The sequence below is a fragment of the Algoriphagus ratkowskyi genome (assembly GCF_002150505.1).
Classification (GTDB): Bacteria; Bacteroidota; Bacteroidia; order Cytophagales; family Cyclobacteriaceae; genus Algoriphagus; species Algoriphagus ratkowskyi.
Genome location: NZ_MSSV01000018.1, coordinates 1 through 57671, shown reverse-complemented (window position 1 = coordinate 57671; position 57671 = coordinate 1). Strand labels below are relative to the sequence as shown.

Sequence of the window (57671 nt, the reverse complement as noted above, 5' to 3'; positions counted from 1 at the left end):
TTCAGCTTTTGTCCCACCAAAAAAGATATCAAACCATATAAACCAATGGATGAAATCACAATTGAAATCACTGCGAATATTCTATAGATCAAGGCCAATTGATTTTCTCTGCGGTAGAAATTAGCAATGCTCTCATCCCAGAAAGTTCCAGAATAAATTGCGTCGGGATAGAAGTTTTTGAACTCTTCTTCAATATTAGACAGTGTTTCCTGACCGGCATTCCCATCTAATTTCAACCCAAGCACCTCATAGTTTGATTTCTGAGTAGCGATTACAAATGGCTTGATTTCTTCACGTAAGGAGTTCTGCGCAAAATCCTTTACTACTCCGGTAATAGTCAGCCAAGGTTCACTACCTCCAATAGTGATAGTCTTCCCTATCGCATCTTCAGGTTTTGTCAGGTTTAGTTTCTTAGCCATCGTCTCGTTTATCACAGCTTCCTTGAGCGTGTCACTTTCTGAATAGCCTCCACCAGCGACAAATTCTAGCCCATAATTTTCAAAGTAATCTGCATCACCATATTTCAAAAAAGTGATAAATTGAACATCCTCTCTTTTTCCATCAAACCAGAAATTCGATGCCCAGTTATTCCCAGAGGAAGGTACGTCGCTGGACACACTTACACTTTTGATCTGAGAGTTAGACTCCAATCGCTGCTTCAGCACATCCATTCTTCCATCCTTGACTTCATCAGTAGGAATCCTAAAATAGTAAACAGCTTCTTTGGAAAAGCCCAGATCCGCTGACTGGATCTCCGTCATCTGCTTCACTGCGATCACCGTAGCGATCATCAACACTTGAGCGATCACAAACTGCATCACCACAAGACTTCTGCGAAGCGAAACACCTCCAATTTGTGCGACTTGAATCTTATTTTTCAAAGCCTGAATCGGCTGGAATCCTGACAAAATAAGCGCAGGATAAAATCCTGAGAGCAGTGTCACTCCCAAAATTATAGCAGTTGAAAACAGTAAGAAGGAAGGTGTAATTAGCTGGACAGTTTCTGGAACTTCTGCCACTTTACTCAAATACGGCAACATAATCGTAGCGACTAAGCTGGAGATGATCGCTGAGACAAGTACCACTATAAAAGTCTCTCCGAAGGATTGGCCAATGACCTGTAGTCGGCTTCCGCCCATCACTTTACGAATTCCTATTTCCTTACTTTTTCCTATAGCCTGTGCAGTGGAAAGATTTACGAAATTGATTGAAGCCATGATTAGAATGAAAACACCAATCAAAGCCAAGGTGTAAATCGTAGCTTTTCGGATCATCTCACCGCTTATTGGTTCAAAGCGATTATCGAAGTGGATGTCACTCATGGCTTGAAGGAAAAATGATTTTTTGGAAGTCCCCCGGTCCTTATAGTTTTTCTCTGCAAAAGTTAGCAATTGCTGGTCTAGTTGAGTTGCGTCACTTTCCTCAGCAAGCAGAAGGTATACTTGAAAATTACTTCCGAAGCTCCCCCATTCTTCAAAATTGTAATTAAAGACTTCCGCATTGCTTTTCAAAGTCTGGTAAGAAGCGAGCATGTTGAACTTGAAATTACTGTTGTCCGGAATATCAACTACGATTGCTCCTACGATAGCCTCCACCCGTTTTGACAAAAGAATTGACTTGCCAAAAGCATTTTCCCAAGTTCCAAAAAGTTTTTTGGCTTCAGACTCGGTGAGCACCACCTGCCCTGGATTGTCCAGCACATCCATATTCCCAGCTAATACCTCTACATCAAACAGTGACGCATAGTCAGGTGTGGTGAAAAACACATCTTCAACGATAAATTTATTCTCACCAGTATTCGTGACAGCATTCTCGATGGAGACAAAAACAGATGAACTCACCACGGGAACGATTGCTTCTATTCCAGAAAGATCCTCCTTCAACGCATCTGGCATAGGCGGAGAAACACCGGGATTGTAACTCAGCCCATCAGCATACTCATCCTGCGTCACCACACGATAGATTTTATCAGAGTTGGATTGGAAATCATCGTAGCTCAGCTCGTAGCTCACCACTGTGAATAATAAAAACGCAGCGGTGATCCCAAGCGTCAGCCCAAAAATATTAATCAGCGCCACACGCTTTCCTTTCTTAAGATTTCGCCAAGCGATTTTAGCGTAAGTTTTCCACATGGTTTTAAATATTATTACTGCGCCCTTGTGAGCGTCTTCGTTCACATTTCCTAATTAGTCTATACAAATAGAGTAAACACTAACTAAGCCTATCTGAGTGTCTTCACTCAGATATTCACTATCAGTTAATTCTATTGGGACTAATAAGCAGGTAGCTTTTATCTAAGATCAAACCAAAAAAAATCGGCCATTATAGGCTTAAGGGAGATTTAATAGGGAATTCGATGATTAAGCCCGAACAATTTTGTTCGCTTTCGGGCGAAGACTATTTGGCCGCCTGTTAGAAAAAATACTTGACCTTTCAAATATGTCGATTTAAAAAGACATTTACATATATTTATTGTCTTTTTAAATCGACATATTTAAATTAGATTTGCATAATGGATTCTACAAATTATGGATATTCTATTTTCAAATTCCCAAAACCTACTCAATCAAACTAACGATAAGTTCTTCAGATACCTTTTCGATAAAATTGATTGGAACCAACGTATGATTGCCATCAAAGGACCGAGAGGCTCAGGTAAGACCACGCTTATGCTTCAGCAAATCAAGTATGGAATAAAACCTCAATCCAACCAAGCACTATATTTTTCAGCTGATCACTATTGGTTTTACACACACAATCTGGTGGAGACAACGGATAGCTTTTATCAAAATGGTGGTAGATTTCTGTTTATAGATGAAGTTCACAAATATCCAAATTGGTCGCGGGAGCTCAAGAATATTTATGATTTATACCCTGATTTGAAAGTGGTATTCTCCTCCTCTTCCGCACTGGATATTTATAGAGGCGAATCAGATTTGAGCCGTCGAGTGATCAGCTATGAATTACCGGGAATGTCTTTTCGGGAATACTTGAACTTAACTCAAGAGCAGAATTTTCAACCAGTCTCTTTGGCAGAAATCCAAACTTCACATTCACAGATTACACCTGAGATCACCTCAAAACTCCAACCTCTACCCGCATTCAAAGAGTACTTGAGAAGAGGTTATCTCCCTATCATCACCGAGTCAAACCCGGAAACCATCCCGGTTTTCCTGCAGCAAATCATCAATACCGTTGTGGAATCAGACTTGGCCTTTATAGCTGATTACAATGCTGGAACAGCTTATAAAGTCAAGAAACTTCTAGGCGTTTTGGCAGAGTCAGTTCCTTTAAAACCTAATGTATCTTCAATTGCGAGAAAAGTAGAAACCAGTCGGGACTCAGTTTATGAATGGCTTACCCAATTGGAAAAAGCCAGATTGCTCAATTTCCTGATCGCAGAAGGTAAAGGCATTACACTTTTACAAAAGCCTGATAAAGTGTACTTAGAAAACACCAATCTATCCTACGCATTAAAGGCTACTCCAGAAATCGGTTCGGTGCGGGAAACCTTTCTACTAAATCAACTCAAAAACATCAAAAAAGAAGTTAGACTACCAAAGTCTGGTGACTTTTTAGTCGATGAATTAGTGATAGAGGTCGGCGGTAAAAACAAGGATGCCAGCCAAGTCAACCACCTCGAAAACTATCTCATCGCTGCCGATGAGATCGAGCATGGGTTCGGTAAAAAGGTGCCGCTTTGGGTTTTTGGGATGGGGTATTGAAAAAGCGTCAAGATTTTCATCTCAGGGTTTCAATTAACTACTACCGCCCATGTGAGTGTCACCACTCACAATCTCAAAACCCTCCGCGCCTTCTTTGCGCTACCGCTCAGCGAACTCTGCGGTTAAATAAAATCATCCTCCAAACTTCCCTTTCAGCATCTTCAGTTTATCTGCCATAGAGCCTTCAGATTCTTTTGCTTCAACTTTAGCCGCAGGCTTTTTCTCCATCTTTTTACCTCGCTCCGCAAAAGGATCGGCTTTCATACTCAAGCCAACTCGCTTACGGGGAATATCTATTTCCATCACAGTTACCTGCACTTTTTGATTCACAGATACCACTTCATTCGGGTCTTTGATAAATCGATCTGCCAAATGACTCAAATGCACCAAACCATCCTGATGAACTCCCACATCTACAAAAGCGCCAAAGGCCGTGATATTCGTCACCACTCCTGGTAACTTCATCCCTACTTTCAGATCGGTCATGCTATTCACACTTTCTTCGAAAGCAAAGACCTCAAAACTCTCTCGAGGATCTCTTCCCGGCTTGGCGAGCTCCTCCAAAATATCCTGAAGCGTAGGCAAACCCACCGTTTCAGACACATAATTCTTTAGAGAAATTCTATTTCTTAAGTCTTCCGAACTCATCAAATCAGAAACTGATGAATTTACATCTTTAGCCATTTTCTCCACCAATGCATATCGCTCCGGGTGAACAGCTGATGAATCTAGCGGGTGTTTTGCCTTGCTGATTCTTAAGAAACCAGCTGCTTGTTCGAATGCTTTATCTCCAAGCCTAGGCACCTTTTTCAGTTGAGCCCGGCTTTTAAATGGACCGTTCTCATTTCTGAAATCAATAATATTTTGAGCCAGAGTTGGCCCCAGACCAGATACGTAGGTAAGCAATTGCTTGGAAGCCAGATTCACTTCCACACCTACTCCATTCACCGCGGACATCACTGTGTCATCTAGTGCATTTTTCAGCGCATTCTGATCAACGTCATGTTGATACTGACCAACACCAATGGATTTGGGATCGATTTTCACCAATTCCGCCAAAGGATCCATCAATCTACGACCAATAGAAATGGCTCCTCTTATAGTCAAATCCAAGTCTGGAAATTCCTCCCGAGCGACATCTGATGCAGAGTAAATTGAGGCTCCAGATTCATTCACCATCGTTACGATCACTGACTTAGCTAAGCCTAGTCCTTTTACAAATGCTTCCGTCTCACGCCCAGCAGTCCCGTTTCCGATCGCAATCGCTTCGATTTTAAACTTCTCCACCAATCCTTTCACATTCATCGCTGCCTCTTGGCCTCTACGATTAGCTTCATGAGGGAAAATAGTTTCATAATGTAAAAATTGACCCTGATGTCCAAGGCAAACCAACTTACACCCTGTCCGGAATCCAGGATCAATTGCCATTACCGATTTCTCTCCCAAAGGTGCTCCAAGAAGCAACTGGCGTAAATTTTCTGTGAAAACTTTGATCGCTTCCTCATCCGCTTTTTTCTTTGTAAATAAGCGAACTTCAGTTTCCATGCTCGGTTTGAGCAACCTTTTATAGGAATCTTTGATAGCCAATTTCACCTGATCAACAGAAGAGTTTGCTCCATCGACAAGAATCATTTTTTCCATCTGATAGATCGCAGAAGCTTCTTCCGGCAGCGAATCTAACATTAGAAAAAGTTCTTTCTCTCCTCTTCTCATCGCCAAAACACGATGTGAGGGAGCAGTTTTTATAGGTTCAGACCATTCGAAATAGTCCTTGTATTTAATCGCTTCTTCCTCTTTTCCCGGAAGAACTTTCGAAGAGAAAACACCTTCATTCAAGAATAGCTTTCGCATCTTTTCTCTCAGCTCCGCTTTCTCATTAATCCATTCTGATATGATATCCCGAGCACCTTGAAGAGCCTCTTCGGAAGAACTCACTTCCTTAGCAGCATCCACATACTTCTCCGCTTCTGCTTCCAGATTGATAGATTTTTGCTCAAAAATCTGTTCAGCAAGTGGCTCCAAGCCTTTTTCTCTGGCAATAGTAGCCTTTGTTCTGCGCTTAGGTTTGTATGGCAAATAAATATCTTCCAGCTTAGACATGGTCTCAGCGGCGTTAACCTTACCTTTTAATTCGGGCGTCAGTTTCCCTTGCTCATCGATAGACTTGAGTACAGCTTCTTTTCGCTTGGCTAACTCACGCAGCTGCAGCACACGATCACGAATCGCAGCTACCTGCACTTCGTCCAACTCTCCTGTGGCTTCTTTTCTATATCTAGAAATAAATGGAACCGTCCCGCCCTCGTCGAGCAATTGCAATGTGGCATTCACCTGTGCGGGTCTTACTTGGAGTTCAGCGGCTATTTGTACTTCGTAATTCATAGGGAAATGGGATAATCTACTCTTTAATTGTACTGCAAGTTAAGCCTCCTTTTGGAGACAAAAAGGATGAAATGTGAGAGATGTCACTAAGCGTCTGATTTTAAGATTGTAAAATTGCGAGAAATATAAACTGTATTATTGACTGGAGGAAAAATGGAAAATCAAGACAGAAAAAAACATTGGGAGCACATCTACCAAACAAAAAACTTCAATGAGGTAAGTTGGTATCAGCAAAAACCCGAAACTTCCTTAGAATTTCTACAGAAGTTCAACGTCCCCTTGGATGCAAAGATCATTGATTGCGGAGGTGGGGACAGCTGTTTTGTAGACAACCTTCTCTCTCTTGGCTATCAAGACATTACAGTTCTAGACATATCTGAGAAAGCATTGGATAGAGCCATACAAAGACTTGGAGATCAAGCCTCCAAAGTGAAGTGGATTGTTTCTGACGCAACTTCATTTCAGCCTTCCGAAAAATACGATTTCTGGCATGATAGAGCCGTTTTTCATTTTCTTCCAGATAATGAAGTTGCCCAGTATCTTGATACTATTAAGGCAAATTTAAACCCAAACGGTCACCTTGTCGTTGGCACTTTTTCAGTAAATGGTCCAACCAAGTGCAGTGGGATAGCAATCACGCAGTATTCAGAAGAATCCTTGAGTGAAAAAATTGAAAAGTATTTAAAGAAGATCTATTGCTTTACGGTTGATCATCTTACTCCGTCCAAATCTGTTCAAAACTTTGTGTTTTGCAGCTTTCAAAATCAGTAAGGCTATTCACCTTACTAATCTTCATTAATAACCTATAAAACCTGCAAGATCAGAAAACTTCAAAGGTCCCTTTGAATCTCGTAAATCGTAAATCAACTATCTGAAATGAGTATAGATTGGAAAAAAGAAATCAAAAGCTGGGGAATCATGCTCAGCGTAGTGGCATTTTTATACTTCACTGGACTTCTGCCTGTCATCGTAGGAGGAATGCAATCCGTATTGCTTTCTACTGGTTTAATAAAACCTAAAATTGAGATTCCAGACCTTACCGATCAGCAGTTCGACTACCGAGGTAAATTTCTGACATTTGACGGAAAGCAAATCGACCTAGAGAGTTACAGAGGAAAAACCGTATTTATCAATTTGTGGGCTTCTTGGTGCGGGCCATGCAGAGCGGAGATGCCGCATATTTCTGAACTGTACAAATCTGTCCAAAATGAGCCAGACTTGGAATTTTTAATGATTGGAATTGATAATGACATCAAGAAAAGTCAAGGATTTATAGAAGGTAAAAATTGGGCCTTCCCAGCGGTACATGCAAGTTATGGTTTGAATCAAAGTCTGCAGAGCGAATCAATCCCTACGACTTTGGTGGTAAATCCCGCCGGTAAAATCGTCTTTTATCAAGAGGGAATGAGCAATTTTAACACCGATGAATTTCGTGATTTTTTAGTAAACCAATCAAAATAGAAAGTATAGGCATCAATCTATCTGCTTCATAATTACTGATCGCTTATGTACTTTAAGAAGAAAAACTGATGACAATCCATCATTTTTTTATATTTTATACTTTTCCATCAAAACATATTAAAATCTAACCTAGAAGCTAGCGCCTCATTTATGGCAAGACCTTGAACAAAAATTAATGAGCTTGTCTAAACTCTTTTTTATGTTTCTTTGATTAATATCTTCATTCCAAATGAACCAAAACGCCCCTTCCAATCCAGAGCCAATCGAAGTTGAAAGAATCTTTCTAGATTCATTTATAAGTGAATTTCAAAAGTTTATTGAAGGTATTGCGGAACAATCTTCAACTGAGGAACTTTATACCTATCTTTTCGAAAACGGCACTTCCCTGCTTGAAGTATATTGTAACGTTGGTGAAACCTACTTTTTAGCTTCAGATAATACATCCGTAATCACAGAAGTTGATCATTATTTAGTCCATTTCTCCTACCCAGACCGATTCAAATCCATCGTTTTGCTTTTGCGAGATGTGCTGTTGCAGCTGAGCATAGCGAAACTTCGTGCAGCAGATGGTTTGGTATCTGACGATACATTAGAAAGTCACTTCGAGAAATCTCAAACGCTCCTCAACACCGAATTAGAAAAATCACTAAGCTATTTTGCGCAGGAGAGAAAAGTATTGCTCGAAAAGCCTGAAATTCTCAATAGAAAAATAGAATCAGTTAAGCACTTCTCAAATCCTTGGAAAACCTACCAAGTGCAATTTGAAACCCTTTCCGACCAATTCATTGAAATAGACCAAACCCATAATAGTCTCAAAGAAGCTATCACACATTATGGGCTGATTCGAGACATGATTCTCCAATTGAGAACTGATGTAATAAAATCAAATGGTCTTTTTGAAAGTAAAGCGGATGAATGCCTTAAGGAGCTTGGAAAAACAACCGATCTCGAACAACTTAATATCACCATTAAAGCTTTTGAAGAATTAACCTCCTTAGGGATTGGACTGGTGATTCGATCTGAAAGTACTCTCCGCCACCTTGATTATTCAGTCGACCAACTTCCTACGCTTGATGTACCAATAAATACTGCCGGTGGATTTTTAGTAGTGCGGAAAGTTGACCTGCGTAAGCTTTCTGAAAAATGGCTGGATTATGAGATTTTACCATACCTCACAGATTTATGGGATCTTCAGGAGGCTACTTATTCTCATCTCTTAAATGTGGCCGCACAAATTAAAAGTGGATTGAAAGTAGCTAGAAAAGCACAACAAATACCCAGCCTTGATGCAGAGATAGCCTCCCTCACCTTAGTTACTGAACAACAAAAAAAAGCTATTCAACAAAGTCATGATTTCATCACTTATATAGAGAATGAGCTAATCGACAACTTTAAAGTAACTCAAATATACCTTGAAGAGGAGTACCTCAAAGTCCCTTTTCAAACCAATTTCTCCAGATTAAAGTCCAGCAAACAAGGTCCTTTAAATACTTATTGGCCCAAAATCTCCAATCTTTTCAAAAATCTAGGAAAGCAAGTGAAGGAGGTACAAGAGAAAACACCACATCAGCGCCTGGAAGTTGCCTTAGAAATATTAGAAACAAGAAATGAGAAAGAAACTCCAGACCACTACCATTCTTTGTTTCTGAATAAAAATTTTATCGGCGACTTATTTTTGGTAAAGCGAAAGAACCATGAAGAAGAGCTTCTTAAAATCCTAAGCAATTGGAAAAAAGGCCAAAGTAGATCGGTTGCTATACTCGGAGATCCACTAAGTGGCAAGTCTACTTTGCTGGAGTTCGCTTCACATCAATTCAAGTCTAATGAAGTACATTACCTTAGTCCTGGCGCGGAAATAAGCATCGAAGGCAGAAAACAAAAAATGGGCTTTGATCTGAATGAGGTCTTAAACTTTTTGAAAAGATCGGTAAGAAATTCTAAACCTATACTTGTCCTTGATGACTTTCATCAATGGAGAAGTTCCGAATGTTCGCTACTTGCAAATGCTACAGCACTAATTGATTTTATAAGCTCAAGTTCTACCAAAGTGTTTATACTTGTTGGCATGACCAACTCACTTCACCTTCACTTAAATTCGAGAATGCAGTTCGCCCTGGGTTTCACCAACCTTTTAGATACGAACTGTACTGGTTCTGAAGAAATCTACAGAGCAGTAATGCTAAGGCATGGAGCCTCCCATCGCGCTATCTATGAGAAGGAAGGTGTCAAAATGAATGAAGTACAACTCCAAAAGAAAATCACTTGGCTAATAAAAAAATTCGATTACAACATAGGTGCAGTTTTACAAGCTTGGATATTTTGTACTGATGTGCAGGAAGATGGATCCATTAGATTTACCGAAAAAGAGACACACCTTAACGATTTTCTATCCATCACAGAATTGCTCATATTAAAAAACTGCTTGCTTTTCGGCTATTGCAGTGACCTAGAACTTAAAAATCTGTTTACCGATAGATACGAAACTGAATACAAACCTGCTGTCCGAAAGCTGCTAAATATCGGAGTTTTGGATCGCGATACTAATGGGTTCCTTATCGTCAAAAACACCGTGAGACAGGATCTTTATTCAATTTTGAAATACAAAGAATTGCTCGCCTAATCTACCAATAGTCCTATGAATCATTGGAATGATCTCCTTGTCTTAATTCTCATCGTATCAGCAATATATATGCTCATATATTTTGGGTATTTGGGTTTTACGAGATATGTGAAAAACAAGAGAATCAATAAAAAGTATATTGCATTAATTTACAAAATCAGGCTCTTTTATAAGCCTATAGCTTGGATTGTAGTCATTGGCGGTTTTGTTGCTCTTGACCCCTTAACTCATGGGTTCATCATTTTGCTAGTGGCCGGATTTGTCTTCAAACAACTCGGCAACTATGTGAGTGGACTTTTTATACGCTCTAGTCCTCTATTAGCTGTGGACACTGTGGTGAAAGCCGGAAAGATGCGCGGCAGAATTAACCGGATAGGCAGTTTGGGACTGGTATTGATAACAGACCAAGGTGAGCGGTGGGTTTGGTACAACTCCTTTGATCATACAGGTTTTACCTTGATTTCAAACCATACTAATGTTCAGCAACGAGCGCTTTATTTGAAATCAGAACTTTCGAAAGAGAAGTTGCAGAATTTGATTTTTGATCACCCTATTTTAGTCTTAGGCAAACCGATTATACTGAAAGCCTTACAAAATGAAAACACTTACTTGCTTCATTACACCTTAGTGAAGGGAGCGCAACATGAAGATTTTATCAACTTCTTGCAAGATCACGAAGTGCTAATTAACTCTACTGAAAAATTTGACTCCTAATGGAAATCGTATCCTCCTATAATCTGATCATTGAATTCTCATTGATTATTATATTATCCTTTCTTTTTAACGGCATCTCCAAAAAGTCCAACATTCCGGCAGTTTTGATGCTTATATCTTTGGGCATAATTCTCCAATATCTTCTTCAATACTTCACTTCCGCACAAATAGACTTCTTTCCAATTCTTGAAGTCTTGGGAATCGTGGGTCTGATCATGATCGTACTGGAAGCAGCTCTTGAACTTGAGCTCAAGCGGGAGAAGCTAGTCCCTATCCTCAAATCGCTAGCAATTGCACTACTAGGCCTGATGCTATCCACTTGGGCAGCAGCAAGTATCTTATATTATTATATACCAGAGATGACAATGCAATCGGCATGGCTTTATGCTACGCCACTTTCAATACTCTCTAGTTCCATTATCATACCTAGTGTATCAGGTTTGATCAACAAGAAACGTGAGTTTCACATCTACGAGAGCACTTTTTCTGATATTCTAGGGATTACACTTTTCTACTTCCTTACCGGAAAACTAAACCCTGCCGAAGACAATGGTATTGTTGGATTTGGGGGAAATTTACTACTCACCGTGGCCATCTCCCTGATAGCTAGTTATGCAATTATTTTGATTTTCCAGAAAATCAAAAGCAATGTCAAGCTTTTCCTACTAATCGCTGTATTACTTCTTCTGTATGCTTTAGGCAAGAAAATGCATCTCTCATCACTGATCATAATCTTGATCTTTGGATTAGTGATCGCCAATATGAAGTTGTTTTTCAAAGGCAGGCTTTCTCGCCTGTTGGATTATGCCAAAGCACATCAGATCTATCATGAATTGCATACGATTACAGCAGAAACAGCATTTGTTGTTAGAACTCTCTTCTTCGTTATTTTTGGTTTAACGATAGCTATCACTTCACTTTTTGACTTGCAAGTAGCATTGATTAGTAGTCTTCTCATTGCTTCGATCTATGGTATCCGTTTTGTCTTATTACTGATTTTTGAAGGAAAAGATATAATCCCTCAGTTATTTATAGCACCAAGAGGTTTAATTACAGTTTTGCTTTTTTACGGCATTCCTGCAGAAGGCCAAGTGGAATCATTTGAGCCGGGAATACTTTTATTTGTGATTATTGGCACCAGCTTGATCATGACTTTTGGTATGATCTATGAAAAGAAAAGGTCATCCAAAGCCATTGACCTCGCTAATAGTAAGGCAGTAGGAAGTGTAAAATGGAAGGTCCCTAGTGTTATGGAAAACTCAAATGACGCCATCGGAAAATAGAAATTCCTATCCCCTATTCTCTTAATTTAAAGTTAAAAGGAGGTTAAAAATTTTTGAGAAATGAAGTTCTAGGCAGTGATGATTCTTTTGCCACGAATTTTCATTCTGAGTTTAAAGATCCTAAATAATCTCTTTTTCGATGATTTGAGATCAATTCACCTTTGTACGGATGAATAATAAATTAGCCTTTTGAAGTCGCTTGGCTGGTAAGAAAAATGAAATTTCAATCGTTTTAAGATTTTTATTTTAATAATTACATTATCTATACGTGATTATTTAAATGAATCAGAATAGATTAAAATTTATAAATAGCCACTTAGTATAAATAAATATTGTAATTGATATTAAACAATATAATAGGACAAGAAGTCTTTTACATAACACAAAATACACTATATGTTATTTGACTTGTCAACACTTTCGACCCAACCATTCATCACCTAATTTGACCAAAAAAATTACTCTTTATCTGATGCTGTAATTTTTTTATGCCAAGATTTTTCTGCTGTTTTACAAACTTTTACACCCTTTTTATCAGTTCCTCTCTCAATTATTTTTTTGGACGTTTTTTAATTTGAAAATCAGAAATAACGTATTTAGAATTTGCTAATTACTTTTTTTAAACTAGTCAATTTTAATAAAAACATAAATAGACTTATTTGTTAAAAATATTAACTGTGAAGAGGTTTATTCTTACAGACACTTTTATAAACTTTGGGAAATGGCAGATTAAATTTTGCCTAGTTGCTTTCCTATTTCTATTTTTCTGTACGAATATCTTTGGCCAAGCTACCTACACATGGAAGGGGCCTACTTTACCAAATGGATCGGTAGGAGGCTCTTGGGCTACATCTACCAACTGGAACCCAACAAGAACAACGGCGGCATCTACTGATATTCTTCAATTTAACTCAGGAGCTACGCTCAATATCACATCGGTCACTAGCGGCCAAGTGATAGGGAGACTTATTGTTTCTAATAATACACAAGTGGCCTTTAATGTTACTGCCAGTACTGCTATTACTGTAGGAAATGGCGCAGGAACAGATTTAGTAATTGATTCGGGGTCGAAGCTGACTTTGGCAAGTTCTGTAACCCGTATGAGAATAAGTCTAGCAGCAAATGCTACAGGTCAGATTGATGGTGAGTTAATTTTGGGGAATCTAGGTAATCTTCGCATCAATAACACTGGATGCAATATCCTCGTCAATGGTAAAATCACCAATACTGGAGGCAGTTTTTCTGCGGTTACTGCAACAGAATTAACTTTTGCAGCCAGTTCTGAAATGCATCATAATCGAAACGGTGCAGCATTACCATTAAGCACATGGGATCCAAATTCGACTCTTAGAATAACTGGGACTACCACTACAACTTCTGGAGGAACAGCTCAGACATTTGGCAACGTTGTTTTAAATAGTTCTGGGATGGGAGTAAATATGACTTGGTCTCCTATCAGAATTGCTGGGGACCTTATTATTCAAAATGGAACCGGTGGATCATTAAGGCAAGGAAGCAATTACCAAGTAGATGGTAACGTATCATTAATAAGCGGAAATTATTATATCTCTCCCACGGCCGCAAGAACTTTAACTATAGCAGGAAATTATAACCAAACTGGTGGCACCTTGGATATGGGTTTAAGCACTTTCGGGAGTTCTTTAGCTGTAGCAGGTCATTTTACACATTCGGCAGGCACCATCACTGAATCAAGTAGCGGTGTTGGAACTATAAACTTAAATGGAGCTGGTCCAATTCAGACTTTCCTATCAGGGGGGATTGTAAGTAACCAAATCAATTGGAATATAAGTGCAAATTCAAGCATTCAAACAGCAAGCGATGCTACAACCTTTAATGGTGGAGGAAATTTCACTATAAATTCTGGAGCTACTCTCGGCATTCGAGCAGTAGATGGAATTGCAACCACTGGCGGAACTGGACATGTACGGTCAACAGGTACCCGTAACTACAATGCAGATGCTAATTACATCTTCAACGGAACCACGAATCAAACCTCTAACTCAAACTTCCCATCCTCCGTCAATACCATAAGAATAGAAAACACCGGTCTTTCTGGATTTAATACCGTGAGTTGGGAGAAAGATGTAGTCGTAGGAGCTGACTTGTTGGTCAACCAAGGCAATCTTGATCTTGATACATTTACGTTGAATAAAAGCGCTGCTGGTGGAACATTTAGCCTTGGTGCAGGATTGAAATTGAATGTAGGGGGAACTGACAATTTCCCTAAAAACTACAGCACTTACACGATTCCTTGTACTAGTATAGTCGAATACGATGGAAATTTAGGTCAACTCATAGGAGGTGTAAATTATGGGGTTCTAATTATAAGTGGATCTGATACCAAAACATTTTCCTCTGCTACATCTGCTATATGCGGAAATCTAACCTTCACAGGCACTACTACATCAATTGGTTCTGCTGGTTTTTCTGTAGGAGGAAATGTTTCAATTGATGCAGGTTCCAACTGGACTCCCGGTCTCTATATTTACCAAGTAGCCGGTAATTGGACTAGAAATGGAACATTTACTGCCAGTGGATCCACATTTGATTTTAATGGTACAGGGGCAGCTGCAATAAGCACCTCTAACTTCGAAAATGTGATCTTTTCAGGTTCAGGTGTAAAATCTGCTTCTGGCCCCTTAGCAATATCAGGTAATGTATCGATAGCCGGAAATTTCACAGCTGGAGCCCTAACGCACACAGTGGGAGGAAATTGGACTAAAGCAGGCACATTCACAGCTACTGGATCTACCATCAATTTCACTGGAACAATTCACAGCTATATCGGCGCCAGTAATTTCAATAATTTGACCTTCAGTGGATCTGGTGCAAAAAATGCAATAGGAATTCTAACTGCCACTGGAAATATTTCTATTACAAATAATTTTAATGCAGGAGCCTATTTCCATACTCTTGCAGGCAACTGGACTAGCAGCACCGGATCATATACTCCATCAACGAGTACAATTACTTTCAATGGATCGGCAGCCCAAACTATCACTGCATCTTCCAATACCTTTTATAATCTTACCCTAAATAATACTGCTGGTCTGACGGCTGCTAATGGATTCAGTATTTCCAATCAACTGATCCTTGATTCTGGTACCTTGGCAGCAGGCAGCAATTTGACCATGGGTGCAGCATCTACTATCCGAAGAAGAGGGACTGGCACCTCCACAGGGATGACAGGAAGCATACAAGGCAGCAATGCTTACGATGTGGTCTATGAAGTTGGGACAAAATCAACAGGATCTGAGATCACAGGCACTGGCCTGCGGGATGTTACTCTTGCAATGAATGCAAGTACTACCTTGACTGCTTCCGCAATTGTAAGTTTATCTCAACTATTGACTATTCCTACTGGAAACACGCTGAATATGAGCACATTTCAGCTTACAAGGCCAGGCTTAACAACTTCTGGTGCTGGTACGTTGATCACAAGCAATACGACAATCAATCCATTACCAGCTGGTGTAAACTGGAGTTTTTTGGTTCGATATGCCAATCTTACCGGTTCACAAAAAGTGGTGTTTGGGACGTATTCAGGATTGGATCTATCAGGATCTTCTGGAGTTATCACGTTGGCTCAATTAAGTGAAGGAAATATTACAATCGGATCAGGTCAATTCACTTTGACAGGTTCTCAAACCTATACTGTCACAGGATCAAACGTAGTATTTAATGCTTCTGCAGCACAATCTATCCCTGCAATTACATTTAACAATGTGACATTGAATGGCAGCGGAGACAAAACACTTTCTACACTTACTAACATTTCAGGAAGTTTGTCGATTGGTGGGACAGCTGTCGCAAAATTAGGTAATACAAATCGAACTGTGGGATCACTCTTACTTAACAATGTGATTCAATCCACAGGATCGTATGGTAGTAGTGCCTCCAGCGCTACGAATAAAATCAGTCAATATTTTGGGACTACTGGAACAGGCCTGATCAATGTCACATCAGTTTGTATTTATGGAGAATGGCTAGGAACCACTTCTACTAACTGGTTTGATCCTACCAACTGGTGTGGAGGATTACCTACAGCAACTACCGACGTGGTTATCTCATCTTCAGCTCCAAATCAACCAAGCATTGGAGCCAATGGAGCAATAGCAAGAAGCTTGCTAATACAAAATGGTGCGACGTTAACTGTTTCAGGAGCATTTACAATTAATGTAGAAGGAAACTGGACGAATGCTGGAACTTTCATCTCTGGTGCTTCCACAGTTAACTTTTCTGGCAGTAACGATGCATTGATAGGGGCAAGTAATTTTCAACATATTACTTTTTCTGGGTCTGGAATCAAATCCCTTAATGGAGCAATCACAGTTTCTGGAGATCTGGCAATTCTTGCTGCTGGGAATATGGACGCAGGGACATTTTCACATATAATTTCCGGAAACTTCTCTAACTCCGGTTCCTTTGATGCTGAGAACAGTACTTTTCTCTTCAATGCAGGACCATCATCGATAAGTGGCAGTGGGGCTAAAAACTTTTATAATCTCCAAGTAAATGGTGGGGTAATACTAACGCTTTCGAACGCTACCGGCGTTTCCAATATTCTGACACTTACTTCCGGCACACTCGCAGCAGGCACCAACTTGACTATGGGTGCTAATTCAAGTATCCAAAGAGCTGGAACAGCCTCTTTACCGACCTCATTTACAGGCACTCTCCAAGGATCTAATGTCTATGATGTGATTTATAGCGGAGAAAATAAAACCAGTGGTGCTGAATTAAGCGGAGTTGCTGGATTGAGAAACCTGACCCTAGGGCTAACTTCAGGAAATATACTTACTGCCGGAACTAACATTGCCCATACAGGTACACTGGCCATCCCTTCTGGCAATACATTGGCCATGGGCACTTTTTCTCTGTCCAATACTTCTCTAATCACCACTGGTCTTGGGCTACTAACAACTCAAAACACAGGGTCAACACCACTTCCAGCTGGAAAAACATGGTCATTCCCAGTCAACTACACCGCGTCAACTGGCGGCCAAAAATTAGTATTTGGGACGTACAATGGACTTACTGCTTCTAATAGTTCAGGCACAAACACACTTGCTCCTATTGGCGATGGAGGAGAAATTGTACTTTCCACAGGCAATTTTACAGCTTTGGGAGCATATACGTCTACGGGCTCCACAGTTCGTTTTGCTGCAAATGGCCCTCAATCTGTGCCTGGAATAGCTTTCAACAACCTAATTTTAGATGGTAGTGGAGATAAATCCTTCTCAGGAGCGTCCAATATTGTTGGTTCTTTGACTATTATTCCAGGGGTCATTGCCAAGTTGGGCAGCATAAACCACTCAGCGTCTTTCCTCACAATAGGAAGTACAGGTCAGCCCAATGGCACTTTTGGAAGTTCAGCTTCCGGAGCAACCTTCAAAATCAATACTTCTTTTGGAGCAACCGGCTCTGGAATATTGACTGTGGCAAGCAGTAATTGTACTGCTGGATTGTGGCTTGGATATGTCAGCTCAGACTGGAATGACGCAGCAAACTGGTGTGGATCGATTCCTTCCTCCACTACAGATGTAACAATATCCGCCTCTGCCCCAAACCAACCCATTATAGGATCTGCAGGAGCAATTGTACGTAACATCACTATTCAGACAGATGCAACGCTTGCTTTTTCGGGCGCCTTTAATTTGGATATTTATGGCAACTGGACCAATAATGGGTCTTATACGCCAAATCAAGGTAGAATCATTTTCAAAGCTGTAGGAAATCAAACCTTTGGAGGTACTTCTAGCACCTCTATTTATCGAGTAATTCTGGAGAAAGCCTCTGCTGATCAAGTAATCCTAAATTCCAACCTAACCTTGACCAATTCCTTGGTTTTGACAGCTGGTACTTTGACTGCTGGTTCTAGATTAACTGTCGTAGCAAATACTCAAATAACCAGAGGGGGAATCACGGGAGCAACTTCTACTTTTTCAGGGACGATTCAAGGTGTAGCGGCATACGATGTGATCTACCAAGGAAATAGCAAAAATACAGGTGCTGAATTATCAGGAACAGGCTTACGAAATATTACTTTGAGCGTAGTTGCTGATAACGAGATCACTGCCACAACTAACATCGCACAGACAGGGCAATTAGCTATTCCTGCCACTATGAGTTTGAACATGTCCACATTTACACTAAGTGGCATGAATGTAAGTTCGGGGACTGGGCTATTGAACACCGCAAATGCAACTGTCCCTCCTCTGCCAAGAAGAAAGACTTGGACATTTGGGATAAACTATACCGCATCTGCTGGAAATCAACGTATCGTCTATGGTATTTATAACGCGCTAAGCGTATTAAACACTTCTGGGACTACTACCCTTGACCCACTATCAGCAGGTGGCGAAATAGAAATTGCGTCAGGTAATTTCACTAAGTCTACAGGATTGGTGACAGGTATTGGTTCAAGAGTAAATTATAGCGCGACGGCCAATCAATCTATCCCAGTTATCAGCTATGGAGACTTGATTCTCCAAGGCAGTGGGGACAAAACGTTTGGAACTGCCACTACAATAGCTGGAACAATAACAGTCAATGGCTTAGCCATAGCTAGACTGGGTAGTTCTGTAACTCATACTGCTGCAAATCTGACCTTGGGATCCGCCGGCCAGTCGAATGGTTCTTATGGATCGACAGTAGCTACAACTGCAAGTTTCAAAGTTGCGCAATATTTTGGGACGACCGGTACTGGTATTTTGAATGTTACTAACAGCACTTGTACTCCAGGTGTTTGGCTAGGATATTTCAGCTCCAACTGGAATTCTGCCTCTAATTGGTGTGGTGGTGTACCAAATGCTACTACCGAAGTAGTAATTCCAGCAGGAACGCCTTTCTCTCCTATTATCAGCTCAGGCACAAATTACAATGTGTATAATATTACTATTGAGACAGGTGCAATACTGGAGATTCAAGGTACTAGGTCTATCACTGTAGATGATAACTGGACAAATGATGGGACTTTTATTCCTGGTTCTACCAGTACGGTCCTATTCAATAATGCAGATGAAGATCAAGTTATTTCTGGGTCTGGCACAAACTCCTTCTACAATTTGACGATTAACAAAGCGAACAGTACTCTTTCTACTGACGATCCTATCGCTATATCTGGTAAGCTGTTCCTTCTGGATGGAGATTTAGTTTCAAATAACAAATTAACCTGTATTACAAACTCTTCAATTGATCGCACTGATGGCACATTTGCCGGAACTATTCAAGGTAGTAATGTCTATGATTTAACCTATCTCGGTGGAAATAAAACTACAGGTGATGAAGTCTCAGGAATTGGATTAAGGAATATGACTTTGAACCTCAGTGGAGGAAACACAATCACTGCGGGTCAATCTATCTCTTTAAGCGGAGCACTCACTATTCCTGCCTCGCAAACCTTATCGATGGGGTCAAATGCCCTACTAAGCAATACACTTACTACTACTGGGACAGGTACATTATCAACGTCAAATACTTCTACTACACCTTTGCCTGCTGGAAAAACTTGGGCTTTCGGAGTTATCTATGGAGCGGGAACTGGTAGCCAAAAAGTGGTCCATGGCAGTTACAATGGACTATCAGTAACGAATACCTCAGGTACTACTTCCTTTGCACCGCAAATAGAAGGAACTATTCAAATTGTCTCAGGAAATCTGACGCTTTCAGGAGCAGGCAGCAAAGTAGCTAGCGCTTCCCAACTTCGATTCAGTGCCTCAGCTGCGCAAGCCATCCCAGCTTTGACTTATCGCAATCTGGAACTGGCAGGATCGGGAGATAAAACCCTAAGTGGTGCTGTGACTGTAACTGAGGATTTCTCAGTGTCTGGAACTGCCGTGGCAAAATTACTGAATGTAAATCATACAGCTAATACCGTAACACTAGGTGGAGCTACACAGCCTGCCGGCTCTTATGGCAGTACAGCTTCCTCCGCTCAGTTTAAACTTTCTCAATATTTCAGCAGCACGGGAACAGGTATATTAACTACTGCTACTGGTAACTGTGTGCCTGGAACTTGGTTTGGAGTCACAAGTTCTGATTGGAATACTGCTTCCAATTGGTGTGGAGGAATACCAACATTAACAACAGATGTAATTATTCCTTCAGGAACTCCATTTAGCCCAACTATCGGTGTCGCCGGAGGCAAAACTCAATCAATCGAAGTAGCAAGTGGAGCAACTTTAACCAGCGAAGGATCAGCAGTCCTAGAAGTAGCGGGAAACTGGACAATCAATGGGACATTTAACTCAGGATCTACAAGTATCGTAGAATTTAAAGGTCCTGCCATTTCAACTATTAATTCAGGATCTTTTGCAAATGTGAGTTTTACCGGAGCTGGAACCAAAGTGGCTACAGCAGGGCTGACAATTACAGGAAATGTTCTAATAACCAACAATTTTACTACCGGAGCTTTTACTCACACTGTTGGAGGAAGTTGGACTAATTCTGGGTGTTTGCTAGCAACTGGTTCTACCATTGATTTTAATGGAACAAATGCTGCTAACATAGCAGCTTCCAACTTTCAGAATGTAATATTCTCTGGATCAGGATCCAAAACTGCAATAGGTCAATTGAACATTGCAGGTAATGTCTCTATAAGTAACAACTTTACTACTGGCTCCTTTACACATAAAATTGGAGGTAATTTGGCTAACTCAGGAACATTTTCGCCTGCTGGCTCCACCATTGAGTTCAATGGAATATCCGGGCAGCAGACATTCTCTGGCATATCCACATTTAATAACCTGACGGTAAATAATACAAATGGTCTTATTCTACCGAATGCCATAACAGTGAAGGATGTATTGATCTCAGCAGGTTCTTTAAATGCCAATAATTTCAATAGTACTGTAAATGGTAACTGGACAAATAACAGTGGGAATAATTCCTTAATTGGAGGAACATCTACTATTACTTTTAATGGCATTGCAGCTCAAACAATAGGTGGCACTTTTGCTACAAATTTCAATAACCTGTTTATTGCCAATTCTTCAAGTGTATCATTAGCAAACAATACCACAATCAATGGCAATCTTTCAGTTTCTGCAGGGGTATTCAATCTCTCCACATTTACTGCTAACCGAGCCACTGCAGGAGGAATTCTAACTCTTTCCAACAATACCACACTGAGAATAGGCGGAACTAATTCTTATCCAACTAATTATACCAACAATAATCTCATAGTAGCAAGTACGGTTGAATATTCCGGCACCAACCAAATAGTAGATAATCAGTTGTATGGAAACCTAGTCCTTAGCAGTTCTGGTGGAGCTGTAATCAAAATATTGTCTAGTTCACCATTTACTGTAGGAGGAAACTTTACCAGTAATGTGGGTACTGGGACTTCAGTAACCTACACAGGAAGTGAAAATATCACTGTAATCGGAAATGTTTCCATTGGAGCATCAACGATTTTTAACGGAGGGAATTTTAGCCATACTGTAGGCGGAGATTGGGTGAACAATGGGTTGTTTAATGGCAATAACTCTACTATCATTTACGCGGGATCAGGAGCTACTGTAAGCGGTACAGGTGTCCAAAATTTTAACAATCTGACAATTGCTGGTTCTTTGGTAAATTTTGCAAATGCAAATCTTACCATAGCAGGTAATCTTTTAACAACAGGTTCAGGCTCTTTCAACCAGGCTACAGGTGGAACTGTGTTTATGACAGGCATAGGTAAAACAATTTCTGGTCTCGGCATCTCACTCCAAAACCTGACTGTAGGCGGAAGTATAAACGTAGTTCAAGCAATGGAACTTAGCGGCAATTTATTGGTCAGTGGAAGTTTGACTACAGGAATAGGTGCATTTAGTATGAGTGGAACCTCTAAAGCAATTTCTGGAGCGGGCAACATTAGCTTTGGTACCCTCGCCATACCAGGCTCAGTTACAACCGATGCAAACTTTTCGATTTCCTCAGGACTCATCGTAGTTGGTAACCTGTCGGCATCTTCAGGAACCACTACATTCACAGGATCCTCCTATCTAAGTGGTACTGCAAATCTTTTTAATGCCACTATAAATGGAATATCACTTCAATTGTCAGTTAATTCTACATTGGGTGTTGGAAATGAATTGACCCTACTATCAGGTACACTTGATGCAACTTCGTCTGCTCCAAATACAGTTAATTTTAACGGAAGCAGCACCCAGAATGTCAATCCACTGAGTTACAGCAATCTTATTTTATCAAATGGTAGTACCAAAAATGCCAGTGGGAATATCAGTACAGCTCAAGATATAACCATCGCACCAAGTACTACTTTCAATGCCTCTTCATTTATCATCTCCATATATGGGAACTGGAATAATAATGGAAGTTTTAACGGGGGCACCGGAACTGTGCAATTTCTAGGACCAACTAATAGCTATATAAGAGGCGCAACAACTTTTAATATCCTAACTAGTAATACAACATCAACAACAGAATTAATCCTGGAGGACAATATATCAGCCTCTACTGTAAATATGATCCAAGGGATAATATCTACTGATGCAAATACTATCACTATTACCAATACAAGATCTGGCAACGGCTACATATATGGTAATATCCAACGCAACCATACTTTTACAACTGGAGTGGCCTATGCTTTCGAAGGGCCTAATAATACCATCACATTCTCTGCAGTCACAGGTGTAACTAATATAACTGTCTCAGTGAAGAAGGGCCCAATTGTGGATTTCCCTTTTAGAGGATCGATCAGTAGAGAATATAGTATTGCTATACCTGCAGGCACTTATACAGCTAGCCTTCGTCTTCATTACGAAGATCAAGAGTTGAATGGAAACAACGAGGCCTCCATAGGACTATGGAAGTACAATGGTTCGGTCTGGGGAACGATCGGTAAAACAAGTAATGATGTAAACGCCAATTATGTACAGCAAACAGGTTTAACCGATTTAACTAATAGATGGACCTTATCGGATAATTCAAATGTAGTCCGATGGAACGGTAGCGTGAGCTCAGATTGGAATACAGCTGCAAACTGGACCGTCCTACAGGGATCTGCTTCGCGACCACCTTCTGCTTCTGATATAGTAAACTTGGGCACAGCATCATTCCTAAATCAACCTATAATAACTAATCCTGTAACGGTAAAAAATATAAATTTTGGAGATGTTCAAGCAGTAGTTCTTTCTTTGGGAAGTGGTGGCTCTCTGACTTCTGGGGATATTAATGGGATTGGGAATAACACCATATCTCACAGGATTAATGTTAATAATCAACAGTTAGATATTAATGGATATCTGTCTTTGAGTGATGAATTAGACGACACTTCCATCGATCTCTATATCGAATCGGGGACAGTTACTATAAATGGAGCGCTTTTCCAATCGAGTGATGCCGGTATTTATTTTACCGATTCAGGAACATTGAAAATATTAGGGGATTATAACTTTCAAAATGGAATATTCAATGCTGGTAGCGGCACAGTAATCTTTAACGGTCTGAATAATCAAAACATAGCAAGTGTTATTTATAATAATCTCATAGTCAATAAAGTATCCGGTTCATCAACTATAGTAGGGAATACTGAGGTTCTAGGAAAACTTCAAATTGCTGAGGGCAGATTAGACAATCTTTTCATTCTCAAAATCGCAGGTGATGTTGAAATTTTGCCAAGGGGTTTATTCTATAATTATAATAAATTAGAAATAGGTGGCAACTGGGTAAATAATGGAACCTTCAGTGCAGAAGTTGGGCAGGCATTTATAAAGTTTAATGGATCTGGTACACAAACAATCTCTTCTACCACTTTTAATAATTTAGAAATCGATAAGCCGGTAGGTAGTGAAGCTGTTTTGATAGGTGATATTAAAATCAACAGCGATTTAAAAATCACATCTGGAACACTTGATCTTGGAGTATTTGGCAGTAGCAGAAACACGAGAGGTGGTACAGCCACCCTACTAGATGAAGCTACTATTGTTTTTGGGGCAAATAATTTCTCCTCCAGTTTTGCTAATTACGTTGTATCAAACGCCAGTACCGTCATAATTAATGGCAGTGTGGAACAGGCTTTATTTCTACCTGGAATAAGTATAGGAAATCTTATTTTAAGAAATTCAGGTGTTAAAAATCTTGAATCATCTCTTCAGATAAATGGGGATCTGACAATTGAGAACGGAGTTACATTTAACGGAAAATCAAATAACATTACCCTTAATGGAAATTGGATAGATGAAGGGACTTTTAATTCTTCTACCAGCACCGTATTATTTACAGGTACTTCAAAAAATATTTCAGGAAATACAACTTTCAACAAAGCCACAATTACAGGCAGTTATACCATTCTGGCTAACGTGACCTTCAATGATTTGCTTAACATAACCAGTTCAGGATCTTTAAATGGAGGTTCTTCTATACTGACAACTCTTAATGGTGATTTGTTCAATAGTGGAGTTTTATACACGCTGGGTACTACTACATTTACCGGTAATATCTTACAAACTCTGCGTTTGATAAACGCTACCACAACTGTCGCTCTTACAGTAAATTTTAATGGCTCTGTCTCTCCTGAATTAATATCCACTTCACCTCCAGAGTTTGGTTATCTTAATATCAATAATACAAGTGGAGTAACTCCAAGTGTAGGCTGGAAAATCCTCTATTTATTGACAGTTGGGAATGGTGCCAGCTTTAACGGAGGGATTTCTACTCATAATGTCTTGGGTTCAGTGACAAACAATGGCGTTATCACTAGCAATGGAGTTTTAAACTTTACACCTTCGTCAGCGGCTACTTTAAATCTTGGCAGTAATTTTTCAAGCACAGGAACTGTTTTTTTTGGCGGTTCTGGAGCGATTTCATTTGTAGGCAATACCGGAACTTTTCAGAATGTAATTGTTTTCAATACGAACGGCGCTGGGCTTACGCCTTCATCAGGATGGAATATTGGTAATGACCTAAGTATAAATAGCGGTTCTAAATTATATGCTGGCAGTTATATTTTTACGCTAGGGGGAGATTTCACTAGTACCGGAATTCTACAAAGTGGCACGTCGACCTTTACAATGGATGGTGGCGAAACTCAGAAAATTTTCACCACTTCTGCCTTCCATAATTTATCCATAAATAAACCTTCCAACTCAGTCACTCTTTTATCGGATGTTTCAGTAAATGGAGTATTAAAATTTGTGTCAGGCAGTATGGTAACTGAAGATTACCACCTGATCCAACCCTCTTCGGGAGTAATATCTGGAGCAGCAGGAAACACGGGCTGGGTGAATGGAAATTTGCAGAAAAATGTAGCAGTTGGGTCTACAGTTATAAATTTCGAAGTTGGTGATGCCACCAGCTATACTCCTATTTCAGTATTGTTTGAAAGTGTAAACGTCTCTGGAGATCTTATTGCAAAAACTATCCCAGCAGACCATCCTAACTTATCAAGCTCAACTTTCAGAAGTGACAGAACGGTTAATAGGTATTGGTCCTTTATCAATAACGGTATTGAATTTACAAATGCTTCTCTAACCATGAACTGGGTTTCCTCAGATGTAGATGCAGGAGCAAATACTGACAATTTAGCTGTTGGTAATTACGATAATAATGAATGGCTATATACTCCCATTCAAAGTCCCTCATTAACATCCATACAGACCACAGAGGTTACATCTTTAAAAGATGTAGCAGTGGGTGAATCCTGTACTTTATCCACTGAATTCAGTTATTCTGATACGATATTTTGTTCAGTAGCCGGAACGATAAACCCAACTATAATAGGAACTGCAGGAATATTCTCCTCTGAAACTGGTCTTTCCCTCAATCCAACTACTGGCGTGATTGATTTAGATTCTAGTATTCCAGGCAATTACACAGTTATAAATACTGCTTCAAGCGAAGGGGGATGCACCTCCACATCTTCAGTAGCTATTTCTATTGGTGCTACACCTGACATCACCTTAATCAGTACTGAAGCATGTGAGGGAGAAAGTTCAGGAACAATATCGGTTCAGGTAAATAGCGGTGTTTCACCATATACATTTAGTATAAATGGAGGTCCTTATCAGTCAGACAATGTTTTTGTAGGATTGTCAGCGGGTAATTATTCCGTGAAAGTAAAAGGATTTGCAGGATGTGAAGTAAGTTCTGCTATTACTGTGACAGCTTTTGCTCCAGCGGCTATCATTGAATATGCAGGTAATCCTTACCGAATTGACCAAGGAAATGCACTAGTTACACTAATCGGCACTCCTGGTGGAGTTTACTCATCAACTACAGGATTAGATTTAAATAGACAAACAGGAAATATTTCTTTATCGTCCAGTGCACTCGGAACCTACCTCGTCACCTATACTATTACATCATCAGCTAATTGTGCTGCATTCCAGACGACTACATCTATAACTATTGATGATTCCTGTGGTACCGATTTTACTTGGTTGGGAATCAATTCGAACTGGTTTGATCCTATAAACTGGTGTGGAAATCAAGTGCCACTACGTACTGGAACAACAGAAACTATTCAAATTCCTTTTACTTCAAATCAGCCCATAATAGAAGGTGCAAATGTCTTTATAGATGGAGAAATACTATTGAATGCAGACGCAAGATTGACTATCCGGTCAGGGAATAGTTTTACTTTAAATCCTCTCTCAACTGTCAGTGCTGCTACTGGATCACTTATTATTATAGAAGCGGGATCCATTTACAGAAATCTCGGATTGGGAGTTCCTTTTATTCAAGTTAATCAGCTATTTACCGGAGCGAAAGGTTGGAGAATGGTAGGTTCACCGCTGACCACTACCTATGCCTCAATGACTGCGGGTTTTGAGACGCAAGGATTCTCTGGTTCCACCAATCCTTCTCTTCAGCCAAATCTGCTCTGGTGGGATGAAAGCGATAAAGGCACTACGCTGCAGGCATGGAGACAACCTGCCAATCTCAGTAGTCCAGTGTCAGTAGGAAGAGGTCATTACTTCTATATTTTCAATGGAGCGGACAAGCCCACTCCTGCTACAGGAAATTATACAGATGTCCTGCCTTTGACCATGTCAACTACAGGCACGGAAGTAAACTTGGCAACTGGCATCTTTGACTTTGGACTTACTTTCACTGCAAGAGACACCAACTTGGTGGCGCAGGCAGACACTCTGATCGAAGTCAATCAAGCAGATGAAGGATTTAATCTTATTGCTAATCCTACTGCTAGCATGTTGGATTGGAATGCTGCAAGCGGCTGGTCAAAAACCAATACGGATGAATCGATTTATGTGTGGGATCCGGTATCGGAGGCTTTCCTAGTTTGGAATGGTAGCATAGGAACTTTAGGAAATGGAATGATTGCTCCTTTTCAGGGATTCTGGGTAAGAGCAAACAACGCCAGTCCTTCTCTTCAATTAACTGGAAACGGAGCCAAATCCTCCACGGACAAAGCCTTTTACGGTAGAACAATAGCACCAGAAAAACCATCAGTTATTCATCTTCAAGTTAATGGGGAAAATCTCCAAGCGGAGTCTTTTATCAGCTTTGGAAAGGATGGACTGGAAGGAGTAGATCCTAAAGATGCCTATCAGTTGGAGTCTTTAGCTGAAGATTGGGTGCTACTCTATACCTATGGTTCTCTCAACAAGAAGACACCTCTGGTAATCAATCACCTGAATCCTTTGGATGGAAATGAAAAGGTAATTCCACTACATCTTGCAGCTTCCAAGTCAGGCAATCCGATCAATGGAAATTATTTAATGAATTGGACCCTACCAACTGATTTGCCCGCTGAAGTCTCGGTGACTTTAATGGATCATATCTCCCATAAAGCCATAGATATGCGAAAAGAGTCAGTTCACGCATTTACATTTGAAGCTCCTAAGCTTCCAAATGCAAGAAAAGGTAATTCATTTAACCCCCTGTCTATTCCTCAGGCAGTGATCTTCCAGTCTCCATATGAAGCAGGTGAAGTAAACCCCAATGCCCGAATAACATCTGGCAAGATTCAGCGTCCATTTACCATTTTCATCAGTGCAAAGCTTGAAGGAGAAATCGGCTATTTGCCTGATCTACCTAAACTCTTTGGACCAGTACCGAATCCATTCAGTACCCATACCAAAATCAGTTTCTATTTACCCAATGCTCAGAAAGCTGCTATTCAGATTACTGATATGTTAGGTCAGGTAGTTGGAAGTTTTCCTAGTGAAGTGTATGATGCAGGAATTCATGAGCTTGACTGGATACCGTCAGCTATAGAACTTCCTCATGGCATGTATATCATCCGACTTACCACCGATACCAATCAAGTGAGCCAAAAACTAATAAAAAATTAAAGATGATTCGAAGAATACTAATACTGTTGCTCTTTTCTACCTGCCTTTTTAGGGCAAGTATGGCGCAAACAATAGCAGATACACGTAAGGCCACCTTGAGTGTAAATGCAACGGCTACTGTGACAGACAATCTTCAGATGTTAACCATCCGAAATATAGATTTAATCGCTCCATTAGTTGAAGAAAACATGATTTTGGTATCCCCAATGAGAAGTCCTTTTGCGGGAATGTTCAAAATAATTGGAAATCCAAATGCAAGGATCCGAATCACTTTTCTCCAACGAGAAACCCTAGTAGAATCCAATGAAGGAATCGGAGAAGTGAAGGCAGAATACAACCTGAGTGCTGCTTTTGAGGATCTTCAGATTCAAAGCACGCTACTTGATTTAGGCGAGGCTAATGTCGTATTAAGCAAAAAAGGTTTGTTGTTTGTCTGGCTTGGAGCCAATCTAGATTTAAGTGCTGCTTTACCGGGGGTATACCAATCAGAATTCACCATAGAACTCGAATACATTTAATGAGTATCAGCGCTATATATCCTATTCACCGATTCTGCAAGATTCTTGTAGTCCTGTTCTGCTTTATTTCGCAGGCAGCCATGGCGCAGCGAATCAGTTTCAGTACTTGGACAGGTAGCGATGATATTGTATTGAACTCTGTCATAGCAGCCCCTGAACTAAGCTTCAATCTTAAACAACCAATCATCACTTCGGGCACAAGTGTAGTTATCAATTTGGTTGATAACCAAGCCATAGCGTTTCGAATTGAAGCACCTGAAAACTTTGATTTGACTGTAGATGTGGACGCACCATTGTTTTTGACATTTGATGATGATCCATTGAAAACTATTCCTTTTCAGGTAAAAGTGGCTTACAATAACATGATGCCGGGAAACGAATTAGCTGGAAAAGCTGGTGCGATTGAATTGCCTGTTGGCTTTACCAATGTCACCTTTCCGGTGAATCGAAGAGCGGCTGGTGCACCAGGCCCTCCCCCCTCACCTCTAACTGGAGCGGAAGTACGAAGTAAGAGTTCTGCTTACATCTACATCTATGGCAGTTTAGGACCTGTGGGGGTAGTGCCGGCTGGTAATTACTCTGCACAAATCACAATTAATGTTTCCTTCACAAGCTATGATTAGGAATGCGTTCAAAATAGGTATGCTAGTGCTATTGATGCTTTCATTTGGAGCTGCTCAGGCTCAGTTTGTTACTATCAAACTAAAAATCCCTGGAGGAGCCACATTCAATTCACAAGTTGTTGACCCGATGAAAGGGGGCTCTTGGGAGAAATCTAAGGCTATAACTTGGATCGAGATCAACGTTCTTGAGAATATGGTTTTCATGGTAGATATTAAGTATCCAGACAGGCTTATCGAGCCTGCATTAGAGTTCTACTTTCTAAATAACGGTACGTCAAATTTCGAAGAATCCTATAGACTTCACAATGGTAGTCAAGCAGTAATAACGAATAAATCTGGCACTTTGGTCCGTCTCATGAATCCTCGCCCACTGGCATTGTCAGCTTGGCTAGGACTTCCCATGACAGGAGGAATAGAAATCAGAATAGAATATCCCTAGAAATTAATTACACATTTACTATCCAATTAATAAATTTCACTTTTGTATTAAAATATATTGTTTATTTATACAAAAAATATGAATGTAATGAAACTCATTTTATTGTCCATAATACACATTAATTTACATACAATAACACCACCCGTTTATTTCATTATATAAATAACTTTATTGTATGTATGAAATGAGTATGAATAAAAAATAACATAAAATTCCTTAACACCCATTAAAGAATAGTACAAAGAGTTGTACCTGTAACCATTTGTCCGAATAAAATATAAAAATTCATGCTTATGAAAAAAAGATAACAAAAGTAAAATCAATTCAATTTTAACAAAAACAAAAACACACTACAATTAACTAATTTACAAACAAATGAAAACAACAATTAAATCTATCCTAACTATTACTTTGGTAATGGGCTTAGGAATCATGGCAAATGCTCAGAAAACTTCAAGTGCGCCTGCCTCAGCTACTGTTTTAGCTGACTTGACAATTGCTTTAGATGCAACTCAAAATGAAATAGCATTTGGAACACTTTCAGCTAACACACCTGCTGCAGTAGTTTTGGATGCAAATGGTACGGCAAATGCAAACACTGGTTCGGTGACCAATGTGGCAAAATTTGAATTGGGCGGTGCAAATTCAGATGTAACCGTAAGCTATGATGCGACAGTTACCCTTTCTAACGCTGACGTAATCCCTGCTACTATGACTATGACTCCAGAAGTAGTTGGAGCAGAAACCGATGCTGAGCAAGAAACAGCAACAGCTGTTCCTAGTGGATCACAAGTAACACTTGCTTTAGGACATTATTACCTATGGGTAGGTGGTATAATTCCTACTTTGGTTAGCCAGGCCACAGGCACGTATACTGGCACTTTCAATATTGATGTTGAATACAATTAAATAAATCAATGCCGGCAGGGATTCCTGCCGGCTATTCTAAAAGTTCCCATGAAGAAAATTCTACTAGTTCTACTGATCTTTATTGCTCTGGCAAAAAATGATCTGGTTTTTGGTCAGGTCTCGATCGCCCCAACTACCATTTTTATTGATCAAAATGGGATAGCTTCTGTTTTTATCACCAATCCTGGAGATACCCCGCAAGAAATCAATGTGGGTTTTATGTTTGGATATCCAGGTAATGATGAGCAAGGAAATCTCACTATGATGTATTCGGATAGTACTCGAGCCAAACTATTTGGGATTGATGAGCGAATAAGAGCATTTCCAAGGACGTTTATTTTGGCACCTCAGCAGCAACAAACTGTTCGATTACAAGTGAGACCTGATCGTTCCTTAGCAGCTGGCACTTATTTCACCCGAGTGAAAATCACATCAAATGCCCAAACTGCGAATGTAGAGGAAACTGTACAGGAAGGCGTATCTACACGAGTGAACTTTAAATTTGATCAAGTCATTGCTGCATTCCAAAAAGTTGGCGCTGTGACTACGGGATTAGAATTTGAAGATGTTCAGATAGACCAAGCTGAAGGTGTGCTCCGAGTTGTTCCTGCTTTCAAGACAATTGGAAATTCACCATTTATAGGAAGTGTAATGGCAACGCTTAAAAATGCTAAAAACGAAACAGTTGCCGAACAAAGTCAGACAGTTGCTCTTTATTTCTCAGGAAAAAGAGCAGTAGAATTGAAATTGCCTGAAAATATTGCTTCAGGAGATTACTCAGTGATTCTGGTTTATGAAACTAGAAGAAGTGATATTCCCTCCACAGATTTGGTTCAATCTCCGCCCATCACTAAAATTATCGCTGTTAGGATAAACTAGCCCTAAGTCTCCTTACTGGCGCCTTCCAAATCAAACCCACTTGGTGACAAGCCAATGAAAGTTCTCAAGATCTTCCCCTTGTATTTGGGAATAATCTTCTCCATGCTCATCACTGCCAATTCGGCTTTTGCACAAAAAGAACCGGACGGGGAGGTATTGCTAAATTTCAATTATCCAGCCGTAGGAAATGTATACCTCAACGGTTTGTTTTTTGGAGATGTTGCGTACCTACCACTCGGCGAAGTTTTGAGTCTTTTCTATATTCCTACTGATAAAACAGCATCCGGAAAAGGTCTTCAAGGGACATTTCCTGCAAAAAATGACAATTGGCTGATCGATCCGATCACAAATGAGCTTACCATCAAGGGGAAAACTGGCAAGCTCAATGCAGACAAATACTACATCGGTGAGCTAGACCTTTTTTTACATCCCGACTATTTTTATGAGGTATTTGGAATCACCTTCACTGTCAATTCCTATGCGCTCAGTGTGAGTATGAAATCAATAAATCCTTTGCCAATAGAGGAGCGGAAAAAGAGAGAGTCAATTCGTCAGCAACTTCAAAATCGCCAAAATCAAGGCGAAACATCCATCCCAATACTCTATGGAAGGAACCGTAAGACATTTGGTCTTGGCGTATTTGATTACAATTTGGCCTATACTAATACAAACCTAGGAAACAATCTAGGCGTGTCTTTCAATGCTGGAATGGAGCTACTTGGAGGTGATCTTCAAGGAACCTACCAAGGAAACTATTATCAAGGAAATCTACTAAGCAACTTTGCAGGAGTAAGATGGAGGTATGTGCTACCCGGAGGCCTGCAGCCTGATCGGAATGTTGGCTTGGCAAGTATTTCTGTAGGTCAAGTGAGCACTACTAGTTTTACAAATGGAGCAAACTTAGTCGGAGTATCTATCACTAATAATCCGGTAATTCCGAGGTTAGAATTAGATTCATTTGTGATTGATGGAACCACCGCACCAGATTCTGAGGTAGAGTTGCTTATCGGGGGTCAACTGGTAGATTTTACCAGGGCTAACGAAGTAGGCTATTACAGATTCAATGCACCGGTCACCTACGGCACTGTAAGACTGAGCACCAGAGTTTATACCCCTACGGGAGAAGTAATCATCCAAGATCGGCAGATTCAGGTTCCGTTTAGTTTTCTACCAAAAGGCTTTGTGGGCTATAATTTTCAATCTGGCCTCCCGCAGTTCACCTCTGACAGTTTGGGAACAAATCTAGTGACCCATGCAGATATCGCATACGGATTATCCAATGCCATAACAGTAAGAGCTGGAGTAGATCAAGGTGAAATCTTTGGAGATCAAAGTATCTATCCGGTTTTTGGACTTTCTGCACGGGTTTTTCAGCAATATCTCTTAAACATTGATGCTTTACCAGATCGATATTACCGAGCAAATGGAAGTGTTTTCTATGCTTCAAATACAAGTATAAACGCACAATACACGGAATACAATCCTAATTCAGCCCTCAACTTCAGAGGACAGGTACGTGACGCAAACCTAAACACATTTTTCCCTTTAAAATTGTTCGGGAAATTTGGCGGGTTTCGTCTGACTGGTGAGCGTATTTGGTTTAATACAGGAGAAGGAGTAAACAATTACCAAGTAGATTTCAATACGCAAATCAATCGGGTTGTTTTTAGAGTAAATTACCGAGGTGGCAGAAGAGGTATTTTGATCAGTGAAAACCCAACCCAAAACCAATTTGGATTACTCACAACTTCTTTAACCTATACCCTACCGCGAACCCCTGGAATTCCAGTTTATGTCAGAGGAATGTTTTTGAGAGGTCAATACCGATACTCAACCCTATTAGAACAATCTGAATCCATCAGCATTCTACTTTCGCAGACGTTATTCAAAACGGGTAGATTTACAATGGGCTATGACCGGCAATTAGCCCTTAAGCAATCCCAATTTCAAGTCGGGTTTCTAATAGATTTCAAATCTCTTCGATCATCCTCTCAATTCAGCAAGCGTACAGAAGGTTATTCAGCGCAGCAATCCTTCAGTGGCTCCTTAGCATATGATCCTGCAGGGAAAACCCTTATCCCTAGTAATCGTGACCAAATCACGCGTTCCGGAGTTACTGTTCGTCTATTTGTTGACACAAATGAAAATGAAATTTTTGACGAAGGTGAAGAGATAATACCAGCAAAGGCAGTTCGTCTAGATCGCTCTGCCAGCATCCTATTAGGATCAGATGGATTACTCCGCATTACCCAGTTGCAGAGCTATTGGAAATATCGACTGGACATAGATATCGCTGCACTTCCAAATCCTAATCTCGCTCCAAAAATTAAGAGCTTCTATTTCATAGCTGAGCCAAACCGATTCCGGGCTATAGATATTCCGCTTTATCAGACAGGTGTTATTGACGGCACAGTTTTCTTTGAAAAAGACAGCGACTTGATTGGTCAGGGTGGGTTACGCTTGATTTTGCTCAAAGAAGGCGAGACTGAAGGAGAAGTAATTCGAACTTTCTCTGATGGAAGTTTCTACTCTTACGGTTTACTGCCTGGAAAATATACCCTTCAGGTAGATCCTATGCAGCTGGAATTTATGGAGGCAATTTCGAATCCAGACAAATTGAAATTTGAAATAAAGGCTCTAGCGGACGGGGATTATTTAGAGGGGATGAATATTGTCCTCAAAATAAATTCGCCGGATCTAAATAAAGATAACTGAACTAATCATGCCCATAAGGCTTCCTATATGTGTGTAGATCGAAGAGATCTTAGCATTACAAGTACTAATTTGAAGTCCAAATAGCACCGTATTTATGAAGTAAAGAGTCAATAAGGAACATTTAGGGTTGAAGACGTCAAAGAATTGTCGTAATCTTATTTTTTGACCCAAAATTCCCATGAAAAAGTACTTTCTGAGCGCTGCACTTGCACTCACCCTATACAATTATACTTTAGCCCAAACCTCGTCAGTCCTCTGGTATAATCAACCTGCAGAGGCATGGGAAGAAGCATTACCTGTAGGAAATGGACGACTAGGCGCTATGGTCATGGGCTTACCAGGCCAAGAGCAGCTACAGCTCAATGAGGATTCTCTATGGCCAGGAGGCTATGATGACTGGGGATTGGCAGAAGGTAAAAGAGCAGATTTAGATCAAATTCGGGCATTGTTACTTGCTGGGGATAACAAAAAAGCTGATTCCCTTTTGGTCTTGAAATTCTCAAGGAAAGAGATCACACGATCTCATCAAACGATGGGAGATTTATGGTTTGACTTCGACTTTAGCAATCCTATAAATTACAGAAGAAGTCTAAATCTAGAAACTGCCACCGTTCTCACTCAATTTATTAATGAAGGATTTGAAGTAAGCCAAGAAGTCATTGCTTCCGCCCCGGACAATGCCTTGATTATCCGATTTAAGACCAATAATCCAAAAGGCTTTACTGGCAAAATAACTATGAGCCGTCCTATGGATAATGGCTTTGCGACAGCAAAAACTACGGCATTGAATGACCGACAGCTCGAAATGTCTGGTATGATCACGCAGCGTGGTGGACAGTTGGATTCCAAGCCGATCGAGATCTTGAATGGTGTGAAATTTAGAACTTTGCTATTCGCACAAAATCAATCGGGTGAAATAACTACTTCTGATTCTACCTTATTTATTTCTGGAGCAAAAGAATTTATGCTCAAATTGGTCTCGGAGACGTCATTCTATCATGAAGACTTCGAAGTAGAAGCCGATCGTCAATTAGAAAAAATTCAATTGAAGAGCTGGGGAGAAATACTCCATGGACATGAACAAGAGTATGCAACATGGTTTGATCGCATGAGCTTGCAGCTAGGTGAAGATAAAGTGGACGACACCGCTTCAGATCAACGGATAGAGCGGGTAAAAAATGGAGAAGTGGATTTGCACTTGGAGAAACTTCTGTTCGATTATGGTAGATATCTTTTGATTTCTTCCAGCCGTCCAGGCACCAATCCTGCAAACCTTCAGGGACTTTGGAATAAGCATATCGCAGCACCATGGAATGCAGACTATCATGTGAACATTAACCTGCAGATGAATTACTGGCCAGCTGATGTAACCAATCTTAGCGACTTAAATCAGCCACTTTTTGATTTTATAGATGGAGTGATAGAAAATGGCAAAAATGCTGCACGAGAGAATTTTGATATGGCTGGGTCTATGGTTCCCCATACGACGGATCTTTGGCAGGTAGCTTTTCTTCGCGCGGCAACTGCATATTGGGGAAGCTGGATAGGTGCTGGAGGATGGATCGGAAGACATTACTGGGATCACTATCAATTTACCCAAGACAAGAAATTCCTCGAAGAGCGAGCACTGCCAGCACTAGAAACTATCTCAGCTTTCTACTCCGACTGGCTAGTAGAATATCCAACTGACGGAACTTTGGTCTCCTCCCCTTCAACATCGCCAGAAAATCAGTTTATCAATGCAAATGGTGACAAGGTAGCCGCTACTATGGGGGCTGCTATGGATCAGCAGATCATCGCGGATGTATTCAATAATTATTTGAAAGCTTCAGAAATACTAGGAAAAACAACGCCACTCAGCGATAAAATAAAAGTTCAATTGGAGAATCTGCGCCCTGGGGTTCAGATTGGTGAAGATGGGCGAATTTTGGAATGGGATCAGCCTTATGAGGAAAATGAAAAAGGGCACAGACATATGTCGCACCTGTATGCTTTTCACCCAGGGGATGCGATCACTTCTAGTGCAACCCCAGCCGCATTTGCGGCAGTGCGCAAAACGCTGGAATTCAGGCTTGCCAATGGTGGTGCTGGTACGGGCTGGTCGCGAGCTTGGCTGATTAATTTCTCTGCAAGATTACTGGATGGAGAAATGGCTCATGAACACATTCAAAAGCTCCTTTCGCAGTCTCTTTATCCAAATTTATTCGATGGACATCCACCTTTCCAGATTGACGGGAATTTTGGCTACACGGCTGGTGTGGCTGAAATGCTCGTACAATCTCATGAAACCGGCATGATTAGACTTTTGCCAGCACTTCCCAAAGCTTGGGATACTGGCAGCGTGAAGGGCATAAAAGCAAGAGGTGATTATACCATTGATATGACTTGGAAAGACGGAGAGCTTAAAACCTATAGCATTCATGCGGGGAAAACTGGCAGAATTCTGGTTTATTATGATGGCTCCGAAATGGACATAAACCTTAAAAAAGGGCAGAGTTTCGAAGTAGAGTTATAAAACCTTACACTTTAGTGCTCAGTCCCACATAAAGATTCCAACACTTTACTTTTTTTTAGGTGATTTCTACTGAAGCTATCGTTAAATTCGCGCAATGATCAGAAAGTTTATTACCCTTTTAATACTAGCAGTTTTTATTTGGCTCATATGGTCCTTTTCTGGGAGAAATACCCCCTTGCCTGAATCTGAAAGTCATATTTCAGTAATCGAAGAAATCAACCCTTCCGATACGCTATCGCGCAACATCATTGGAATTCAGCCCTATATGGATGTCTCGGATTATTTCAATCAGGCTAATTTCAAGTTTAAAATTCGCCAATACTTAGTGGCTGCTAGGGATAAAGACTTAATCAAGAAAAACACTTTAGTGGTCTATCCAGAGTATATAGGAACTTGGCTTTTTCTACTGGAAGAGAAACACAACCTAGCTGAAAAAGAGACCATTAATGATGTGATCAGTACTATAATTTACAGTAATGCGTTCGACTACTTCTTGGGATATCTCAAGACTGGAAAAGAAGAAAACAAGGAAATGTCTTCGATCTTCAGAATGAAAGCCAAAAAAATGCTACAGGCTTACTACGAAACATTCAGTGAACTTTCCATTGAAACGAACTCCTACATTGCAGCAGGGTCTATCATTTTGCCCGAACCTAGCGTCGTAGAGGGAAAGATTTATTTGAAACTTAATGGCCCGCTATACAATGCTTCATTCCTATTTGGGCCTGACGGAAAAGTGATAGGAGAACCTATTCTAAAAGCCTTTCCAAACGGCAATGAGCTGCCATATACAGTTGCTGCTGATACAAATCTCGCACCCGTTTTTGAGCTGCCCTTTGGGAAAACGGCCATCTTACTCAGTGACGACAGCTGGCATGAAGAAGCCTATATAAATGCAAATAAGGATTCTGCGGAAATTATAATCGTTTCTTCTTTTAGTTCAGGCGATTATTCTATGACTTCTAAAAGGAGTGGATTTGATAGAAAAGTGAATCCATTAAAATTTGAAACAGGCGAAATTGGCGAAGTAAAAAATCAAGAGGCTTGGGAAAAATATGGCTTACCTTCTCAAATTAAAAACACAAAAGCCACTGTGGGGATGTCTGTTTTTTTCCGCGGTGATCTATGGAATCTGAATTCTATTGGTCAGCCAATAGCATTGTTAAACAATAAGACCCTTTCTGTGACTTCTACTGGCAAAGCAGGAATTTGGTCTTTGAATTTCTAGTTCGCTTCTAGTGGGCAATATTCCTATTTTAAGTCTGCACGCAAAATAGCTCTGCAAAAGACGAGTGTAATCGGCTAGAGTAAAATTCAAGTTGCCAAGCTTCCTGATAAAACGTAAATTACTCCAACACTAAACCCGAATCCAATGAAAACCATCCTTAGTACACTAGTAATTTGCTTGGCTATTTTCCCGGCCTTTTCACAGAATGCAACTATTCCTTCCAAGGAAGTTCAGATAAAAACTGCGGTATTAGCTGCGCCAGAGGAGAAGCAACAGGATGCAACAATAATGGGCTATGATACAAATGGAAAGTTGTTAGAGCTGAGAAAAGGCACAAACAATATGATTTGCCTTGCCGATGATCCCAATGGAAAAGGTTTCAGTGTATCTTGTTACGCATCAGATTTGGAGCCATTTATGGTACGAGGCAGAGAACTCAAAGAAGAAGGGAAAACATTCCGAGAAATCTTTGATATGAGAGAAGTAGAAGCTAAAAGTGGGAAATTGAAAATGCCAAAAGATGGATCCACCCTATTTGTATTAACAGCAGATGCCGAAAATTACAATAGTAGTACTGGAGAAGTTTCTAATACATATTTAAGATATGTAGTGTACTTACCTTGGGCGACTGCAGAGTTAACTGGTCTTCCACTTAAACCGAGTACACCTGGAATGCCATGGATAATGGATCCTGGCACACATCGAGCACACATCATGATTACACCAGCTAGGGATTAATATTCAAATATTTGTCTTGTGGCTTAATATTTCAATAAGTTCTTAGTCCTATTAAGACATGTCACTTTAAATATAGAGGAAGAGAGAAAATTGCGGTGAAGCCACACTTTTTCTCTCTTCCTTTTTACCATCTAGGCTTGGTGGCCGGGCGTGTTGAAGCCATTTGGCAGAATAGAATTACTGGCAAAGAAGTATAATCATATTTCAAAAAATCTAACAATGCCCTTTTTCTCAGAGCAAACATATAAAGGTCTCAAATATTCCCAATTAACGCTGGACATAGCAGAGTATGAACACTGCACTTTTGAGCAATGTGATTTTTCCACGCTTGATTTGAAAGGCGTGTCATTTGAAAATTGCACTTTCAAAGCCTGTGATCTTAGCAACCTCAAAGTGTCTGCTGTACCTTTTCGACAGGTGAAATTCGAAAACTGTAAAATGTTGGGAATTCACTTCCACACCTGCAACCCATTTTTACTTGAACTCAGCTTTCAAAATTGCCAGCTCGACTATTGCAGTTTTTACAATTTGAAGATCAAAAAATCTAAGTTTATTGATTGCCGACTCACAGAAGCAGACTTTACGCAAACAGATTTGACTGGGTCAGAATTCCAAGGTTCAGACCTAAGTGGGGCCATTTTTGATCAGTCCATTCTTGAGAAAGTTGATTTCAGAAATAGCCTTCAGTTTAAAATAGATCCGGAAAGAAATAGGTTAAGACTAGCCAATTTTGACCTGGATGGTTTGCCTGGATTATTGGAAAAATATAGAATTAAGGTAGGCTAATCTTAAATATAGGAATAAATGCTATTCCGCTTTCTTAAAACTGTATAGAAAAGGCGCCTTATGAGAACCACCAGTAAAGAGCTTTTCATGTCTTTCTAAGATATTTAGTCCAAGCATTTTCCGCTGGAAATTTGCTCTATTTTGAGTTTCTCCTAAGATAGTATCATACACTTGCTTGAGTTCCTTCATCGTGAATCGTTCAGGCAGCAAATTGAAGCTGAGAAGCTTCTGATCTAAATTCATACGAAGATGATCGAGTGCTTTTTCTACAATCTCATTATGGTCCATCATCAAGGAAGGCAGCTGATCGAAGTCATACCATTTGATAGAATCGGAAAGCTTATCTGGGGTTGGCACTACAATTTCATAATTGATCAAAGCGTAATAGGCCACAGTGATAAATCTACCCAGCAGCCAATGATCCTCGACTACATGCCCTTGCTCTTCTAAAATCTTCCGCATCACCTCAGAGCTAAAGCGCTCCATCGAACCAAATGTGCGAAACTGCTCTAAGTAAAGCTCATCCAATCCAGTCCGCTCACTCAAGCCACGCTTTACAGCTGTGTCCAAGGGTTCGTCAATTTTCACAAATCCACCTGGTAAGGCGAAAGTCTTCATATTGTGATACTCCAAAATCAAAATTTTGAGCTTTTCCCCCGAAAATCCAAAGATCACCGAGTCGTAGGAAATATTTGGAAGGTATTCTTCTTTTGCTAAAGGCATGTACAAAACTATCGAATACTAGTTTAAGAAATAGGATTTCCGAAAATAAGCAATTACTATTGTTTCTCAAAGAAACATTAAATACAGCCCTATGAAACCTACCTTAAGATCTTTCCGGATTCTCACTTTGGCACTTTTAGTTGGAATTGTCTCCACGGCTTTTTCCCAAACCATCAATTCATTGGAAGTGCACACCAAAATTAATAATGGGATGATTTCCGGATCTTATGACACCAAGACTGGAATTCAAAAGTTCTTCGGAATCCCGTTTGCGAAGCCTCCAGTAGGTGAACTTCGCTGGAAAGCTCCACAGTCTTTAGACAATTGGTCTGGAATTAAAGAAACTAAAAGATTTGGCCCAAGAGCTATTCAGGCGCCGGTTTTTGGCGATATGGATTTCAAATCTGATGGCATAAGTGAGGATTGCCTGTACCTAAATGTATGGACTCCCGCAGATCGAAACACGAAAGATCTTCCCGTATTAGTTTATTTCTATGGTGGAGGTTTTGTGGCGGGCGATGGCTCCGAACCGCGGTACAATGGAGAAGCCATGGCTCAAAAAGGGATAGTGGTAGTCACGGTAAATTACAGATTAGCTGTTTTTGGTTTTCTTGCGCATCCCGACCTCAGTGCCGAATCTCCTTACAAAGCTTCGGGAAATTATGGATTGATGGATCAACTAGCATCCTTACAATGGGTGAAGGAAAATATTTCTGCTTTCGGAGGAGATCCTAAGAAAGTAACCATTGCAGGTGAATCTGCTGGTTCTATCTCCGTAAGTTATCAGATGGCATCTCCTCTTGCGAAAGGTTTAATAGCTGGAGCTATTGGCGAAAGTGGCGCGGGCATAAACCCAACTTTGGCACCAACTCCCCTAGCTGAAGCAGAAAAGATTGGAGTTGACTTCGCAACAAAAGCAGGGTTCAAAAGCATAAAAGAGCTCAGAGCACTTTCAACCAAAGACGTCTATGACATCTACAATGAGTCCAAGCGCTTTGGATTTCCTGTTGTATTAGATGGATATTTCCTCCCAAAAACTCTTCCAGAGATATTCGAAGCTAAGGAACAGGCTATGGTTCCTTTGTTAGCCGGATGGAATTCGGCAGAGATCCCAGGTGCGGCATTTATGCAAGGGCAGCCCTACACTTCGGAAGCTTTCATTGCAAAAGTAAAAGAAACATATCCTAAAGATTATGAGGAAGTATTGAGCCTGCATCCTCATGCTGATGCGAAAGAAGTGGAGAGATCAGCAACAGACTTGGCAGCTGACAGATTTATAGTTTACTCGACTTGGAAGTGGTTGGATCTACATGCTAAAAACTCTGATCAGCCTGTATACAGATATTTATATAGCAAGCTTCGTCCACCCATGAAGGATGCCAGTTTAACTGCTGGCCTTGCTGGTGGCACTATCAAAGATGGACCAAAAGCTCCTGAAGCAATCGGTGCACCACATGCTTGTGAAATAGAATATGCTATGGGCAATCTACCCTTAGTAGATGTCTTTGCTTGGACTGCTGATGACTACAAAGTCTCTAAAACCTTTATGAATTACTTTGCAAATTTCATCAAAACGGGCAATCCTAATGGCGATGAGCAACCAGAATGGAACGCAATGAAGGGTACGGATTCTGCGCCGCCGGTGATGGTGATCGATACTGAAAGCAAACTTGTGAAAGCAACAGACGACGTTCGTTACCATTTTCACGACAGATCTTATGGAAACATAAAATAAGTACGGGCCCCATAGTCAGTAAAAAAAGAGGCTATCCCTATTTTTGGGATAGCCTCTTTTTTTTTGTGCTTTATTTATCAAGGACACAGCTCCTAATCGAGCTTTGATACTTACATTAAACTACAGTCAGACTAAAGTGTTTTTTGCCAGTTCCAACTATCTCTCAATGAATCTTCGAGCGAATAACTTGGATGCCAATTAAGGATAGAATTGATTTTGGCAGTATCAGCCCAGATCTTCACTATGTCACCTGCCCTTTTTGGACCGATTTCAAAATTCACTTTCACACCATTCACATTTTCAAATGTCCTAATTACCTCTAAAACTGTGTTTCCATTGCCTGTTCCCACATTAAAGACATCATAGAAATAATCTTGCTGCTCTCCTAAATACGCCAGAGCTTTTACATGAGCATCTGCCAAATCCATCACATGGATGAAATCACGCACGCATGAGCCGTCTGCTGTATCGTAGTCATCACCAAAAACTGTGAGTTTCTCACGAATTCCAGCAGCAGTTTGGGTGACGAAAGGAACCAAATTAGCGGGAGTACCTTTTGGCAGCTCACCTATTTTTGCACTTGGATGTGCTCCTACGGGATTGAAATAACGTAAGGAAATCACACGGATACCAGCTTGGCTTTTTACAAAATCCATTAAAATATCTTCGCAGATCTTCTTCGTATTGCCATAGGGACTTTCTGCATCCTGTCTAGGCGTAGCTTCTGTCACAGGCAAAACATCTGGCTGACCATAAACCGTACAGGAAGATGAAAAAACCAAATCTTTGATTTGCTTGGCTTTCATAAAATCTAAGATTGTCAGCAAAGAACCTAAGTTGTTTTGATAATATTTCAGCGGTTGCATTGTACTTTCTCCGACCGCCTTGAACGCTGCAAAATGAATCACTCCAGCGAGTTCATGCTCCTCTGCAATTTGCTCCAATAAGTTTCGATCACTACAATCTCCCTTATAAAAAGTAAGTCTTTTACCAATAATTTCTTCCAATCTATCTAACACCTTGACATCGGAGTTAGACAAATCATCAATGATGATGGGTTCAAAACCTGACTTCACCAATTCAACAGCAGTATGAGAACCTATGTATCCGGCACCTCCAGTGATTAAAATCTTTTTCATTCCAGTATAAAAGTTTGCTTGGACAAAACTATCCAAATGCATCGATTATTGATTTATTTTAGGAGAAGAGTTAGTATAAAAAGCGACAAATTCGCAACAAAAAAGGAAATCTAAGGCCAAATAAGGCAAAAAAACATCGTTAGAATACAACTAATTCAAGCTACCTAATCATAACAAAATTTCCCCGCTTATCAACCGTCTGCATTTCCCCTTCTAAAGGAAAACTATACTGCATTAGAAATGTATAAGTCCCTTGGGGAGCCTCTCCCCCATTCACCAAACCGTCCCATCCCTCAGTTCCATTGTAAATTAATTGTCCCCAACGATTAAAAACCCAAAGAGAAAAATTGAGTTCACAATTGGATACTCCCTGAAATACGCCACCATCTCTAAGTGGATTGTAACCTGTAGGCATTCGCACATCAGGCGCTGTTTCCGTTACTAGGCCAGTTCCTAAGCTTACACAGCCTGAAGCATCCAAGACGGAAATAGTATAAGCTCCTTTAGCAAGACCAATAATAGTATTGGAATTCACGTTCTCCGACTCCCAATAATAAACATAGGGCGCTTTGCCTCCTCCAGGAAATGCAAATAATTCTCCATTGCTACCGCCAGGACAGGCAGGCTTAACTAATCTTACATCTACTTCTAATGCCACCGGACTGGTGATTTCAAAACTAAGTGGAATCGAACAACCATTTTGATCGACAACAATCACATCGTAATTTCCTTGAGGAACTTCATACAGATTCAACTGACTAGAGAACACTTTTTCCCCATCAATTTCAATACGATAAGGTGGGGATCCACCAGTGATCCCCAAATTCAAGACGCCATCGTTTTTCCCAAAACAACTTACTCCAGCCACACTCATTGAAGTAAGCGCCAACCGAGAAGGCTCTGTGATTTGAAGATTTTCTATCACTCGCTCACATCCCAACTGATCGATCACAGTCACCGAATAAGTTCCTACTGGCAAACCTTCTGCCGTTGCGGAATTCAGCCCTGAATCATGTGACCATATAAACTTAAGTGGACCAACTCCTCCTTTAATATCCAAATCTATTTTACCAGTGTTTTCTCCAAAGCATTTGTCATGTCCCAGGTGCTTAACGCTCACTAGAAATTCATCTGATACATTAACCTCCAAGGCAGAGGATGTTCCCTCGCAGGATTGATCCACCAAGCTGTAGGTCTTATAGCTTACTGTACCAGTCACATTTGGTGAATTCCAGCTTATTTCCACAGTTGGTTGGTCCTTTCCGGAAATAATCAACCCATCAGTCACCTCCCATTCATATCCTCGCACATATGAAACGTTTGGGACAGAATAAAAATGAGTAGTAAGTGGATCAAAACAGACATCAAGATTCCCGATTGGATCCCCAGCATCCAATATTTGATTGATTACCACGTCAAGGACAAGTGGCTCAACTAAACATCCATTGGTACTTAAAAGCTTTGCAATGATTTTCGCATTTGGATTTGCCGCACCCCACTTTACCAAAACCGAGTCTCCATAATCTTGCACAATAGTTCCTCCCTCCACTTCAAAAATGACTGACTTAATATGCTGTAGAGCTCCAAGTTTATATATTAATTCCTCCACATCTGGACAGACAGACTTTTCTCCAATGATCTCGGCTTTAGACTCCAATACTTCTACTTGGAAAGTTTCATCTTCTTGCTGATCGCAGGTGTTAGCACTAAGCGAAGCTGTAACTGTGATTTCATAAATGCCTGGTTTTTCAAATGTATGCTTCACTTCTTTACCTTCTTGAAGAACAGAGCCATCTCCAAAATCCCAAGTAAAATAGGTGAAGGCATCACTTTCAGGAGTTATACTCCAAGTCCCTTCATGGTCGAGGCAGGCGATGCGGTCTCCATCTACCTCAAAATCATATTCAGATTTGATTTCAAAGTTTAAATTATCAAGTGCTGCACCCACCACATACCCATAGGATTCTAAAAATCCGAAACCATACACATAAGCTATAAATCCCTCTGGATTTGTCAACCGATGCACACCTTTGGAAATACTTAAGCGAGCATAATAAAAGGCAGGGTTTCCCGGTACTTGAGTAAATAAAGAACCTATATTTTCTCCATCAAGAACGGTGTTGGATTGGGCACCAGCAGGAACTATAATATTCACATAATTCACTTCTATTGAGGTCAACCAGAGCGCCAAAAAATCAACTTCCTTGAGCAATTGCTCATTTGGACTATAGCTTATCATAAATGGATCACCTTGCTCAAATTTTGGATCACCGATTTGATTGCATTCTTGACTTTTCGAAAAAACTGTCACTGAGGAAGGCTTAGAGGTAGTGATAGATACCGTTTGATTGACATTAAAATTAAAGGTCAAAAATTTAGTGCTGTTGATTGTCCCTCTAGAAGCTCCATTTACAAATACTTCCGTATTGTCTTCAGAAGCCAAAACTTTCACCAGTTCTCCTGATGTTCTTCCTTCCAAAGCAACATGAATAAATGATTTCCCCCAAGTAGTAACTGGGTATGCCTGCTGAAAGAGATTGTCATTTGCACCTCCACAATCCCCCACAGAAGACCATTTATTGCCTCCAAAGACAGCGATCTTTTTACAGGAATTAGCATCATCACCAATCACGCGCACCCTAGATCCAGTTAAGTCATAACGCTCCTTGATCTGATAGCTTTGGCCTCTGTTCAATCTTATGGAAAAAGGCGGTGCCCCGTTGCTTTTAGTGATTTCTATTTGGGTATCATCCTCTGTAGCTATCACCAATAAACTACTTTCATTATCCACATTTCCATCGTATGTAACTGGATGTGTGAGTTTTTCGAAATGAGAGGTAATCAGGTAATCTTTCCCTAAAGCCCCCACTGGCAACACCACAGTACCATCGGCACTTCGAATTCGCTCATTAAAAGCATAAACTGCCAGTTTTCCAGAGGAACTAATGTAAACTCCTTTATTTTCAACCGTCCCAGAAAATCTATGATGCAAATCGGTGCCTTGAGAATCGACTGTCAATGTAAATCTCTCCCCTTTTACTAGCGATTCACTTCTAATCTGCCCAAGGTACTCTATCGTAAAAGCAGCATCCTCAACAGCTACAATTTGCAAAATTGCCCGGTCTGGCGCTCCTGGTAGAATTCTGTTGTTATCCATAAATCCCACCCAAAATTCTTTACCCGTCGTAGATATTTGCCCATAAGTAGTAAGTGCAAAAAATTGCAGTACAAGCACCAAATAAATTACAGGATAAAGTCTCTTCATTTAGAATTTAATACGCAATAAGAACTCAATATAAGGAACTGATTAAAATAAAGCGCCCCATCTAACAAAAAGGCAATTCTCACCTCTTCAAAAGCTTCTGATTCCCTCAGTCTTCAAATATATAATCCCTATCTTTGCGCCTCAAAAAAGAACAAAAATAGAATGGTATCAGTAGATAATTTATCGCTCAAATTTGGCAAACGGACACTTTTCGACGAAGTATCCCTAAAGTTCAACCCTGGTAATTGCTATGGTGTGATCGGGGCTAATGGCGCTGGAAAGTCAACTTTTTTGAAAATCCTCGCAGGTGAGATGGATAGCACGAGTGGTGCTATCAGCATCACTCCTGGACAACGTATGGCTGTTTTGAGCCAAAATCACTTTGGTTTTGATGAAATAGAAGTGCTGAAAACGGTGCTGATGGGACACAAAATCTTATATGGTATCATGGAGGAAAAAGACGCCATATACATGAAGGAAGATTTCACAGAAGAAGACGGATTGCGTGCTTCTCAGCTGGAAGCTGACTTTGCGGAAATAGATGGCTGGAATGCTGAGTCTGATGCAGCTGCGTTGCTTTCAGGTCTGGGAATTACCGAAGACCTACACTACATGCAAATGAAAGACTTGGCTGGTAATCAGAAAGTCCGCGTATTGCTAGCACAGGCACTTTTTGGAAATCCTGACATTTTGATCCTCGATGAGCCTACCAATGATTTGGATGCAGCTACTATTGAGTGGTTGGAAAACTTCTTACTTGATTTCAAAAACTTAGTGATTGTCGTTTCTCACGATAGACACTTCCTAGATTCAGTATCTACGCATATTGTGGATATCGACTTCGGGAAAATCAAAATATACTCTGGTAACTACACCTTCTGGTACGAATCTTCCCAGCTTGCATTAAAGCAGCGTTCGGATTCCAACAAGAAGTCTGAAGATAAGAGAAAAGAATTGCAGGCATTTATCGATAGATTCTCTGCCAACGTCGCCAAATCTAAGCAAGCCACGGCACGAAAGAAGATGATCGAAAAGCTGAACATCGATGAGATTGAGCCTTCGATGAGAAAATATCCTGGCATAATTTTCAAACCTGAAAGAGAAGCCGGTGATCAAATTTTCATGACTGAGAACCTAGAGTTGAAAGCTGATGGAGTGACTTACTTCACAGATGTCAATCTGATGGTAGACAAAGGCGACAAGATTGCTTTTATCTCGAAGACCAAACAGGCAGTTAATAAATTCTTCCAAACAATCATGGAGGAAATTCCAGCTTCCAAAGGAAGTATCAAGTGGGGAGTAACGATCAACAAGGCCTATTTACCAAATGACAACTCGCAATACTTCAAAACAGATATTTCTCTGATTGATTGGCTAAGACAATTTTCAGGAAACCAAGAAGAAGCTTACGTGAGAACATTCTTAGGAAGAATGCTCTTCACCGGTGAGGAATCCCTGAAGAAATGCTCAGTACTTTCTGGCGGTGAAAAAGTTCGTTGTATGGTGTCCAAAATGATGCTTCAGAATCCAAATCTTTTGGTAATGGACGAACCAACCAACCACTTGGACCTAGAATCGATCACAGCCTTCAACAATGCAATCATCGAATTCACAGGAACGGTCTTGATGTCTTCATATGATCACGCATTTGTTCAGTCATCTGCAAATAGAATTGTGGAATTCACTCCAAACGGAACGATAGACAGAAGGATGCCTTACGAAGCCTATTTGGAAAGTGCAGAAATTAAAGAGCTCAGAGAGAAGATGTATGCGAAGTCATAACATCTAATCGTTGCTACTAACTGCGATCATACTATACTTAGCGATTACTATCGCCATCGGAGCTTGGGCTTCAAAATTCGTAAAGGGATCGAATGACTTTGTATTAGCAGGTCGTTCGCTCCCTTTATTTCTTTCCGCATCCGCCTTATTTGCTACTTGGTTTGGATCAGAGACTATTTTCGGTGCATCTTCAGTTTATCTAGAAGAAGGTCTTCAGGGAGTAATCGAAGACCCTTTCGGCGGAGCACTTTGCTTGATACTTTTTGGCATGTTTTACCTCCGCCCCATGTACCGTATGGGCGTACTGACCATCGGAGACGTATTCAAAAAAATCTATGGCAATCAGGTTGAATTTCTTTCCACCGTGTTTATGGTTCCGGTTTTCTTTGGCTATGTTGCTGCTCAGCTGGTCGCGCTCAGTCTAATCTTCGGTACAGTTACCAGTTTGAGTATTACGGAGGGAATTTTGGTTTCTGCTGGAATAGTTGTGATTTACACTTTCCTTGGTGGAATGTGGGCGATTTCGATTACAGATTTTCTACAAACTATCATGATTGTTCTTGGACTGATCGTCGTAGCAGTGCTAGTGACAAAGGAGGCTGGAGGAATCGACGTTATTTTGGAATCTGCTCCTGCGGAAAGCTTCCAATTCTTCCCAGACCCGGGCTTCAATTCCTGGATAAACTACTTCGGAGCATGGATTATCCTCGGGTTGGGAAGTATTCCAAGCCAGGACATTTACCAGCGCGTGATGTCATCCAAATCCGAAAAAGTCGCAGTACAGTCCACTTATCTAGCTGGAGGATTTTACCTGACTTTTGGCCTTCTCCCCCTTTTTATTGCGCTTGGCGCAAAAGTCCTGTACCCAGAACTCTACCTGGAAAACCAACAAATGCTGTTGCCATCTAAGGTTTTGGCACATGGAGGCTTACCAGTACAAATCATCTTTTTCGGAGCATTGATTTCTGCGATTATGAGTACGGCTAGTTCAGGGGTATTGGCTCCGGCAGCATTGATCTCGGGAAACTTAATCAAGCCTCTTCTTAAAGAAAAACTTACTGATAAACATCTTCTGTGGATCTTACGATTCAGTGTACTTGGTGTAGCACTGATCTCCGTATCCATGGCTCTTCAAGATTCCAATATTTACGAGCTGGTGGCTGGAGCATCTATCCTATTACTCGTTTCACTTTTCGTCCCACTCACCACGGGACTTTACTGGAAAAAATCTTCCAAAGTTGGTGCAATCCTTTCCATGACAATCGGTATGCTTACCTACCTGGTTGTGGATAATTTGGAACCAGAAATATCTTCTCACATTTACGGATTGCTTGCAAGTGCCATTGCGATGATGGCTGGAAGCTTGCTTTTCCCTAACAAACCCCAAGTCAGCTATGAACTATCCTAAAATACTACTCAAACACGGCAAAGAAATTTCTCTAAAAAGAAGACATCACTGGGTGTTTTCTGGCGCCATTTTTCAAAAAGATGCTGACCTAGAAAACGGACAATTAGTAGCCGTTCATTCTTCGAAAGATGAGTTTCTGGGTATAGGACACTATTCCGAAGGGTCCATTATGGTTCGGATTATCTCCTTTGAAGAACGAGCAATCGACCAGGAATTTTGGAATGAGAAAATTGCTTCAGCACTCTCATTACGAATTAGCCTCGGACTTGCAGACAATAAAGAAACTAATGTCTATCGATTGGTTCATGGTGAAGGAGATTTGCTTCCAGGCTTAATCGTGGACTTCTATAATGGTACGGCCGTAATCCAAGCCCATCAAATCGGGATGCATACACATCTGAAAGAAATCGCTCAAGCAATAAAAAACACCTATGGAAACAAAATTTCGGGTGTTTATGATAAAAGTGCGGAAACTCTACCGAAAAATCTAGACATCACTTCAAACGAGTGGGTACTCGGAGAGCCTAAGACAGACTTGGTTCAGGAATATGGAGCTACTTATAAAATCGATTGGGAGAAAGGTCAGAAAACAGGCTTTTTCATCGATCAGCGGGAAAACAGAAAGTTGCTAGCCTCCTACTCTAAAGGAAAAAAGGTATTGAATACTTTTTGTTACTCAGGAGGATTTTCTGTGTTGGCCTTACAAGAAGGAGCATCTGAAGTTCACTCTGTGGACATATCCTCCAAAGCTATAGAGCTAACAGAAGAAAACATCCAGCATAATCCTAAGATCGCTGGGAAGCATGAGTCGAAGGTAGCTGATGTGGTTAAATACATTCGTGAAATAGGCGATGATTATGATGTGATCGTGCTGGATCCTCCTGCTTTTGCCAAAAATCTTAAGGCTAGACATAATGCAGTGCAAGCTTACAAGCGATTAAACGCTGAGGCATTGAAGAAAATCAAATCTGGAGGGATCCTCTTCACCTTCTCTTGTAGCCAGGTTGTAGACAAAGCACTTTTCCGAAATACGGTGACAGCAGCAGCCCTTGAATGTGGGAGAAAAGTTAAAGTTCTTCATCAAGTAACTCAGCCAGCTGATCATCCAATCAATATTTTCCATCCAGAAACTGAATACCTAAAGGGCTTAGTGCTTTTTGTGGAGTAAATTCGTAGTTTATATTTAGCAGTTAAAGTCTTTTACCTTATTTTCGTTTACTAATAAAAACACAACATGTACACAGGACTACAACATCTTCATTCGGCAATCGCATATCTAGCATTACTAGCTTTGATAGTGGTGATTATTTACATGCTTATTGGCTCTCTTTCTAACCGGGAATTCACGGAGAAAGATCGAAAAATCGGATTGATTGCTTTTGTGCTTTCTCACATACAATTATTGGTAGGATTGATCCTTTACTTCGTCAGCCCGCTAGGTTTGGAAATGTTAAAGTCAGGCTCTGCAATGTCGGATTCAGCAGCAAGATTGGTTGCCCTTGAGCATCCTTTAATTAATATTATTGCTATTGTGTTGATCAGTATTGGCTATATCAAAGCAAAAAAGCCAGGTGCATCACGTGGAAGATTCAGAAGCATTTATATGATGTATGCTATTGGACTAGTTCTGATTCTTAGCAGAATCCCATGGTCTGCTTGGCTAGGTTAAGATTTTATAATCCCAGAAACAAGAAAGAGGTAGCACGTATCGTACTACCTCTTTTTTTGTGGCTGATTTTGGGTTGATTTTTGGTTGTAAGGAAGATAGGTGTTTTTGCCTGAATGGGCGAATGATGATAAATTATCTGAAAGCTTAGCATTCCATTCCTCGGTACAAGCGATCATTTCCAAAACAACTTGGTGGACCGAGGCATGGCATCTTGATTTATCTTTCCTGGGGTTAAAACCCCAGGCTACCCATAGTTCATCTCTGAAGGGACTTTGGCTGAATGGGCGAATAATAATTCGCCCCTACCACATTCGCCAATGTTGGTGTATCACGAATGATGTGATGTTTGACTTCCATAGTGTCGTCACGAACGGAATATTGAATCACTTCACGTAAGCTTCTATCAATCGCCTTCGCCGTGGACTGTGTCTCCACAGACCACACAAATACGTCGTATTAGAATTTGCACCACCGTTCGCTTCACGAACTGTGAACCAGCTAATTCTTAGGCTTGGAAGAGGCTTCTGTATAGTACGGTGAATAATTATTCAACCGTACCCTGACATTAATTCACGTAAGCTTCTATCAATCGCTCAGCACATCTTTCACCGTCCATCGCTGCCGAGACTATCCCACCAGCATATCCAGCTCCTTCTCCGCATGGGTAAAGTCGCTTGATCTGAACATGTTCAAATGACTCACGATCACGGGGAATACGAACTGGAGAGGAAGTCCTACTTTCAAGCCCGATCAACTGAGAATCATTTGTGTAGTATCCTTTCATTTTTTGACCAAAAGCCTTGAAAGCCATTGCCAACCTTTCTGAAATAAATGCTGGAAGCACATTCCTCATTTCCACAGAATTCAATCCTGGTTGGTATGAAGTATCCAACAGACTAGAACTCACACGTTTTTCTACAAAATCCACCATTCGCTGCGCTGGAGCAGCTTGGGTTTTACCTCCAGCTTCCCAGGCTCTTTTCTCTATGTCTGCCTGAAACTCCATAGCTGCCAAAGGCCCGAATTTTTGGTATTCAGGCAAATCTTCCAATTCTACGGAAGCTACAATTCCCGAATTGGCAAACTTGCCATCACGTCTACTCGGACTCATCCCATTCACTACCAATTCTCCAGGTGCAGTGGCAGCAGGAACTATAAACCCTCCTGGGCACATGCAAAAACTAAAAACTCCTCGTTGTTTCCTCTCAAACTCTGTCTGGTGGACAAGTGAGTAGGCAGAAGCAGGAAGGTAAGGACCGCGATCTAAACCGCAGTGATATTGAATGCTATCGATGAGATTCTGACTATGCTCAATTCTAACTCCTAGCGCAAAAGGTTTAGCTTCAATTGTAATCTCTTTTTTGTGCAGTAAGTGAAAAATATCCCGCGCAGAATGACCTGTTGCAAGTATTACTCCTCTTCCAGTGATTTTCTCACCAGTATGAGTTATTACACCTTTCATCTCATTCCCTTCCAAAATGAAATCTTCCACTCGAGTTTCGAACAGAACCTCTCCTCCAAATTGTCTGATACTTTCACGAAGGTCTTCTACTAGTTTTGGTAATTTATTAGTTCCAATATGTGGATGTGCATCGACGAGAATTTCTTCAGTAGCACCGTGTGCCACCAGTATTTCCATGATTCTCCGAATATCTCCACGTTTTTTGGATCGAGTATAAAGTTTGCCATCTGAATAGGTGCCAGCACCGCCTTCACCAAAGCAGTAATTGGAATCTGGGTTTACAATATGTTCTTTGTTGATAGCAGCTAGATCACGTCGACGTGCCTTGACATCCTTACCCCGTTCTATTACAATTGGCTTCACTCCCAGCTCTATCGCACGAAGTGCTGCAAAAAGTCCCGCTGGACCAGCGCCCACGATAATTATGGGATCTTCATTGCTTACATTTTTATATTCAGCTTGGTGATCCAAAAGGGCTGGAGGAGTTTCTTTGACAAAAAGTTCAGCCTGTACATTCACTCTTACACTTCTGCCTCTTGCATCTATAGACCGCTTTACTTGCCTTGCTACTACCTCAGTAGAATCTATAGGAAGTCCTGCTTTTCTCAGCACAACTTCCTGAAAAATCGTGGGATCATAAGCCTCTTCAGGGCTCAACTGTAAATTGAATTCTTTCTTCATGAGGTAAGGTTTTTATCCTTAAAATTGACTGGACAAAGATAAGAGTTTAATAGCTACAGTAGCAGTGATCAGTCATCGGTAATTTTTATTCAAGTGAAATACCACTTGAGCTACTTTAGTATAAATAATAAAGCTACCTCCTCAGACAAAAAAGTATGAATTGTCAGTGATTTCTAATTACTGATTAAGCTTGAGGTTTAGTGTTTTATTTAAGCGCTATGTGGCTTTAAAAAAATTAATTCATCCTATCCAGCACCTCAAATCTAGACGCATTAGATATAAATTCAGGAACTATTACTTTCAAATGAGAAACCATTTCGTTTTCAGAATTTTTTATGACTAGTTCTATAAAAAGTTCTATTTGACCATTGATCTTGTGATAAGAAGATGGCTGCACCTGAGCTATCTTGATTTTAGGATGGTGGGTGATTTTAACTGTTTCAAAATCATTCAACAGCTCCTCATATAACTTCTCACCATCTCTCAAGCCTGAGAAAACAACTTTTATATCATGATCTACTTTCTTTCCAGAAAGCTGAATCATCTTATTAGCTAGATCAAGAATTTTAATAGGCTCTCCCATATCAAAAATAAATATCTCACCTCCCTCACCCATAATTCCTGCCTCCAAAACCAACTGACAAGCTTCCGGAATAGTCATGAAATAGCGGGTGATCTCTGGATGTGTCACAGTAATCGGACCTCCGTGCAGAATCTGCTTTTTAAACAATGGAATTACAGATCCATTAGATCCTAATACATTTCCAAACCGTGTGGTTATGAATTTAGTGTGATAACTTTTATGATTTCTTTCAAGATACTCATTCAGTGCTTGCACATACATTTCAGCAGCTCTTTTACTAGCCCCCATTACATTCGTAGGGTTCACTGCCTTATCTGTTGATACAAAAACGAATTTATCAACTTTAGCTAAAACCGAGATATCCGCCAAAATTTTAGTGCCTAGAATATTAGATTGAATTGCCTCTTCAGGGTATTTCTCCATCATTGGCACATGCTTATATGCAGCTGCATGAAAAACTACCTGTGGCTTGTATGCCTTAAATACTTCCTTCACCTTCTTTCTATTCCTTACATCACCAAGAACTATTTTAATAGGACAATTCGCATGATTTTCTTTAAACTCTTGCTCTACATCATATAAGGCCGACTCTGCAATATCAAATAGGATAAGTAGCTTTGGTTCATAATGGCATATCTGTCGACAAAGCTCAGATCCAATTGAACCAGCTGCTCCTGTCACCAGAATAACTTTCCCCTGTAAGTCTTCCTGTATCCTAGGATTATCCAAAATGATTTGTTCACGACTAAGTAAGTCCTCGATTTTCACCTCGCGAATCGCTCCAGCAGTCAAGCCGCCATTGATCCATTGATCCAAAGGTGGAACTATCGAAACAGAAACCTTCAATCGAAGACATTCATCAATAATTTCGTTCGTTCTCTGAACGGTAAGATGTTTCACTGCTATGATCAATTCAGTGATTCCAAATTGAGTCACCAATCTCTCAAGGTCACCTAAGCCCTTGTAAATACGCTTTCCATCAATGTTTTTTCCTTCCTTCTTCGGATCATCATCCAAAAATGCAACAGTATTGAATAGGATATTACTATCTCGCTTGATCGCTTCCTGAGCAATAATCCCTGCTTCTCCAGCTCCAAAAATTATCCCGTTCTTGAGCTCCTTTACCAAAATCCCACTCTTCAAATAAACAAACAACTCTTTTACCAGCAGTCGATAAAGAATCAGCATGAAGATTGATGAAAGACTCGCTATAATCAAGACCGATGTAGGCAGCAAAAATTTATCATTGAGGTAGCTACCATGGAAAAAGTTTAAGGACAAGAAGAGGATGAAATTGATTAATACTGTCTTGAAGATATTAGAACCATCTCTAAAACCTGTATGCCGAACAATCCCTTCATAACTACGGGTAATATGCATCACCAGCAAACCTCCTACCATGAAGGTAAAACTTCCGGCAAAAGCGTCATTTTGTTCAATTAAAACTAGCTCAAAATTGAATCGAACTAAATACCCAAACAAGGCAGAATAAAAAAGAATTAAACAGTCAAGAGTTGCGATTATCCACCTAGGAAGGATTTTCAGCCGGGTTAAAAAATTCATAGTATAAGTTTTTTCAAATAGCGCAGATAAAGACCCTTAATTTAATAACTAAATGGGCTGCAAATTAAACACTTTTCTAAACTAAGCCTAAATTTATGTTAAATATTCTTATAATATTATGAATTTTCCAAGGTTACCTTACTAATGATCTGTTCAAAACTAGAATACAGCTAACTGATTTAAAGACAGCAGATAGCTCGTCTTTTATAATTGCCGTAGAAATTCAAACGCTTTCTCCCCTAGTTCCCTTAATTCCACGTATACAAGCATAGTTTTGCCATGTAACTTCTTTGTTCTGAAGCACATTAAGCCATAAATAATGATGAGTTCTCAGATTTAAATTTACTAAAGAGCATATTTCATTTAGGTATTCTAGAAGAGAGAAATTCTACCAGTTAATTGTATTAACCTAATAAAATTTGATTTTAGTTCAGGGCAATTCGTACTATCCCTATCCACATTTCGAAAATCATAGATGAGCAAAATTACTATTGAATCTATTATTTTAATTAGTCAATAACTATTTTAGTTTGAACGCATATACTAACCCTCTGCCTTGGTTAAAACTAGAATTATATTGATCTTTACATTCTCAAGTTCACGTTATTTTACAGCTTTTGAAACTATCATCAAACACTAGGGAAACATCTAAAACAGACGAGCTCGACAATATTTCAAGTTTTATTGAATCACATGAAATGAGCGAAGTAGTAGTTTCTGAAAAGCTAACTTGGTATAATCTGAGCATAAAGCGATTCATAGATCTTTTTTGTTCTATAGGTCTTATGATCGTGATTGGCTGGTGGCTATTCCCTATTGTAGCTTTACTCATTAAACTCGATTCACCAGGTCCAATTTTTTATGTTCAAAGTCGTGGAGGAATTTACAACTCCATGTTCAACTGCTACAAATTTCGATCAATGACCATTTCTCATAAAGATGATCTCAAGCAAGCCACGCGAAATGATCCTAGAGTCACAAAAGTGGGGAGGATTTTAAGAAAAACCAGTATTGATGAATTACCACAAGTATTCAATGTGATTTATGGAAATATGTCACTAGTGGGACCCAGACCTTTGATTTTGGCTCAAAATAAAGAGAATTCCAAAATTATCGAAGGCTATGAAAATAGACATTTAGTAAAACCTGGGATCACCGGTTTGGCTCAGGCTAAGGGGTATAGAGGTGAGACCGAACTTCCAAATTCCATCTACTTCCGATTCAAACTCGATATGTATTACATTAAACATTGGAGTGTAATATTTGATCTGAAATTAATCTGGATCACCGCGAAAACAATTTTTTCGGGCGATGAGAATGCGTACTGAGTTAGAATAGAATTATATGACTATTCTCAATGATGCCAGTAAGCTATAATCCTTTGCTTTAAAGGCTGGATGAAGGTGACCGAATTGGCCTAAAAATCAGAGTTAACCCTATTCTAAAATGCTTATATCTGCTCACTGGTAAACTAGCGGATTTACAGATAGAAATAATTCATGAAGCTTTTTAAATTCTCTCCATTTATACGGTAGGCGAAGCGTCTTTTTTTAAATGTGTCTTCCCCACTTTTCGTAATCTGTCTCTCGCAACGGCGCGGCGGCGCAACGTTATTGAAAAAATCAATTTACTTGGAATGTTCAATGATCAATTTCCAAATTCAATTGACAAAGAAGTACATAGCTTTTCGGAATCAGTCTCTCGCAACGGCGCGGCGACGCAACGTTATTGAAAAACTCAATTTACTTGAATCAATTTACAAGGACTTTTATGTCCTCTGCGTGGCCTCTGCGACCTCAGCGGTTAAAAAATATTCAATGATCAATTTTCAAATTCAAGG

Annotated in this window: 30 protein-coding genes (1 of these 30 running past the window's edge); 23 read left to right on the top strand and 7 right to left on the bottom strand. The window is 40.2% G+C overall.

Annotated features, from left to right (window positions below):
* Positions 1 to 2132: the 5' portion of an ABC transporter permease gene (locus BVH02_RS16900; protein WP_086502650.1), read on the bottom strand. Its footprint begins 286 nt before the window's first position; only the first 2132 of its 2418 coding nucleotides appear in the window; its start codon is at positions 2130 to 2132; the stop codon falls past the left edge of the window.
* 396 nt (positions 2133 to 2528) lie between these two features.
* On the opposite strand from BVH02_RS16900, the gene BVH02_RS16895 reads away from it, so the two are divergent.
* Entirely contained in the window at positions 2529 to 3725 is a 1197-nt protein-coding gene (locus tag BVH02_RS16895) for an ATP-binding protein (RefSeq protein ID WP_086502649.1), read from the top strand.
* A gap of 132 nt (positions 3726 to 3857) precedes the next feature.
* Here BVH02_RS16895 and BVH02_RS16890 read toward each other — a convergent pair whose 3' ends face one another.
* Positions 3858 to 6104: a Tex family protein gene (locus BVH02_RS16890; RefSeq protein ID WP_086502648.1), complete on the bottom strand. Its 2247-nt coding sequence runs from the start codon at positions 6102 to 6104 to the stop codon at positions 3858 to 3860.
* 153 nt (positions 6105 to 6257) lie between these two features.
* On the opposite strand from BVH02_RS16890, the gene BVH02_RS16885 reads away from it, so the two are divergent.
* The 16 genes from BVH02_RS16885 to BVH02_RS16810 all read left to right on the top strand — a co-directional run bounded on the left by BVH02_RS16885 (position 6258) and on the right by BVH02_RS16810 (position 39821).
* A complete protein-coding gene (locus BVH02_RS16885) occupies positions 6258 to 6875 on the top strand; it encodes a class I SAM-dependent methyltransferase (RefSeq protein ID WP_086502681.1) in 618 nt (205 codons plus the stop codon).
* Positions 6876 to 6986: 111 nt separating this feature from the next.
* Entirely contained in the window at positions 6987 to 7565 is a 579-nt protein-coding gene (locus BVH02_RS16880) for a TlpA family protein disulfide reductase (protein ID WP_086502680.1), read from the top strand.
* Between the two features lie 229 nt (positions 7566 to 7794).
* Positions 7795 to 10185: a hypothetical protein gene (locus BVH02_RS16875; RefSeq protein WP_086502647.1), complete on the top strand. Its 2391-nt coding sequence runs from the start codon at positions 7795 to 7797 to the stop codon at positions 10183 to 10185.
* Between the two features lie 15 nt (positions 10186 to 10200).
* Positions 10201 to 10899, top strand: a complete 699-nt coding sequence (locus BVH02_RS16870) for a hypothetical protein (protein ID WP_111357171.1) — start codon at positions 10201 to 10203, stop codon at positions 10897 to 10899.
* Positions 10899 to 12182, top strand: coding sequence for a cation:proton antiporter domain-containing protein (locus tag BVH02_RS16865; protein ID WP_086502645.1), 1284 nt, complete (start codon positions 10899 to 10901; stop codon positions 12180 to 12182). The genes BVH02_RS16870 and BVH02_RS16865 overlap by 1 nt, the downstream gene beginning before the upstream one ends.
* Positions 12183 to 12859: 677 nt before the next feature.
* Positions 12860 to 28471 carry a T9SS type A sorting domain-containing protein gene (locus BVH02_RS16860; protein ID WP_143244231.1) on the top strand — a complete coding sequence of 5204 codons (15612 nt, stop codon included), beginning with the start codon at positions 12860 to 12862 and terminating at the stop codon, positions 28469 to 28471.
* 59 nt (positions 28472 to 28530) lie between these two features.
* The gene (locus BVH02_RS16855; RefSeq protein ID WP_240507452.1) at positions 28531 to 28989 is read left to right on the top strand and encodes a hypothetical protein; all 459 of its coding nucleotides are present in this window, start codon (positions 28531 to 28533) and stop codon (positions 28987 to 28989) included.
* Complete coding sequence (locus BVH02_RS16850; protein ID WP_086502642.1) at positions 28989 to 29612, top strand: hypothetical protein; 624 nt, start codon at positions 28989 to 28991, stop codon at positions 29610 to 29612. Before BVH02_RS16855 ends, BVH02_RS16850 begins: the two co-directional genes overlap by 1 nt.
* Positions 29587 to 30051: a hypothetical protein gene (locus tag BVH02_RS16845; RefSeq protein WP_086502641.1), complete on the top strand. Its 465-nt coding sequence runs from the start codon at positions 29587 to 29589 to the stop codon at positions 30049 to 30051. Before BVH02_RS16850 ends, BVH02_RS16845 begins: the two co-directional genes overlap by 26 nt.
* Positions 30052 to 30426: 375 nt before the next feature.
* On the top strand, positions 30427 to 30960 hold the full coding sequence (locus BVH02_RS16840) for a DUF4402 domain-containing protein (RefSeq protein ID WP_086502640.1): 534 nt from the start codon (positions 30427 to 30429) through the stop codon (positions 30958 to 30960).
* 48 nt (positions 30961 to 31008) lie between these two features.
* On the top strand, positions 31009 to 31839 hold the full coding sequence (locus BVH02_RS16835; RefSeq protein WP_086502639.1) for a fimbrial biogenesis chaperone: 831 nt from the start codon (positions 31009 to 31011) through the stop codon (positions 31837 to 31839).
* A 54-nt stretch (positions 31840 to 31893) separates the two neighbouring features.
* Entirely contained in the window at positions 31894 to 34554 is a 2661-nt protein-coding gene (locus tag BVH02_RS16830) for a fimbria/pilus outer membrane usher protein (protein WP_223271899.1), read from the top strand.
* A 178-nt stretch (positions 34555 to 34732) separates the two neighbouring features.
* A complete protein-coding gene (locus tag BVH02_RS16825) occupies positions 34733 to 37069 on the top strand; it encodes a glycoside hydrolase family 95 protein (RefSeq protein ID WP_086502637.1) in 2337 nt (778 codons plus the stop codon).
* A 94-nt stretch (positions 37070 to 37163) separates the two neighbouring features.
* Complete coding sequence (locus tag BVH02_RS16820) at positions 37164 to 38297, top strand: carbon-nitrogen hydrolase family protein (RefSeq protein WP_086502636.1); 1134 nt, start codon at positions 37164 to 37166, stop codon at positions 38295 to 38297.
* A 144-nt stretch (positions 38298 to 38441) separates the two neighbouring features.
* On the top strand, positions 38442 to 39035 hold the full coding sequence (locus BVH02_RS16815; protein WP_086502635.1) for a hypothetical protein: 594 nt from the start codon (positions 38442 to 38444) through the stop codon (positions 39033 to 39035).
* A gap of 219 nt (positions 39036 to 39254) precedes the next feature.
* Entirely contained in the window at positions 39255 to 39821 is a 567-nt protein-coding gene (locus tag BVH02_RS16810; protein WP_086502679.1) for a pentapeptide repeat-containing protein, read from the top strand.
* Positions 39822 to 39842: 21 nt separating this feature from the next.
* On the opposite strand, the gene BVH02_RS16805 is transcribed toward BVH02_RS16810, so the two are convergent.
* Positions 39843 to 40544: an NUDIX hydrolase gene (locus tag BVH02_RS16805; protein WP_086502634.1), complete on the bottom strand. Its 702-nt coding sequence runs from the start codon at positions 40542 to 40544 to the stop codon at positions 39843 to 39845.
* Positions 40545 to 40635: 91 nt separating this feature from the next.
* Between BVH02_RS16805 and BVH02_RS16800 the strand changes: the two genes are divergently transcribed.
* Complete coding sequence (locus BVH02_RS16800; protein WP_086502633.1) at positions 40636 to 42279, top strand: carboxylesterase/lipase family protein; 1644 nt, start codon at positions 40636 to 40638, stop codon at positions 42277 to 42279.
* Positions 42280 to 42410: 131 nt separating this feature from the next.
* Here BVH02_RS16800 and galE read toward each other — a convergent pair whose 3' ends face one another.
* Both galE and BVH02_RS16790 read right to left on the bottom strand, forming a co-directional pair.
* Entirely contained in the window at positions 42411 to 43418 is a 1008-nt protein-coding gene (gene galE, locus BVH02_RS16795) for a UDP-glucose 4-epimerase GalE (RefSeq protein ID WP_086502678.1), read from the bottom strand.
* A 160-nt stretch (positions 43419 to 43578) separates the two neighbouring features.
* Complete coding sequence (locus BVH02_RS16790; protein WP_086502632.1) at positions 43579 to 46683, bottom strand: PKD domain-containing protein; 3105 nt, start codon at positions 46681 to 46683, stop codon at positions 43579 to 43581.
* Positions 46684 to 46845: 162 nt separating this feature from the next.
* Between BVH02_RS16790 and BVH02_RS16785 the strand changes: the two genes are divergently transcribed.
* From BVH02_RS16785 to BVH02_RS16770, 4 genes are all read left to right on the top strand, one after another.
* A complete protein-coding gene (locus tag BVH02_RS16785; RefSeq protein WP_086502631.1) occupies positions 46846 to 48465 on the top strand; it encodes an ABC-F family ATP-binding cassette domain-containing protein in 1620 nt (539 codons plus the stop codon).
* 10 nt (positions 48466 to 48475) lie between these two features.
* Positions 48476 to 49873 (top strand): sodium:solute symporter family protein, encoded by a 1398-nt coding sequence (locus tag BVH02_RS16780; protein ID WP_086502630.1) that lies wholly within the window; start codon positions 48476 to 48478, stop codon positions 49871 to 49873.
* On the top strand, positions 49860 to 51041 hold the full coding sequence (locus tag BVH02_RS16775; RefSeq protein WP_086502629.1) for a class I SAM-dependent rRNA methyltransferase: 1182 nt from the start codon (positions 49860 to 49862) through the stop codon (positions 51039 to 51041). Before BVH02_RS16780 ends, BVH02_RS16775 begins: the two co-directional genes overlap by 14 nt.
* Before the next feature lie 66 nt (positions 51042 to 51107).
* On the top strand, positions 51108 to 51542 hold the full coding sequence (locus BVH02_RS16770; protein WP_086502628.1) for a hypothetical protein: 435 nt from the start codon (positions 51108 to 51110) through the stop codon (positions 51540 to 51542).
* Between the two features lie 565 nt (positions 51543 to 52107).
* On the opposite strand, the gene BVH02_RS16765 is transcribed toward BVH02_RS16770, so the two are convergent.
* A complete protein-coding gene (locus BVH02_RS16765; RefSeq protein WP_086502627.1) occupies positions 52108 to 53685 on the bottom strand; it encodes an NAD(P)/FAD-dependent oxidoreductase in 1578 nt (525 codons plus the stop codon).
* Between the two features lie 235 nt (positions 53686 to 53920).
* On the bottom strand, positions 53921 to 55831 hold the full coding sequence (locus BVH02_RS16760; RefSeq protein WP_086502626.1) for a polysaccharide biosynthesis protein: 1911 nt from the start codon (positions 55829 to 55831) through the stop codon (positions 53921 to 53923).
* 698 nt (positions 55832 to 56529) lie between these two features.
* Here BVH02_RS16760 and BVH02_RS16755 point away from each other — a divergent pair.
* On the top strand, positions 56530 to 57159 hold the full coding sequence (locus BVH02_RS16755; protein WP_086502625.1) for a sugar transferase: 630 nt from the start codon (positions 56530 to 56532) through the stop codon (positions 57157 to 57159).
* The last annotated feature ends 512 nt before the right edge of the window (positions 57160 to 57671 follow it).

Excerpts from the sequence above, each read along its gene's own strand:
- BVH02_RS16895 (WP_086502649.1), top strand. The coding sequence starts at position 2,529 with ATGGATATTCTATTTTCAAATTCCCAAAACCTACTCAATCAAACTAAC.
- BVH02_RS16890 (WP_086502648.1), bottom strand. The coding sequence starts at position 6,104 with ATGAATTACGAAGTACAAATAGCCGCTGAACTCCAAGTAAGACCCGCA.
- BVH02_RS16885 (WP_086502681.1), top strand. The coding sequence starts at position 6,258 with ATGGAAAATCAAGACAGAAAAAAACATTGGGAGCACATCTACCAAACA.
- BVH02_RS16875 (WP_086502647.1), top strand. The coding sequence starts at position 7,795 with ATGAACCAAAACGCCCCTTCCAATCCAGAGCCAATCGAAGTTGAAAGA.
- BVH02_RS16870 (WP_111357171.1), top strand. The coding sequence starts at position 10,201 with ATGAATCATTGGAATGATCTCCTTGTCTTAATTCTCATCGTATCAGCA.
- BVH02_RS16865 (WP_086502645.1), top strand. The coding sequence starts at position 10,899 with ATGGAAATCGTATCCTCCTATAATCTGATCATTGAATTCTCATTGATT.
- BVH02_RS16855 (WP_240507452.1), top strand. The coding sequence starts at position 28,531 with ATGGCGCAAACAATAGCAGATACACGTAAGGCCACCTTGAGTGTAAAT.
- BVH02_RS16850 (WP_086502642.1), top strand. The coding sequence starts at position 28,989 with ATGAGTATCAGCGCTATATATCCTATTCACCGATTCTGCAAGATTCTT.
- BVH02_RS16845 (WP_086502641.1), top strand. The coding sequence starts at position 29,587 with ATGTTTCCTTCACAAGCTATGATTAGGAATGCGTTCAAAATAGGTATG.
- BVH02_RS16840 (WP_086502640.1), top strand. The coding sequence starts at position 30,427 with ATGAAAACAACAATTAAATCTATCCTAACTATTACTTTGGTAATGGGC.
- BVH02_RS16835 (WP_086502639.1), top strand. The coding sequence starts at position 31,009 with ATGAAGAAAATTCTACTAGTTCTACTGATCTTTATTGCTCTGGCAAAA.
- BVH02_RS16830 (WP_223271899.1), top strand. The coding sequence starts at position 31,894 with ATGAAAGTTCTCAAGATCTTCCCCTTGTATTTGGGAATAATCTTCTCC.
- BVH02_RS16825 (WP_086502637.1), top strand. The coding sequence starts at position 34,733 with ATGAAAAAGTACTTTCTGAGCGCTGCACTTGCACTCACCCTATACAAT.
- BVH02_RS16820 (WP_086502636.1), top strand. The coding sequence starts at position 37,164 with ATGATCAGAAAGTTTATTACCCTTTTAATACTAGCAGTTTTTATTTGG.
- BVH02_RS16815 (WP_086502635.1), top strand. The coding sequence starts at position 38,442 with ATGAAAACCATCCTTAGTACACTAGTAATTTGCTTGGCTATTTTCCCG.
- BVH02_RS16810 (WP_086502679.1), top strand. The coding sequence starts at position 39,255 with ATGCCCTTTTTCTCAGAGCAAACATATAAAGGTCTCAAATATTCCCAA.
- BVH02_RS16805 (WP_086502634.1), bottom strand. The coding sequence starts at position 40,544 with ATGCCTTTAGCAAAAGAAGAATACCTTCCAAATATTTCCTACGACTCG.
- BVH02_RS16800 (WP_086502633.1), top strand. The coding sequence starts at position 40,636 with ATGAAACCTACCTTAAGATCTTTCCGGATTCTCACTTTGGCACTTTTA.
- galE (WP_086502678.1), bottom strand. The coding sequence starts at position 43,418 with ATGAAAAAGATTTTAATCACTGGAGGTGCCGGATACATAGGTTCTCAT.
- BVH02_RS16790 (WP_086502632.1), bottom strand. The coding sequence starts at position 46,683 with ATGAAGAGACTTTATCCTGTAATTTATTTGGTGCTTGTACTGCAATTT.
- BVH02_RS16785 (WP_086502631.1), top strand. The coding sequence starts at position 46,846 with ATGGTATCAGTAGATAATTTATCGCTCAAATTTGGCAAACGGACACTT.
- BVH02_RS16775 (WP_086502629.1), top strand. The coding sequence starts at position 49,860 with ATGAACTATCCTAAAATACTACTCAAACACGGCAAAGAAATTTCTCTA.
- BVH02_RS16770 (WP_086502628.1), top strand. The coding sequence starts at position 51,108 with ATGTACACAGGACTACAACATCTTCATTCGGCAATCGCATATCTAGCA.
- BVH02_RS16765 (WP_086502627.1), bottom strand. The coding sequence starts at position 53,685 with ATGAAGAAAGAATTCAATTTACAGTTGAGCCCTGAAGAGGCTTATGAT.
- BVH02_RS16760 (WP_086502626.1), bottom strand. The coding sequence starts at position 55,831 with ATGAATTTTTTAACCCGGCTGAAAATCCTTCCTAGGTGGATAATCGCA.
- BVH02_RS16755 (WP_086502625.1), top strand. The coding sequence starts at position 56,530 with ATGAGCGAAGTAGTAGTTTCTGAAAAGCTAACTTGGTATAATCTGAGC.